Raw genomic sequence first — 56,127 nt, forward strand, 5'->3', positions numbered from 1 at the left:
GAAAACCTACGATCAGTTCGCATACGGGATCGACGCAAACCGTCTGCCGGCGACGAATGCCCTTTCCGGCTCATCCCACACGATCGTCTTTGACGATGGTCGCAAGCTTCAACTCACCTTCCACGAAGACAATGTGCAATGGTCGGACGGCGATGACAGCGCAACCGACACGGTCGAAGTCATCGAGGTCGCGCCCGACACCTTCTTCGTCGAAGTCATTTTCGCGGGGCGACCCAAAGAAGCCGAGACCTTGATCCTGAACGTTTCCAGCCGCCGCGTTCTCTCGATCTATTCGATTGTTCGCGAAAAGGAGCAATCCGTCGGAGAGCCGCAGGTGGCGCAGATTTTCCGACCCGGTATTCTCGAAGGGGGCGCAGTCAGCGGACCGGTGCCTGCCGAAAGCCGGGATCTGATCGGGCTAAGGGCGCATTTCACCTATAGCCCGAACCACGTCTACGAACATACCTATCTCTCGTCGCAACGCTATGCATGGCAATGCCTTGTCGGCGTGCAACGCGGGCACGGTGACGTCGACCTGACGACCACCTACAAGTTCGACGATGATCAGTACATCTTCACCTTCCGCGAATTCAAGATCGCTGTCGCCTCGACATTCTTCTACAATTTCAAGGATATGCGTTCGACAGGCAAATTCCTTGGCATCACTGGTGATGGCCATATCCAGAACAGCCCGGCCGGCGCCTTCATCCGCAAGGCGTCGATGACCTACTATCTCCCCGGGCAGGAACCAGTTTGAGGCAGAACGATGCGCACAGCCTATGAAATCGTGAAGGCACACTACGACGCCAACGCGCGCCGGGATATGGACGGCATGCTTGCCGACATCGCCGCCGATTGCCGATGGACGGAAATGGATGGCTTTCCCTGTGCCGGCACCTATGTCGGCCCGCAAGAGGTTTTCAAAAACGTTTTCTTCGTACTCGGAGAAGCCTTCGACGGCTACACGTTCGCCCTGGAACGGCTGCTGGATGCAGGCAGCGACGTGATCGGAATCGGTGATTATGCCGGGACTTACAGACAGACCGGCAAGTCCTTCAAGGCGCGTGTCGTTCACGTCTGGAGCGTCGCAGACGGCAAGATCCGGCGCTTCGAACAATTCACCGACACGTTGCGTGTAGCGGACGCAATGCGATAAACGCGTGGCGGCCTCGCGAATTCACGCCGGGCCGCCCTTTCTCCAATCGGAGGGCGAAAGCGCATAGCGGCCACGAAACGCCCGGGAGAAATGCGCGCTCGAAGAAAACCCAAGCGCAAAGGCAATCTCCGATATTTCGCCCGGGCGGCATGCAGCGTCCCGTAGTCGGGACGCGGCTCTTTCCAGCCGCAGGCTCCAGATATAGTCGGCCGGCGTCGTGCCATCGGCCTCAAATGCACGATAGACGTAGCGAATGGAACAACCCATACGGCGCGCGATCATGCCGACATCGAGATCGGGCTGCGAGATGTGGTCCGAGACAAAGTCCTTCACACGCCGTCGCAGCAGGTCAAGGGAATGGGCGCTTGATCGTTCCCGCTGCGGATCGACGCCGATCATGGTGCGAACGAGCTCGATCATCGTCTGGCCGAGGCTGGCACGCGCCGTGTCATCCAACCTGCCGCTCTCCCGGATTGTCGAATCCATCAGCGAAAGCAGGATGCGCTGCATCCCCGCATGTTCAGGCATGGCGACAAACGGCTCCATCAGCCGGTTGACCGCTTGAACTGGAAGCGCGCGACGCGGCAATTGCAGGAGAAGCAGGCGGACAGCCGTTCTGTTGGTCAGCACATAGGGACGGCTTGGATCATACATGATGCTCGCGCCGGCGCCGACTGGAACGCTACGGCCATTTTGGTTGAGGGACGAAAAGCCATGTGTCTGGAAAACCAATTTGATGGCATCGGGAGAGTCCGAGCTGAGGGTCACGCGCTCGCCAAAAACCGTGTGCGTATCGGCTTCCAGCAGCGTCAGGCGGCAGGTGCCGAGCATTGCTGACAACAGCCGGCTTTGATCTTCGTCACCCGATTGAAAATCGAGCCGCACATTGCCGAACAAGCTGCGGGCAACGCTCGGAAAATCCCTTCCCCCTGCAACTTTGACGGATGAGAAAACCGGTTCCATGCTGTCTTCCTCATGAGGTCAGGTAGCCGCCGTCGACCGGCAGGCAGACGCCGGTTATGTAGCGTGCTGCCTCGGACGACAGGAAGACGATCGCGTCGGCGACTTCCGCCGCCTCGCCCCATCGTCCCGCCGGTATGCGGTTTCTGATCGGCGCCGAAACGACTTCATCGGCAAACAATGCCCGGCTCAGCGGCGTTACGATCCAGCCTGGCGCGACGGCGTTGACGCGGATATTCTCCGCCGCAAATTCCTGCGCCAACGACTTTGTGAGTTGTACGATCGCTCCCTTGCTGGCCGAATAACCTGGCCGATCGGCCGCGCCGAACGTCGAATACATGGACGCAATGTTGATGATGGACGAACCGGATTTCATCCGGCTGCGGCCCAAGCGACAACAATCCATCACGGACGTCAGGTTGATTGCTATGACCTCATCGAACTTCGCTTTCTTCCATTCGTCGCGATCGCGGCTGACACCGGTGCAATTCACGAGCACATCAATCTGATTGAGGCTCGCGAAGAAATCGTCGAGAGCGCCGGGCTGAAGGACGTTGATGTCCCGGCTCTCGATCCGCTCGCTGCGTGGTCCGCCGGCGGCGCCAAGGCCGCAGCAGACGACCCGGGCACCGAGCGCAGCAAAACTGTCAGCCGTCGCAGCCCCAATGCCCGATGTTCCGCCAGGGATAACGACCGTGCGGCCGGTAAAAAGATCGTTGGCAAAGGTCATCGTCTCTCCTTGAGATCAGCTGGCGAGATAGGCGCCATGCAGGATTTCGGGATTGGCCCTCAACGTCGCGGAAGCACCGTCATAGACCAGCCGGCCGCGCTCCATGACCATCGCGTGATCGGCCAGATCGAGAGCAAGGTTGGCGAACTGTTCGATCAGGAGCACGCCGATGCCGTTTTGGGCCGCTATCTTTAGTGCTTCCGCCAGCCGCTTGACCACAGTCGGCGCCAGCCCAAGCGAAAGCTCATCGACCACCATGAAGCCTGGCTTGGCGATAAACGCCTGCGCCATCGCGACCATCTGCTTCTGCCCCCCGAGAGATCGGAAGCCAGCTGGCGTTTGCGCTGGGCAAGTTCGGGAAATATTTCATAGGCTCTTTCGAGTCCCTCGCGGCGGGCGGAAGGCGATCCATCAAAGGCAGCAACGAGAATGTTGTCTTCCACCGAGAGCTGGCCCAGCACCCGATGACCCTCCGGCACCAGCGCCAGGCCGGCCCGGCGGATGCGATCGGGAGAAAGCCCGGTGAGCGACGTCGCGTCGAGCCGCATTCTGCCGCCAGCGATAGGCAGGACGCCAGCAAGCGCCATAACGGTGCTCGACTTACCGGCGCCGTTGGCACCCAGCAACGCGGTGATTTCTCCGCTTTTGATGGCAAAGGAGACATCGTGGATGACCCGTTTGCCACCGCGCTCGACCGCGAGATTTTCAACGACCACGGATGAGATCGCTGCCATCAGAATTCCCCCAGATAGGCGCGACGCACGTTCGGGTCGGCAAGCACCGCTTCCGTCGGCCCCAGCGCCAGCAGCTTTCCATAATCGAGCACCATCGTCTCGCTGCACATCGCCCGAATGAGCTCGACGTCGTGATCGATCACCAACACTTGCGCTCCGACTTCGGCGGGGATGCGCAAAACGAGTTCGCGAAACATGCCACCCTCCTCTACCGTCAGGCCGGCGGCAGGTTCATCGAGCAGGATGAGCCTGGGATTGCCGATCACGCATTTGCCGAGCTCGACCAGACGGCGCTGGAACAGATTGAGCGACTGGCCGAGCTTATCGGTCACCGTTCGGAGGCCGACAAAAGCAAGAGCGGCATCAATGGCCGCGGCGCGATTTAGCGGCGCCACTACATGATCCGCGATCGCGGCGAGATTGCCCGACACCGTCAGATCCTCGACGACCTGCTCCGTCTGGAAAGACCGGCGAAGGCCGGCGCGCACCCGCTGCAGCGGTGCAAGGTCGAGCAATTGATCGCCATTCAGTGCGACGCTGCCACGAGCCGGCCTGACGAAACCTGAGAGAACATTGAGCAGGGTTGTTTTACCCGCACCGTTCGGGCCAATCAGACCGGCGATTGGCGCAGCAAGCGTCGCAGTCAATTCATTGATCGGCTTGACGCCGCCGAACTGGACGACAAGGTTGTCGATGGCGATCATCGCGCCCTCTCCTTTGCCGAACCGAATCGCAGCCGGGCGATCAGCGAGGCGATCTGTCCGGCGATGCCGGATGGTGCCGTCGCCAACGCCTGGAACAGAGCGACGCCGAAAATACCGATGGTCACATATCCATCGATCCCGAGATCGGTCAGCAGCGCCGGCACCGCCCGCAGCAGCAGTCCGGCAATCAACGCTCCGTACCAGTTGTAGACGCCTCCGACGATCGCCAGGGCGAAGAGGTTCAAGCTTTCGAAGGCGCCAAACGCACGACCATCGAGCTGACCGACATTTCCGGCAAGCAGTGCACCAGAAACGCCCGCGAGGAAGCCGCTGAGCGCGAATGCCCATGCCTTGTAGGTCAGCACATTGACGCCGCTTGCAATGGCGACCGTCTCGCCCTTGCGGATCAGAGCCCAGGCGCGGCCGGGTCGTCCCAGTTTGTGCCATTGGGCGATCAGCAGAGCGATGGTCGCGGCAATGCAAACATAGAGGAAATAGCCGACGGCTCCCTCGGCGACTTCAGGCCGGGGGAGCATAGCACGGCCGGAACCGTCGGCGCGGCCGAGAAAACCGTTGCCGCCGTCGGGAAAGCCCCAGGCGCTGATGATGATCTGAAACGCTCCCGCGAGCATCAGCGTGACAAGGGCAAGATAAAGCCCCCTCAAGCGCAGCGCCGGCAAGCCGAAGGCAAGGCCGACCACGGAAGCGACGATGCCTCCGGCCAGAAGGCTGATTTCGAACGGCGGGTGAAAGGCGTGGCCGACACGAAGCGTTACCCAGCCGCCAACCCCGACGAGCGCGAATTGGCAGAGCGAGACGAGGCCGAGCTGCCCATAGAGGATCGCCAGCCCCGCCACCGAGAGCGACAGCGCCACCGCCGACGTTGCGGCCGACAGCCAGTAGGAATTGGCAAGACACGTAACCACGGCAGCAAACAGAGCCATCGTCGCGGGAACGTGAAGAAGCTGTTTGGGAAACCGGGTCACCGGAACGCGCTCCGGTAATGCCTGTATGGTCTGCTGCGAAGTCATCATCGGTCCTTCAACACGGCCTTGGCCGTACTCCCCAAAATCGTGACCGCGACGAGCGCGATAATGAAAGGTGCGGCCGCGCGATAGGGTGAGATCCAGCCGACCGGGGTGAGCGCAGCTTCGGCAATGCCGATCAGAAGCCCGGCGACGGCCGTTTCCCAAAGCGAGCGCAACTGGCCGAGAATTGCCGCCGCGATTGCTGGGATCACCAGCAAAGTCAGGAACGTGCCCTGGAGGCGGACGAGGTCGGCAAGCAGCAGGCCGGCGAAACCGGAAAAAATGCCGGTAATGACCCATGCCGCCGTTTCTGTGTAGAGAATGCGAACACCGAGAATTGCGCTCAGGTCGCGGTCGTTGGCCAAGGCTCGCATGTCAAGGCCCAGGCGCGTCCGATTGAGCAGCAGGGTGATCGCGCCGACCATCACCACAGCAAGCAGGATGGCGATGATGCGCGTGTAAGTCAGGCGAACGCCGAAGAGGGAAACGAACATCTGGTCGGTCGGAAACTGCAGGCGACGCGGCAGCTCACCCCAGATGATCCCCATCAAGGCGATCAGCACCAAGGCCGGCGCCAAGGTCCCGACGGCACGCACGACCGTATCGCGATGCGATAGCATAGGTGCAAAGATCCGCCCGTAAAGGAAGCTGATGGCCGTAGACACGACGACGGCCGCCGGGATGGCGACGGCAAGCGGCATTTTCCATTCGAGAAGCTGCCAGGCGCAGTGCGCGCCGATAGCACCAAACGCACCGAAAGCGAAGTTAAGGACCCCGGTTGCCCGAAAGAGGATGACAAGGCCGACGCCTGAGAGGGCATAGACGGCCCCAATTCCGAGACCCGATATGAGAAATGGTAAGAAGGTCATGAGGGGATTCCGATATGGCGACCGAAGAGACGGCGGACATCATCCCGTGGCTCAGGCCACGGGATGACGCGGAATGCCTCGATTTACGGAGCAAGTCCGGCGCTCTTTTCAAAGGCGCGGATGTCAGCCAGCTCCGGATCGGGGGATGGCGCGCAATCGGAAATCACCTTCCACTTGCCGCCTTCGCTGACTGCCATGCGCGTCGTTGAATTTGCATTGTGGCGCGGCTGACCATCGCCGAAATACCAAGGCGCGCAGAAAATATCGCTGGCAAAGCCCTTGACCTGCCGGATGGCGGCACTGGTGCTTTCGCGCGTGATGTCCTTGGGATCAAGTGACATCAGTGCCTTTTCCGCAATACGGGCAGCAAGATATCCGGCCTGGGCGAACGTATCGCGCGGATCGGAAGACTGGCCATATTTGTCCATGACGGCAAGCCAGTTCTGATTGTCGGGCGTCGCGGCTTCGAGATCGTTGAACTCCATGTTGACATAGAAGTTTCCATCCCAGCCTGCGCCAATTGTACCGGGCACCGAAAGGTCATAAGCCGATGCGGCACTGAGGAACTTGATGGTCTGGTTGAGCCCCTGTTCTTCGGCCGCGGTCAGAAGCGGGATCGTGACGCCCTTGGGAAGGCCGAGGATAATGACATCAGGCTTGGAAGCCGCCGCCTGCAGGATGATCGAGGTCGAGTCGGCCGTACCGGGATCCATCAGGATCGTTTCGGCCGTAAAGCCTTTTTCCTTGGCCAGAGACTTAATGCCGTCGCAGGACCATGTACCGACATTCGGGATGTTCGGACCGATGCAAACGACCGACTTCGCCTTGAGCTGATCCAATGCGTAGCCCATGGCGCCCAGCGTGGAGACGCGGGGTCCGGCATTCGTCGCTGCATAGTTCTCGGCAAAGAAGCATTCGCGAGGAACGCCGACCCCAGCGACGACGAGAATGCCGGATTTCTTGTAGAAATCGGCGTTTGCGCCACATTCGACAAAGCTCGAATTGCCGACCATCAGCACCGCCTTCTCGTCGTTGACGAGCTTGGCGGCCAGTTGAGCGGCCGTCTCCGGATTCCACTGATCGTCTTCGACCAGATATTTGACCGGTCGCCCCTTGATGCCGCCATTGGCGTTCAAGCAGTCGAAATAGGCGTTGGCGGCCCTGGTCGAGTTCGAAAAATCGTCCGGACCGGTTTTGCCGGTGATCGCACCGATCACAATCGGTTCACCGGTCGCGGCTTTGCCGTTATTGTCGCCGCAGGACGCGGCTGCATGGGCACTGAATGCCGAAAACAGCGTCAGGCCGAGGCCGATTACCAGCCCCCTCATATCTATTCTCATCGTTTCCTCCTCCAGTTTCCGTTATTGTCCGCACTCCCCGCGAACGTCTTCCATCGTAGAATCTCTGCCTCAGCCGGCGATCGCCTTGCCTGTCATGAAGGCGGCCGCGCGCGCCGCAATCATCATCACCGGAGCGTTGGTGTTGCCCGATACCAACGTCGGCATCACCGATGCGTCGCATACCCTCAGACCTTCGACGCCGCGCACCTTCAGATCGACCCCGACGACCGCCATCGGATCGTCTGCTCGCCCCATGCGCGCCGTGCCCGCCGGATGGAAAACGGTCTTGGCGGTCCGACGGATGTAGTCGCGCAATGCCGCGGGATCACTTTCAACACCCGGTTTCGGCAGGACGCGTCGCTTGATAAGCTTCGCAAGTGCTGGCGCATCCAGAATGCGGATCGCTGTCTCGACACCGCGCACCAACGTATCGAGGTCGGCCGGGTCTGAGAGGAGATTGGCGTTGAACTCCGCCCTGTCGTTCGGGTCGGCGCTTCTGAGGCGAATGGTGCCGCGAGAGCGCGGCCTGAGGTAACAGGGGCCGATGCTGAGACCATGACCGGGTTCGGGATCGCGATCGACGAAGCCCACAAGAACTGGCAGCACATGGAACTGAACATCCGGCTGGCCCGTGCCGGCGGTATCGACGAAACCACCGCATTCGACGACGTTCGATGAAAGCAGGCCGCGATGCGACAGCAGGTAGCGCGCCATATGTCCGACCGCGCGAATCCCGCTGTCATGCCCGAGGATGGAGATCGGCTCGTGGGTTTCGCCTTGAACCGGCGCTTCGAGATGATCCTGATAGTTTGCGCCGACGCCCGGCAGGTCGGCCACCACATTGATGCCGTGAGAGCGGAGATGCTCGGCCTCGCCAATGCCCGAAAGCTGCAGGATTTTGGGTGTCGCGATCGCACCCGCCGTCAGGGCGATTTCCTTGGAAGCGCTGAATATGGTGCCGTCCTGCAGCTCGACACCCGTCGCCCGCCGACCTTCGAACAGGATGCGGGCGACCTTGCGTTCGGTCAGGATCGTGACGTTCGGCCTTATCTCCGCGTCGCGCAGGAACGCCTGCGCGGAACTCCAACGACGCCCCCGGTAAGTCGTACTCTGATAGAACCCGACGCCTTCCTGGTCCGCACCGTTGAAGTCCGGATTATACGGAATGCCGACTTCCGTGGCTGCCTGAATGAAGGCTTCGCTCAGCGGATGGCGGTGACGAGGGTTCGAGACGTGCAGGCCGCCGCTGCGGCCATGAAATTCGCCACTGAGGCTCTCGTTATTCTCAAGCGATCGGAAAGCCGGCAGCACATCGTCGTAGGACCAGCCGTGACACCCCATCTGCGACCACGTATCGTAGTCGTTCCTGTGGCCACGGATGTAGATCATCGCATTGACGGAACTGCCACCGCCGAGCACGTTTCCCTGCGGGGTAATGCAAGGGCGGCCGTTGAGGCCCTTCTCCGGCTCGGAGGCATAGGGGTGAATGTCGACACCCTTGCCGAGAACCTTAAAGAAGGTCGCTGGAACATGGATCCAGCGGTCCGTGTCACGCCGACCGGATTCGATCAGCAGGACCTTATTTTCCGGGTTCTCGGAGAGCCGGTTTGCCAACACACAGCCGGACGATCCGCCACCGACGATGATATAGTCGAAGTTCGCCATGGCTCAGCTCAACACCGTCTGGATTGTGGTGAATTCCTTCAGCCCTTCGGCGCCGAACTCTACACCGATGCCCGATTGTTTGACGCCACCGAAGGGGGCGTTCGGCTGGATCGTTCCGTGCTTGTTGATCCATACCGAGCCGCATTCGAGCTGCATTGCATAGCGCTTGGCCTTTTCGGCGTCCGCCGACCAGACAGAGCCGCCTAGCCCGGCGGGATTGGTGTTGGCGCGAGCGATGACCTCATCGATATCGGTGTAACGAATGATCGGCAGTGCCGGCCCGAACTGCTCTTCGTCGACGAGACGAACACCATGGTCGACATCGGCAACAAGCGTGATCGGATAGAAGTAACCCGGCCGATCGATCGGCGTGCCGCCGGCGAGAATGCGGCCGCCATTGGCGCGCGCATCATCGACAAGTTCGCGAACTTTGTTGAACTGCATTTCGTTCTGGATCGGGCCAAGAATGCTGGTTTCATCAAGGCCGTCGCCGATCACGATCCTGCCGGCGTAGTCGGCAAGCCGTGCACAGACGTCTTCATAAATGCTGTCGTGCACGTAAAGGCGCTTCAGCGCTGCGCAGGTCTGGCCGTTGTTGATGAAGGCTCCCCAGAACAGGCCCTCGGCGATCTGCGCAGGATCGGCATCGGGAAGCACGATACCGGCATCGTTGCCGCCAAGCTCGAGCGTCAGGCGTTTCAACGTCGCGACAGCCGAAGCCATGACCTTCTTGCCGGTCTCGGTCGAGCCTGTGAAGGTCATCTTGGCGATGCCGTCATGGGCGGAAAGTGCCGCGCCGATGCTGTTTTCGCCGGTGATGACATTGACGACGCCGGGCGGCAGCACTTCATTCATGATCTCGACAAGACGGATCGTCGAAAGTGGCGTCAGCGGCGATGGCTTGATGATGACCGTATTGCCGGCTCGCACCGCTGGCACGATATGCCAGCAAGCGATCATCACCGGCCAGTTCCAGGGTGTGATCGAACCAACGACGCCAATCGGCTTGCGATGCAATTCGACACGCCCTTCATTGTCGTCCTGCAGAATTTCGATGGGCAGATTCAGCTCTGCCGTATGGCGTGTCCACGCAAGTGCACCGCCTATTTCAAACCGGGAACCGAGACCATTGAGAGGCTTGCCCTGCTCCAGCGTCAAAAGGCGTGCAAGTTCCTCGCCATTGGCTGCGATCTTTTCGGCAATGGCGCGACAGGCTGCCTGGCGCTCTTCTTCCGACGCCTGGCTCCAAGTGCGAAAGGCGACTGAGGCTGCGGCAACGGCATGGTCGAGATCCGCCGGCGTCGCCAGCGGCATCTGACCGACGACTTCGCCGGTCGATGGGTTGCGAACCTCGGCATAGGTTGCGGTCTCGATGCGTGCTCCGCCGATGAACAGACTGTACTGCTTCACGATTGGCTCCTCCCTGAGCTTTGGAAGGAGTATGACGGGGCAGAAGAAAGCCGTCTTGGGCAGGAGCGCGCCGCGACTTGGTCTGAAACGCAACAGGCCGTCGGCTCATCAAGTATTCAAACCGCCCTATTGTGCGGTTGATGTCACCGGCCTGAGCAGATCGGTCGGCGCGCAGTCGAACAGATCCTTGAAGCTGCGATTGAAATAGGAAATATCATTGAAGCCGGCCGAATAGGCGACTTCCGCGATCGTCCTTGGGCTTCTTTGATCTTTGATCTGCGCGATCTTTTCACGCACGAGGCGCAACCGCTTGTCACGGATGACCGTGGTGCAGGTCATGCCAATACCTTGAAAATCCTGCTGCAACGTGCGGATGGATACGCCGATCCGTGTCGCCAGCCACTTGGCGCAGAGATCGCTCTCGGTCAGGTGTCGGTCGATCAGTATGTCGACCATTTCCAGCCGCCGCGAAGCGCTGTCGTTAAGAGCGGACATGGCGTCGCCGTTTGAGACGAAGGCCTGTCGCGTTGCATTGAACATCAGGTGCCGCAGATTGGCAGACGCGGCATCCGATGCCGAATTGGACATAATCTTTGCCACCAGCGCACGCAGCATCATTGCCATCGGGTCAAAGGCCTCGAGCTTGCGGGCGATGTCGAAATCGATCGGGCTTTCGGCATACATGATCTGGCGAGGCAAATGCAGCGACAGATGATTGCTGAACTGTCCACCGAAATGGAATGTCGTCGGCCGGGTCGAGTCGACGAGAATGCAATCACCGACATCCAGGACTGCCTGGTGGCCGACGTGCTCGAGACCACAGGACCCTTCGAGCTGCATGATGAGAAAAAGGTGTTCGTTGGCGTCTCGGCGAATGTCATCCCAATCTCGATGGACGCGATCGAGATCATTGGAAACATGGGCGAACTCCATACCGCAGACATCGATACGCCGGGCTGCCCCCGTTACGGCCTTGCCGCTCTCCATTGCTTTCGGATTGAAGTTGCCGCAGATCGATTGGAGATCACTGGTCCATTGATCATAGGGAACGGTTGCCCATGCGTGTTGCATCAGGGCCTGGTTGTTCAAGAGCTCCAACTCTGCCTCCCAACAGTGTCAGTCAACGACATGTCCGTCTCGCGCGACTCTCCCACAAGCGCAAAAAGGCGGCAACACCTGAGACCGGTAAACTGAAAGAGTGTCGAAGATCGATCGCGCTGTCAATATATTTCACATGTTAACTAGAATGCGTCATTCCGACTCTTCTCACCAACTATGTTTCGCCGCCGCCATTCACTGGGCGGCATACCGGTCCGCGCGCGGAAAAAGCGCGAAAAATAGGCGGCATCCTTCAAGCCCACCTCGTAGGCTATGTCCTCGAGCGATCGGATGGTGAAAAGCAACAGCCGTTTGGCCTCGAGCAGGCGGCGCTCGGCGATCATGTCCTTGACGCCCTGGCCGAAAGCCATGTGCCCGGCCTTGGCAAGAAGATGCGGCGTGGTGCCGAGGGTCGAAACGTAGCGCGCAACCGGCCAGTTCTCACGAAAATGCCGGTCGATCAGCCGTCGAAGGTCACCAGCAAGCAGGCGTTGTGGCGATTGTGCCAGCATCGGCGCGTCGGACGCCAGGCGTCGGATCTGGGTCAGCATGGCGGCAACCAATGGTGAAAGGATCGTATCGGCCTGGCCTCTCCCCTCGGAGTACTCCTCCAGAATTAGTTGCATGGTCCGCCGAAGTCTCTCCCAGAACGCTTCCGCGCCCTGCCCCGTCACCATCACCGGGCGATCCAGCGGCAGCGTCGTCTGACCGGCGATCGACGGCAGCAGACTGTCGGCGATCGACACGACGACCGCGTCTGAAACAAGCGGATCGACGTTGAAGCCGTGGATGACGCCGCTCGGCACGAAGCTGACGGCAGGCGCCAAAAAGTCCAAACGTTGATCTTCTATGAAATAGGATCCGCTGCCGCTGGTCCAGAAAGTGACCTGCATCATCCGATCATGCTTATGGGCTCGAACCTGACCGGAATGGAGATTTGCTCGCGCCATCACCGTTTCGACATGAAGAAATCCGATCTCCAAAGGGCGGTCCGGTTCGCCGTAAACAAAGAAACTTGGGACGATGTCGCTCATGCTGGCCGCCGTAAAAAGTACAAGTGATTTCCCTATTCTGTCCATGGTGGAAGGCGAACGCAAGGACTAGCATTTGTCTCAGATCAAGGGAGGACGACATGCGATCAGAGGATTTCCGGGCCGATACCAAGCGGCCCTTCACCGGTGAGGAATATCTGGCATCCCTTCGTGACGGGCGGGAGGTCTACATCAATGGTGAGCGTGTCAAGGACGTGACCGCGCATCCCTCGATGCGCAATTCCGCCCGCTCGCTCGCCAGGCTTTACGATGCGCTGCATGCGGAAAAGACCAAGGAACGGTTGACATCGCCCACCGACACCGGCTCTGGGGGCTACACCCACAAATATTTCCGTGTTGCAAAGTCCTCCGCCGATCTCGTCGCTCAACAGGGTGCGATCGCCGACTGGGCGCGCATGTCCTATGGATGGATGGGCCGAACCGCCGACTACAAAGCAGCATTGATGAATACGCTGGGCGCCAATGCCGACTGGTACGGTCCCTTCAAGGACAACGCACTCGCCTGGCACAAGCGCGCCCAGGAAGCGGCTCTCTTCATGAACCACGCGATCGTGAACCCGCCGATCGACCGCCACAAGCCGGCGGATGCCGTAAAAGACGTATTCGTGCATATCACCAAGGAAACCGACGCCGGCATCTACGTCTCGGGCGCCAAGGTAGTGGCGACGTCCTCTGCTTTGACGCACTACAATTTCCTGGCACAGAGCTCGGCGACGGTCACGGAAGACCCGTCGCTGTCGGTGATGTTCATCGTCCCAATGAATGCGCCCGGCATCAAGATGTTCTGCCGCGTTTCCTATGAGGAAACGGCAAATCGTGTCGGCACGCCGTTCGACTACCCGCTCTCTTCTCGCTTCGATGAGAACGATGCCATCCTCGTTCTGGACAGTGTCTTCATCCCCTGGGAGGACGTGCTGGTCCTGCGCGACGCGCCGAAGATCCTGTCCTTCCATCCCGCTTCCGGCTTCATGCACGGCTACTGCTTCCAAGGCTGCACGCGCTTCGCCGTCAAACTCGACTTCCTGGCGGGCCTGCTCGCCAAGGCTTTGCGGGCGACCGGCGGCGATGCCTTCCGCGGCAATCAGGCCGCACTTGGTGAAGTCATCGCGTTGCGCCACATGTTCTGGAGCTTCTCCAACGCCATGGCCTACAATCCGATCCCCTGGGCGAACGGCGCAGTGCTGCCCAATCTGGAAGCGGCTCTCGCCTATCGCACTTTCATGTCGGAAGCCTATCCCCGCGTCATCGAGACGGTCCGCAAGGTCGTCGCCTCGGGATTGATCTATTTGCCGTCCTCGGCCAAGGATTTCGGCAATCCGGAGATCGACCGCTATCTCGGCCAGTATGTGCGCGGCTCCAACGACATGGGCCATATCGAACGCATCAAGATCATGAAGCTGTTGTGGGACGCAACCGGAACCGAGTTCGGCGGACGGCATGCGCTCTACGAATTGAACTATGCCGGAGCGCCGGAAGAAGTCCGGCTTCAGGTACTGAAGGGGGCCGAGCGTGGCGGACGGTTGCGCGAAATGGAGGCCTTGGTTGATACCTGCATGAGCGACTACGACGAGAACGGCTGGACCGGCGATACCTGGTTGCCGCCGATCGGCAATGCAGACCAGTTCAAGTCCGCTGCTGAATAGGAGGCGACCATGGAGGAGGCCTTTTCCAAAACCGAGTTCCGCAACGCCATGGCGCGCGTTTGCGCGCCGGTCAACGTCATCACCACCAATGGTCCCGCCGGTCGCGGTGGGTTCACGGCGACCGCCATGTGCAGTGTGACCGACGAGCCGCCGACGCTGCTCGTGTGCATGAATAGCCGATCCGCCCAAACGGCACTGTTTCTGGAAAACCACCGGTTCTGCGTGAACGTGTTAAGTCATGATCACAGAGATCTGGCCGGGAAATTTGCCGGCGCAACCGCCGATATGGAGGCGCGCTACGCCTCTGCGGAGTGGGTCGCAATGCCTTCGGGCACGGATGCTCTCGCGGATGCGATCGTCTCATTTGATTGCGAGCTGTCCGAGGCAAGACTTGTCGGCAGCCATCACATCTTCATCGGGCGGATCGCTGGCATCAGATCCCGCCCCGATGGGCATGCGTTGCTGTATTTTGACCGGAATTACGTTCATGTCCCGACGCAACTTGGCAGCTTCGGAGGTTGAGGCGGGTGAGCTGTCGGCCGCCTTGCCATAACAAGTCGGAGTCGCCGGCTACTTGTGCAGCATCGCTAATTCGTCAAGCATATCCAGCAGCGTATCGATCCGTTCCCGACCAAACCGCTGCTCCAGCGCCGTGTAAATCATACGGCTGTCTGGGCTGACTTCATTGATGACTTTCAACCCGGCGGCCGTGATCTCAAGAAGAATACGGCGACCGTCTTCAGCATCCTTGGTCTTGGTGATGAAGCCACGTTCCTCCAGGGACCGGATGATCCGCGTCAGGCTCGGGGCAAGAATGAAGGCCCGTTCCGACAGCTCCGAGGCATCCAATGTTCCGGCTTCCGCCAGAATGCGGATCACTCGCCATTGTTGTTCGGTCACGTCATGCAGCGCCAGCATCGGACGGAAATGCCCCATAACCGCCTCACGCGCCCGAAGCAGCGCAATCGGCAGCGAGCGGCGGGTGTCACGGGGAAGAAGAGCGTCCTGCACTATGCCGTTCGTCTCAGGGCTTTGTCGGGTCATAATGGTTCTATGGATCAATTTTTTGCGGCGCGCAACGAGGCGAGCGCCCCGCACCGTTGACAACCCCGCATAGATTGTTAACATGTTAAATATATAAGTCACTGTGGCGCGGGAGGAACGATGCCGCATTTCACGATGGACTATTCGGCCAATCTCGATCGAACCGTGGACTTCGACGCGCTTTGTCGCGTGGTTCATGCGGAAATTCTGAAAACGGGCCTGTTCGAGGTCGGCGCGGTGCGGGTGCGCGCCATTCGGTGCGAGGCCTATGCGATCGCGGATCTCCTTGCTGAGAACGCCTTCATCGACATGTCCTTCCGTATCGGCGAGGGGCGCAGCGAGGATGACAAGCGCCGGACCGGTGAGGCAATCTTTCAGGCGGTGACGCAGCACCTGGATAATCTTTTCCAGACGCCGCACTTTGCGCTGACGCTTGAAATCCGCGAGATCGATCCCGCGTTCAGCTGGAAGAAAAACGCCATTCATCCCCGTCTTCGCAAAGCAAACAGCTAGGCAGCCCAGCCACAATCCAGACGCAGCAAACGGAAAAGCGCGGCACAATTGCCTCGCGTCCGGCGCTGCAAGACCAGCAATATCGGAGAAAAAATGTCGACATTTGAAAACAACATTGCAAAAGCGGAGGCCTATCTGGCCCGCTTCCGTGAGCAAGGCGTGCTGAACCATATCAATGGCGAAGCGGTGCCGGCCGCGGACGGCACGACCTTCGATATCATCTCTCCCGTCGATCTGAAGGTGCTGGCGAAAGTCGCGCATGGCAAGGCGGCCGATGTGGACCGCGCAGCGAAGGCAGCGAAGGCGGCTTTCCCCGCCTGGGCGGCAATGCCGGGCGATGCGCGCAAGGCGCTGCTGCACAATATAGCCGATGCCATCGTCGCGCGCGCCGAGGAAATCGCTTTCACGGAATGCATGGACACCGGCCAATCGCTGAAATTCATGGCAAAGGCTGCGCTGCGTGGCGCAGAAAACTTCCGTTTCTTCGCCGATCGCGCCGCAGATGCTCGCGATGGAAAGAGCTTGCGTGCGAACGGCCAGGTCAACATCACCAGCCGCGCCCCAATCGGCCCGGTCGGCGTCATCACGCCGTGGAACACGCCGTTCATGCTGTCGACCTGGAAGATCGCACCGGCGCTTGCCGCCGGCTGCACCATCGTCCACAAGCCGGCGGAGTTTTCACCGCTGACGGCGCGGCTGCTGGTCGAAATCGCCGAAGAGGCAGGCTTGCCGAAGGGGGTCTGGAACCTCGTCAACGGGCTTGGCGAGGATGCCGGCAAGGCGTTGACCGAGCATCCTGCCATCAGAGCGATCGGCTTCGTGGGTGAAAGCCGGACCGGCTCAATGATCATGAAACAAGGCGCCGACACGCTGAAGCGGGTACATTTCGAACTCGGCGGCAAGAACCCCGTCATCGTCTTTGCCGATGCCGATCTGGAACGCGCCGCCGATGCTGCCATCTTCATGATCTATTCGCTGAACGGCGAGCGCTGCACCTCATCCTCCCGCTTGCTGGTGGAAGAAAGCATCTACGACCGGTTCACCGCGATGGTCGCCGAGAAGGCCGAGCGCATCAAGGTCGGCCATCCGCTCGATCCCGAAACCGTCATCGGTCCATTGATCCATCCCGTCCATGAGAAGAAGGTGCTGGATTATATCGAGATCGGCAAAGAGGACGGGGCGACGGTTGCCGCTGGCGGCACGAAATTCGAAGGACCGGGTGGCGGATGCTACGTATCCCCCACCCTCTTCACCGGCGCCAACAACCAAATGCGTATCGCCCAGGAAGAAATCTTTGGGCCTGTTCTGACCGCGATCCCCTTCAAGGACGAGGCCGATGCACTCGTTCTTGCCAACGACGTGCAATACGGCCTGACGGGCTATCTCTGGACCTCGGACGTCACCCGTGCCTTCCGCTTCACCGATGCGCTGGAGGCCGGGATGATCTGGGTGAATTCGGAAAATGTGCGCCATCTGCCGACACCTTTCGGCGGCGTCAAGAATTCCGGTATTGGCCGGGACGGCGGTGACTGGTCCTTCGATTTCTACATGGAAACCAAGAACGTTGCTTTCGCCACCACGGCGCATGCGATCCAGAAACTCGGCGGCTGAACGCCCGGCGCAGATCTAAAAATTCGGAGGAAACCTTCATGCCCTTGCCCACCCCCAATCTCTACCCGCCCTTCAACATCGTGCGCCTCAGCCATATCGAGCTTGCCGTCACCGACCTTGCCAGGTCTCGCGCCCTTTATGTCGATACGCTTGGCCTGCAGGTGACCGATGAGACGGCGGACACGATCTATCTGCGCGCGCTCGAAGAGCGCGGCCATCACTGCATCATCCTGAAAAAGGCCGGTACTGCCGAAGCCGGCGACCTGGCCTTCAAGGTATTTTCAGACGAAGACCTCGACAAGGCGGAACATTTCTTCAAGGGCAAGGGCTTGCCGGTCGAATGGATCGAACGGCCCTACCAGTCGCGCACATTTCGGACCCGCGATCCGCATGGCATTCCCCTGGAATTCTATTCGAAAATGGACCGCCTACCGCCGATCCATCAGAAATATGCGCTTTATAAGGGCGTAAAGCCGCTGAGGATCGACCATTTCAACTGTTTCTCACCGAATGTCGACGAGAGCGTTGCCTTCTACAATGAGATCGGTTTCCGGGTGACGGAATATACTGCCGACGAAGAGACGGGCAGGCTTTGGGCCGCCTGGACACACCGCAAAGGCGGCGTTCACGACATTGCTTTCACCAACGGCCGCGGCCCTCGCCTGCATCATACCGCTTTCTGGGTGCCGACGCCGCTCAACATCATTGACCTGCTCGATCTGATGGCGACCACCGGCTGGCTCCCGAATATCGAGCGCGGGCCGGGCCGGCACGGCATTTCCAATGCCTTTTTCCTCTATATTCGCGATCCGGATGGCCATCGCATCGAGATCTACTGCTCGGATTATCAAACGGTCGATCCCGATCTGGAACCGATCAAATGGGATCTCAAGGATCCGCAGCGCCAGACACTCTGGGGCGCCCCGGCGCCAAAGTCCTGGTTCGAGGAGGGCAGCCTTTTTGCCGGCGCATCGGTGGTAGATTCTGTCCTGAAGGCTCAGCCGATCATCGCACCGTAACGATCGGGCGGCGCAGCCGCCAGGTACACAAGCCGCCTATCCGCTCATCATCAACAGATCGGACCTGGATCATGCTCTTGAAAGACCCCTCACTTTTCCGTCAGGCGGCACTCATCGCCAGCGAATGGATCGCAGCCGATCTGAACAACGCCATCGCGGTCAACAATCCGGCGACCGGCGAGATCATCGGATATGTGCCGAAGCTGGGTGCCGCCGAGACCAGGACGGCCATCGAGGCCGCCCGCGTGGCGCAGAAGGGCTGGGCCGCGCGCACCGCCAAGGACCGCTGCGCGGTTCTTCGCAGGTGGTTCGATCTGATGATCGAGAACAAGGAAGACCTCGGCCGCATCCTGACGCTCGAGCAGGGCAAGCCGCTGGCCGAGGCGACCGGTGAAATCGTCTATGGCGCAAGCTTCATCGAATGGTTCGCCGAGGAAGGCCGCCGCATCTATGGCGACTTGATACCGGGGCACCAGCCCGACAAGCGCATCATGGTGATGAAGCAGCCGATCGGCGTCGTCGCGGCGATTACGCCGTGGAACTTCCCCAATGCGATGATCACCCGCAAAGCCGGACCGGCCTTCGCTGCCGGCTGCGCCATGGTGCTGAAGCCCGCCTCCCAGACGCCGTTCTCGGCGATCGCCATTGCGATCCTGGCGGAACGCGCCGGATTGCCGAAAGGACTTTTCAGCGTCGTCACGGGCTCGGCTGCGGCCATCGGTGCCGAGATGACCTCGAACCCGGTTGTGCGCAAGCTGACCTTTACCGGCTCGACCGAAATCGGCACCGAGCTATACAAGCAGAGCGCCCCATCCATCAAGAAGCTCGGTCTGGAGCTTGGCGGCAATGCGCCGTTCATCGTTTTCGACGATGCCGATCTCGACGCGGCGGTCGAAGGGGCGTTGATTGCCAAATATCGCAACAATGGCCAGACCTGCGTTTGCGCCAACCGCATCTACGTGCAGGACGGCGTTTATGACGCCTTTGCAGAAAAGCTGGCGGCTGTGGTCGCCAGGCTGAAGACCGGCAACGGCTTTGACGAAGGCGTCATCCTTGGACCGCTGATCGACAAGGCGGCCCTTGCCAAGGTTCAAGAGCATATCGCCGATGCCCTGGGTAAGGGTGCGCACATCCTGCAGGGCGGCAAGCCACATGCGCTCGGCGGCACCTTCTTCGAAGCGACCATCCTGACGGATGTCACCAAAGATATGGCGGTCGCGCGAGAAGAAACCTTTGGTCCGCTGGCGCCGCTCTTCCGCTTCAAGGATGAGGAAGATGTGATCGAGCAGGCCAACGACACCGAGTTCGGGCTCGCCTCCTACTTCTACGCCAAGGATCTCGCCCGCGTGTTTCGTGTCGCCGAGGCGCTGGAATACGGCATGGTCGGCGTCAATACCGGGCTGATTTCGACGGCGGAAGCGCCGTTCGGCGGAGTCAAACTCTCCGGCCTTGGCCGTGAAGGCTCGAAGTATGGGATCGAAGAATTCACAGAGATCAAATATGTCTGCCTCGGTGGCATTGCCTGAGCAGAAGCAGGGAGAGAAACGATGCCCCACGCCCACCCGAAATTTGTCAACTTTTCCCGTAACGGACGCGCCGGATATGGCTTGCTTGCCGGAGACGGCGTCGTCGACCTTTTCGCACGCCATAGAGCAAAATGGCCGACGCTCCGCGAAGTCATCGCGGATGGCGCTTTGCTGAAACTCGCCGAGGAAGCGGCTGGTTTGCAGCCCGATTTCCCGGTATCGGATATCCGCTACGAAATCCCCGTTCCCGCACCGGAAAAGATCATCTGCGTCGGCGTGAACTTTCCCGACCGCAACGAGGAATACAAGGACGGACAGGCAGCGCCCTCCAATCCCTCCCTGTTCATCCGCTTCCCGCGCTCGTTTACCGGCCACGATCAGCCGCTGATCCGACCGCCGGAAAGCCCGCAGCTCGACTATGAAGGCGAAATCGTCATCGTCATCGGCAAGGGCGGCCGGCGCATTCCCGAGGCTGAAGCATTGTCCCACATCGCGGCGCTGTCGCTCTGCAATGAAGGCACGATCCGCGACTGGGTCCGCCATGCCAAGTTCAACGTCACCCAGGGCAAGAATTTCGACCGCACCGGCTCGATCGGCCCCTGGCTGATCCCGTTCACGTACGAGGCGCAGATCGCCGACATCAAGCTCGAAACCCGCGTCAACGGAGAAGTCCGCCAGAGCGACCGCACCAGCCGGATGATCTTTTCCTTCAGCAAGATCATCAACTACATCTCGACCTTCACTACACTGGTTCCCGGCGATGTGATCGTCACCGGCACGCCAACCGGCGCGGGTGCCCGCTTCGATCCGCCGATCTGGCTGAAGCCCGGCGACGTCGTCGAGGTCGAGGCCGATGGTATCGGCATCCTGCGCAACGCGATCGCTGACGAGGTGTGAGATGCTGACTTCAGACGAGATCAAACAGGCGGCAGAGCGACTCGACATCGCCGAACGGACGCGCGAACAGACGGAGCTTCTGTCGATCCAATATCCACACATGACGATGGACGACGCCTATGCCGTGCAGTCGGCCTGGGTCACGAAGAAGATCGCCGCCGGGCGCAAGGTGATCGGCTGGAAGATCGGGCTGACCTCAAAGGCGATGCAATATGCCCTGAACATCGACACGCCGGATTCCGGCGTGCTGTTCGATGACATGCTGTTCGAGGACGGCGCGACGGTCCCTGCCGACCGCTTCATCCAGCCGCGGATCGAGGCTGAGATCGCCTTCATCATGAAGGCTCCGCTGAAAGGCCCCGGCGTCACCGTGTTCGACGTGCTGAACGCCACGGACTATATCACCCCGGCCCTGGAAATCCTCGATACGCGCATCCTCAGGGTCGATCCCGGAACAAAGAAGGCTCGCACCATCGTCGACACGATTTCCGACAATGCGGCCAATGCCGGTATCGTGCTCGGCGGGCGCATGGCGCGACCCGACACTGTCGACATGCGCTGGATGGGCGCAATTGTCAGTCGCAACGCCGGGGTCGAGGAAACCGGTCTTGGTGCCGGAGTACTCAACCAGCCGGCGCGCGGCGTTGTCTGGCTTGCCAATCGATTGGCTGAATATGGTGATGGCATCGAGGCGGGCCAGATCGTCCTTGCCGGCTCCTTCATTCGCCCGATCGAAGCACGCCACAACGATACGATCGTTGCCGATTTCGGATCCTACGGCACCGTCAGCAGCTATTTCGCATAGGAGAGATGCCCATGCCGGCGCCAAAAAACACCTTCAAAGCGGCCTTGATAGAGAAGCGTCCGCAGATCGGACTCTGGCTCGCGCTCGCCAATCCTTATACGGCTGAAATACTGGGTGATGCCGGCTATGACTGGCTGCTGATCGACGGCGAGCATGCCCCGAACGATATCCCTCTGATGATGGCGCAATTGCAGGCGCTCAAGGGTTCGCCGAGCCATCCGATCATCCGCGCGCCTATCGGGGAGGTCTGGCTCTTGAAACAGATCCTCGATATCGGCGCGCAAACCGTGTTGGTGCCAATGGTCGAGAGCGGCGATCAGGCGAAGGCGATGGTGCGTGCCGTGCGTTATCCGCCGCATGGTATGCGTGGGGTAGGCGCCGCCCTCGCCCGCGCCTCGGCATTCAACCGCATTCCCGATTATCTGCAGACGGCCAATGAGGAGATTTGCCTGCTGCTGCAGATCGAAAGTCGCGCCGGACTGGCCGCACTCGATGACATCGCCACCACCGACGGCGTGGATGGCGTTTTTATCGGACCAGCCGATCTTGCTGCCGACATGGGCCATCTCGGCAGGCCCGGCGATGTCGAGGTGCAACAGGCGGTGGAAGCGGCGCTGATCCGTATCCAGGCGCATGGCAAGGCCGCTGGTATCCTGACCGCCGATCAGGCGCTGGCCAAGCGCTACCTGGAACTCGGCGCCAGTTTCGTCGCCATTGGAAACGATGTCAGCCTGCTGGCAAACGGCGCCTCGCGGCGGCTGGTCGACTTTCAAAAGGCGAGTGCTGCTACCGCTGGAAGCTCAGCTAAGACAAAAGTTTACTGAAGTGTGCCGGGTGAAGCGAAGCAAGCCGTTGTCAGTGTGCTTTTGCGGATTCGCTAGATGCGTTCGTTGAGCCTGGCCCCTAGAAGCGGCGTCAACTCACCGGCCATTTCCCTGTAGTTGGTCGCCTTGATGGGATAGGAACCAAAAAACCACACCTCACTTTGTCAAGGTATTGAGAAACCAACTCTTACGACGCGAGTTATATTCTGGCTGCGCCGCCGAAGTTTTTGCTCTCCTGCATTGCCCACAACTTTGAGACGTTGCGCGGACGAATCAGCGTTGCCGGCATGGAGAAGACTCTTTTTGGTGCGACTGCCGCGCAAGTGCGGTTTACGCTGTTAGAAATCAAGCTCGGGGTGAACAAGGCTGCACTGTCAGCCGGGATGGCTTGGCTTCGTGCAACAGATTTGCACCCCTGGTCGACGAGACCTCACCTTCTAAACTCATGACGAAATCCTTACGACAGGCCCGCCGAGAACTCCATGAGCGGCAGGGTTTAGTCGAACATCTTTTTGATCGTCGCGATTGGGATGAACATCCGCATCGCATTTGTTGGCAGAGGCTGGAAGCCGTATTCCTTGTAAAGCTTTACTCGTCTCTCGGTCCGCTCTGCATCACCGCAATCCAGGACATCGAGCATGACGATTGCCGTACCTATGTCATCCGAGATACGCGCTATTCGCGTCAAGCAGTCGATCAGCAGGTCACCGCCGTATCCGCTGCCAGCGAATTTCAAGTCGCGACCGATCATTGAGATGTAGGCCGCGGGAATTGACCCATGTCCGGGCCGGTCGCGGGCGAACCTTTTCGGAAGCTCCGTATAATCAACAGCGTGGCTGTTGATGGCGTAGAAGCCCATCACCGGGCCTGCGTCCTGCGTCATCACGAAAACACGAACATTGTCGCTCTTCTGAAGCTTGTTTGCGGTCTTCTGAAAGAAATTGTCGACCTGCTCAATGCCGCACGAAAAAGCCGCCCGATCATGTTTTAGGGGATCGAGCGGCTCGATGATTGGCTTTGGCGCTTCGTTTTGCGGCATTATTTTGAATCGACAGTCTCGCTGTGACGCTTGAAAGCAGCCTTAAGGCTATCTGTCGGCTCTGGCGGGTTGTCCAGTGCAGCAAAAAACGCAGCATGATCGGCTGGCTGCAAAAAGGTCCGTTCATGGACGGCGATCGTCGTCATGGCGGCTTGATAAGCAGCGTTGATCGTGAAAGCGGAGTCGTCTACACCGGACAGCGCAGCAGCGCGTTGAATTGCCGTCTTGATGCGCGCCTTCGTACGGAAGCCCATACGTGCGTCGTTTGGTTCATCGATTTCGGCAGTCATGTCTTTGAAAGCAAGCATAGTCGCCTCCTCTTCGGGTGTAACTGTCTGGCTATGTGTACGTCAAAATGACGTACCCGTCAAGTTGATATACGGATCTTTGTACGTCGCGTGTGCGTACGTGCAGTGAACGTCGCGCGACAGTTCCTGCGCACTGTGTATGTGGGCAGGCGAACGTCAACGGCTCATCGTTAGTCGAGACTGGCCTCGTTACGGCAGCCGAGATGATCGGACGGGATTGATATCGAGCATCTGGGCAAGCGGTGCCCCATTCAATTTGTGCCAGCGTCAGCGATATCGCGAGAATAGAGGCCCGTGCATACGACAAGCCGTGAAGCGACGATATTGCGCCAGCCCAGGGTCGGATTTGTATTGAAGGGTATGAAGGTACAATCGTTTTTGCGGTTGCTTGGCCTTGCCACGGCGACCAGTGTCTCAGTTATCCCATGAGATACGCAGGGAAGCGCCGCTTCAGCCGTCCGGAATGCACGCGCGGAACTGGCGAACCGTCGCAATTTGAGGGCAGCAAGTGGCCGCTAAACCAAGTTCGAAAGCGGAAGCCTGGAAGATTTTCGAACCACATTGTTGCAGTTGCAGCACCTGACGGGGAACACAGCAATCCATGGATTCTCGGATCGGACGGCCAGCCGCACTTCCGTCCAGACTACGAGACCCTGGCGCTGCTGCTTGGGGTTCTGCTCCATCTGAAAGCGGGAACCCAGACAGGAGTTCCTGCTCAGCTATGAACCTCGCAGAGCCGGATTCGGCCCAGACCAGGTCTGGCCGAGGCCGGTAAACCCTCGCGTTCTCCCCGCGCCAGTCGCGGCTTTCATCAATTCACTTCCCGTAGCCATTCGAGCCAAGGCGGAAGCCCATTTGATCTCGAGGACATCGATCCCCGCCGTTACGTCTTCTTCGGCGTCCATCCTGGGAAAGAATTACCTGAAGCAGGTTGATGTCATCATCACCGACTGGGTGACCGGCCCGGAATTGCTGATATCGACGAAGCGGATGGATTCCTCCTATGGAAAGAACGCGCCGAACCGCATGGAGAATCCTACGGCGACGCCAAGAATCTTCGCTTGCGCCACCCGCTTGCGGCTCTCGGGTTCTTGTTCGGCCTCCGGTCTGACATCCTGAAAAGGGAGCCCAAGACGGCCGAGTGGTTGTTCGACCGCCTGGCCAAGCTTGGCCATGCCGAGGCTGCGGAGCGTTCATTGGCCAACATAGCCTTCATGGGCGATGCGCTGATTTGCGAGGCCGCCAACTTCATAAGCGAAATTCGCAAAGCTGAATGGAGGCCCCGGAACGAACAGCCGAGATATTCGAGCATGTTCCCCAGGCATTTCCCCTGCCGGCTATAGCAGTGCTTTGAATGGCTATGGGAACCCGAGCATTCAGTTGCGAGAGGCGATCGAGACTGTCGCGCCGCCGATACCGATAGCCGCTCCACGATTGAACAGCCGCATCATCCTCGGCGACTGAAAGGACAGACGCGCGCGCGCGCCTGCGATCGCGAACGGGAACTGCGCTGCAGACAGGATCAACGCCGTCAAAAGAACAAGCACGGCGCCATCCAGCAGTGTAACCTCATGAAGATCCAACACCGTCGGTACGATAGAGACGTAGAAGAGAATGGATTTTGGATTGCCGATCGTCACCAGCACACCAGAGATAAACGCGTTTGTGCCGTGGCCAGTATCGTCACCCTCGTCGATGTTCAGCCCCTCGCGAGAGGTCCAGAAACGATAAGCAAGCCAGCAGAGATAGGCGACACCTGCCCATTTGATCGCGATCAGAAGTAGACTGAATGTTTCCGCGATATAGGCGAGACCGGCAAGAACAGTTGCCAGATAAAGTACGTCGCCGAGAACCATGCCCGCGGTCGCCCATGCAGCGCGCCGGTAGCCGCTCTTCAGGGCGTGCGCGACGATCGCGACGATCTGGGGCCAGGTATCACCGCAGCGACTGCCAAGGCGGTAGAATAGGCTATGAAACCGGACAAGGTCATTGGACTAGAAACCTGTAGATCGGCGTTTTGGAGGCCTGAGGTAGCGCGCATTTTCAACCGAAGCAACCCTGATTGCGAGCCGTTTTCGCGACCTCAGCAAGCGCACACCTCGTTTTGATGCGACATTTAAATCATAAACCGCGGGAATGCTGCGGCAAGGGCGTCGACCGCCAGGCGCACCTTGAGCGGAAGATGAGGTGTCCGTAGCCACAGCGCGAAAGCGTTCTCGCCTCTTCATGGACGAGGTTCATTCGTTGATTGGCAATTGCTTCCGCTATAAGGTTTGTCTCGCGTGTAGACATGCCGCAAAGACTGAAGAGGAATTGAGATGGCGACCGGTACTGTTAAGTTTTTCAACAATGATAAGGGATTTGGCTTCATCACTCCGGAGAATGGAGGAGTGGACGTATTCGTTCACGTGTCCGCTTTGCAGCAAGGCGGCTCGCTCAGAGAAGGTGACAAGGTCAGTTTCGAGGTAGGCCAGGACCGCAAGACCGGGAAGTCCAAGGCCGAGAACGTCAGCGTGCTCTGATTGCGGGTTCCGCGTGACAGCCTGACCAAGAAATTCGGTCAGGCTAGTCGCGTCTGAGATCCGCGGGCTCACGGAATTCCGTTTTAAATCCGTCGCCTTGAACGGATCGGAACCCTCGGCACCTCATTTCTTGCGCCGAAGTCCGTGTTTGATTTCAGCGATTTAGCAATCAGCTTGGTCAGGAGGTCAGCGCGTTGTTGAGGTCATGCAACCCGACCAGCAGCATCATGGGGTCGGACGGGGAAGGCAGGAAGCCAACCGCTTCGTAGAAGGCTCGTGCGTCATCCGAAATCGCATGGACCAAAACGCCGCGAATCCCAAGTATCTCGGCGGAATTGATCAAGCGCAGACCTGCGTCGCGCACTAACGCCCTGCCGAAACCACGTCCCTGATAGGATTGATCAATGGCAAGGCGTCCAAGCACGGCGACTGGTATCGGATCAGGCATGTTCCGCCGGAAACGTCCCGGCGCTTCCGATTGCTTTACCGCGCCGGAAGCGAGGGCGTAGTAGGCGATGACGCGGTTGGCCTCACACACGACGAAGGTACGCGATGCGCCGCTCGCCTGATTTGCGCGAGCGCGGAGACGCAGCCAATCGTCAAGCTCAGGGACACCAGAATGGAATTCGGCTAGCTCGTGATGGTCACCAAGTGGCGCGGGTACGCTTAAGGTCACACCTCATCCCACGGCGCTTTGGTCGACATGGTTCGTTTAAGACGCTCATTGGGCTGTGTTGGCGCATCGAGCCGGGCCAGATACTCTGCGTAGACTTCTGCGCTGACAGTGAAGATCGTCCGGTCAAGTAGTACTTCCTCGGCACGGCGCTCGGAAGCCTCCAGCATGAAATCTGTACGTGTCTTGCCTAGCATCTCAGCGGCGCGGTCAATCAAGTTGCGCGTCGCAGGCTTGATGCGCATATTCAGCGCCACGCTTGCGTCCGGGCTTTTGCTTGTGTGCGAGGTCGGCATGGGAAGCTCCTGTCTAGAAGGACCATATAGCGTAACGACATCATCTTTACAAGGTTCGTAAAGATGATGTCGTTACGCGTTCGTTCTCAGCTCTTGAAAGGACTCGAACCGGTCGCGACGCGGAACTATCGTCCGTTAATCGAAGATCTTAACTACCTGACCGTGACGATCGGCATGTACTCGCCGCTGCCATTGCTGGAAAAGCTTCTGTCATACGTTTCCCGAGGCGCTTCTTTCGAGTGCCAGACTTGCGCGGCTTAATCTGCGCAAGACAACGCCGACGGTTGGTTCATAAACGCGCTTCACCAAAATGGGCTGAAGAAATTCGCAGCCATGCTCCGCCAGGACATCAACCGGCTGGACCGATAAGGATGAATCCGATCAACTTGCCGCAGTCGTCGCTTTCAGTGCTTGAAGCAGTTCTCTCGATGCCATTGCAGGAACTGAGAATGCGGCCGCTCATGCGAACCGCACCCATAATGTCGTCGGTGCTGCGTAACCCTTATTTATGGAACTGCCGCGTGGCGTGTCTCTAGACCTGGATACAGGAAGGCCAGGAGCCGCAGGACCCCTTCAGCATCCCGTGAGCAAGGCCGGCTGCCACCCGGCTGACAGACATCGAGTGTTCGCGCGGCTGTGCGCGATCGTTTGAGCTAAGTTGGCATAGTCTCGGCGGCTCGCGATCAGCGCAGCGGCATCGCGATTGGCCGCATCGGCGTGCCGGTTGCTCCCCGCAACTTGATGCACGCGCCGAAAAACGCGAACTCGTAGAGCTTTTCGGCGGCCAACTCTTCAAGATAGGCCATCTCGAGTATGGGCACGCCTGCTTCCGCCAACAGGTAGGTATGGACGGGGAAGAAGTTGAGCTCGTGCGCCGACGGTGTCTGCTCCAGCGTCAGGTTGTCGGCGCCGATCATGATCGCGCCGTGCTTGGCGATATATTCCGCGCCCTCGCGGTTGAGCCCGGGCGTATTCTTGGTGAAAGCCATATCCGGCCAAAGCAGCATTTGGCCGGTGCGCAGCAGCACCACGTCGCCGGGCAGGATCTTCAGCCCTTGCCTCTTCAGGGAGCCCTCGATGTCGGCGTTGCCGATTGGATGGCTCGGCGGCAGCGTATCGACGCCATACATTGCCGCGATATCGAGAAGAATACCGCGTGCAAAAATCGGCGGATATTTTTCCGGGCCGCAAATATCCCAGGCTCGGCTGCCGAGGTGATCCCGTGCCGTGAAACCATTGAAGATTTCGCCATTGTAGCCAAAGTGGTTGAACGTATCGATATGCGTGCCGCAATGGGTGTACATCGAGATACTGTCGCCGGAATAGCCGACGAGTTCGTTCTGTTGGCGCGTCACGCCCATGGTGTTGGCGACGATCTCGCCCTGCGGTGTGTGGGTCATCCAGATCTGGTAGGGCTGGTCGCCGGCGCCGAACCAGCCTGGCATGCCGACGAAATGGTCGACCGAAAGGTCGAAGACTTTCGAGGCATCGGTGCGGCCGATGATCGCCGAACGCGAATTGGCGTCGATCAGGTTCAGCATGCCGATCTCGTCGTCGCTGCCATAGGGGCTCTTCGTCACCTTATGGAATTCGGCATTGTAAGCGATGATCTTGCTCTTGGTCGCTTCGTCGACATAACACGCAATGCACATTGCAAGTCTCCTTGTTCATGTTCGCAGCCGCCGGAGCGACCGCCTTCAAATTGTCTCGCCGCGAATGACCGGTTCGGCCGAAAGCGCCACCGACAGCAGCCGCTCGTCGCTGCGCGCCAGCCCCGACAGCAGGAAGCCGACCGGCATGCCGGCGGCGCCTGCCCCGCAAGGGATCGACACCCCGCACCAGTCGAGAAAATTGCCGAGCAGCGTGTTGCGCAGTGTCTTGCCGTTGGTGGCCACGAAGAGCTGATCATCGGTCTTCAGGGGCTCGAGCAGCGGTGCCACATGCGCGACCGTCGGGAAGGCGATCAGCCGGTCGCCGACCACCCGGTCCGCCGCTTCTATCAGCCGCGTGCGGGCAGAGAGAATGTCGAGGTAGTGCGAAAGGGTGATCTCCTCACCGAAGCGGGTGCGCGAGACCACACGCGAGTCGATCAGTCCGGCATCCGGCCCGGTGATCCGCGTCCTATGCAGCCAGTAGGCCTCCGCCGTCACCAAGGCTCCGTGGCTTGCCATTAACTGCAGAATTTCCGCGAAGGCCGGGATTTCCAGCCGCGTGCAGAGGACGCCGGCAGCGGACAGCCGCTCAACCGCCGCCTCGAAGGCCGCAACGACACCCGGCTCAGCATCGTCGAAGACGACGTTGGCGGGAAGGAGAAGTTCGAGCCCGGTAAGCGGACGGTGGCTGGCCGTCGGGGCTGTCAACCCACGCATCGCCGCATCGACCCAGACGGCATCCTGTACCGAGCGGCAGAGCGGCCCGAGCGAATCTAGGCTGCCGGCAAGCGGAAATACGCCTGCCATCGGATAACGCCCGCGCGTCGCCTTGTAGCCGACGATACCGTTCAGCGCCGCCGGGATGCGCACCGAGCCGCCTGTGTCGGAGCCGATCGAGACTGGAACGAGACCGGCCGCCACCGCCACGCCCGACCCGGAGGACGAGCCGCCCGGGATGCGGGCGACATCAGCGCTGCGGGGGTTTTTCGGCGTGCCGAAATGCGGATTGATCCCGAGCCCGGAAAAGGCGAACTCGCTCATGTTGACCCGGCCCGCTGCCATCATGCCGGCGGCGGCCAGCGCGGAAACGACGGCGGCATCGGCCACAGCCGGTGCCTCGTCGCGAAGAAGCAGCCTGGACCCTGCTGACGTGACGCTGCCGGCGACGTCGAAGAGATCCTTCCAGGCAACCGGAATACCTTCGAGCAAGCCAAGCGAACGACCGTCTTTCAGCCGCTTCGACGAGGCATGCGCTTCCGCCATTCCCCGCTCTCGCGTCAGCGAGACGAAGATCGCTTTGTCGTCATGGTCGTCGATCGCCTCGAAGACCTGCTCCGCCACCGTCACGGGATCGACGCTGCCACCCTGGATGAGGGTGGAGAGCTGCGCTATCGAGAGGGAGCCGTAAGAAAGAGTCATTCTGTCGTTCCAGTTCTGCTCACGCCGCCACGAACTGCATCCAGCGGCGCACCAAATAATTGTGTTCGTCCATGGTCGTGTTCCAGACGGCGATCGAGTTGGCGCGCTGCCAGTAGGAGCCGCCGCTACGCAGCGCACCCGTCTTGACGCGGAGGAGGCCGTCGGGGCCTGGCAGGTCGGTCGCGGCCGGCAGGCCTTCGTACCAATAGTCCCATTCGGCCGGCGTCATGTGCGGCCGCGAGCGTGTCGGCGTCGACATGTAATAACCCTGCCGGGCCACCACCGCGCCGGGCCAGCCGGAGATCCACCAGTTGAGATAATCGTAGGCCGCGTCGAGCATCCGGCCGGAGAGTCGTTTCGACAGGCAGAGCCCGCCATGCCAGGCGCGATAGCCCTCGGCGGGATTGGCAAGCTCGACGGGAAAGCCGCGCAGGTTCAGCTTGCTGATGCCGAGTGACCACATCGACTGGATCTGCGTGTCGCTCTTCGTCATCAGGTTCGCCGCGTCCTCGGCCGAACGCCAGAAGCCGCGGAAGAAGCCGGCTTTCTTGCGCTCTTCCAGGATGTCCAGCAACCGATCGATTTCCTCGATGCTCATGTTGCCGAGATTGTTGAAGGTCATCAGTCCGGCCGACTGCGCCGCAAGTGCTGCGTCGAAGATGCCGATCGCCGGCTCATTGACGAGGGCTGCTCGCCCGTGCCAGCGCGGGTCGAGCAGTGCCGCCCAAGAAGTCATCTGGTTGGAATTGGCCGCATCCGTCCGGTAGGCGAAGCTGTCGAAATTATGCGTCGTCGGCAGCATCGAGATGCGCCGCGACGGCGTTTCGGCAAGCGCCAGGTTCGGTTGCACGAAAAGCTTGGTCACCGGCGCATCGCCCTGCCCGATCCGCGCATTCGGCCCAATGCGGCCCGTTTTCGTCAGATCGGTGATCTCGTCCCAAAGCGTGATCCGCTCGATGTCGATCGGCTGCACAGCGCGCCAGTACCAGACGATATCGAGGTTGTGGAAGCACTGGTCGTAGATGTCGTAGGTCATCGGCTCCAGCGCCGCCTTGTGCTGGGCGGTCATGAAGTCCTGATTGTCGAATTCGATATCCATGCCGAGATCGCTCTCGGCACCGAGCCGAAGTTCCTCGAGAAGCGAAATCGCCGTGCCGAGGATGCGCAGCTTGATCCGGCCCTCTGTATGAAGGGCGGGCGTCGGAAAGCTCTTCGACGTCGGCATTTTTCTCATGGCTGCAACTCCTCGATCCGCTTCGGCGCGACTTTTGCCACGCCGAGCCCATTGAAGGCGTCAAATGATCGCTCGATCGCCGCGGGCGCGATGCCGTCGACGATGAAGACGATGCGGGAACGCCTGTCCCCGCCGGGCCAGGATTGCATATGAACGGGCGTATGGACCAGATGCTGCACCCCGTGGATCGCCACGGGAAAGTCTTCGCCTTCGATGTTGAGAATGCCCTTGACCCGAAGGATGCGATCGCCGTGCCGGTTGAGCAGCATGGTCAGCCAGATCCCGAAGGCCGTCCAGTCGACCCTGCCTTCGCTGACCAGCACGAAGGACCGGATGCCACCGGAATGTTCGCTGGCAAGAACCGGCCCCGGGTCGTCGCAATAGAAGCCGCCCGGCGACTGCATTGCCTCGGCGCGGCCGGTTGTCATGTCCTCCATCAGACTGACGACATCGTCCGACGAAAGGACAATCGGCGCATCCGGATTGATCTGCCGGATCATCGCCGTAACCCGCGCGACCTGGCCGGTCTCGGCAATATCGGCCTTGGTCAGCACCAAAAGGTCGGCCACCGCCACCTGCCGCATCGGTTCGCGATAGGCGGCAAGCTGCCTCCCCGCATTGACTGTATCGACCGTGGCAATCACGCCCGAGGACCGGAAATGATGCCGCAGAACCGGATCGGCCTTCAACGTGGAAAGAACGGGAAAAGGATCGGCAAGCCCGGTGCTCTCGATGATGATCCTGTCGAAGGGCGGGACGATGCCACGCTCGCGCTTCGAATGCAGATCGCGGATCGCATCGGCCAGTTCGCCCCGCACCGTGCAGCAAAGGCAACCGGACTGTAAAAGCACCATGTTTTCGTCGATGCGCTCGAGCAGGTGATGGTCGAGGCCGACCTCGCCGAATTCGTTGATCAGCACAGCGGCGTTCGAGAGCGCCGGATCGGTCAGCAGCCGGCGCAACAGCGTCGTCTTGCCGGACCCGAGAAAACCGGTCAGCAACGTGACGGGCGTGAAGGCCGGAAACGCATCAGCCATGACGGTTCGCCTCCAGCCGGTCGAGAAGCGGCTCGGCCAGCGGATCGAGCGGCCGGCCCGCAAGCCGCTCGGCCGCCGGCCAAAGATGTCCGAGATCTTCGATGATCTCGGTCTTTCCGGTCCGGGTCGACAGCAGGAAGGAGGATCCCTGCCAGTCGGAGATGGAGAGACCGAAGGCGTCGAGAATGCAGTTGGCGATCGCAACACGGCGGGCGCGCTCGCGCCGGCGGTCGATCCGCTCGGCGGAGCGGGTATAGACCCCAGGCCGCGCGACCGCGTCGGCCCAGTGCTCGTTGCCACCCAGAATGCCGCAGAGCGAACACATCGGCTTTGCCTCTTACTTCTTGCGCGGGAAGCGTTTGGCGAAGTCGTCGACGATCTCGTTCATCGTCACGAACTTGACGCCGGGATGCTTGATCATGTGGGCGTAGAGACGCTCCAGCATCATCAGTACCTGCGGCCGGCCGGCGACATCAGGGTGGATCGTGATCGGGAAGACGGCGTAATCCATTTCGCGATAGACCCAGTCGAACTGGTCGCGCCACATCTGCTCGATGTCGTGCGGGTTGACGAAGCCGTGGCTGTTGGGGGCCTTCTTGATGAACATCATCGGCGGCAGGTCGTCGAGATACCAGGACGCCGGGATCTCGATGAGGTCGGTCTCGCGACCACGCTTCAGCGGTACCATCCAGTCCGACGGCTTCTTCGAATAGTCGATCTTGGTCCAACTGTCGCCGACGCGGACATAGTACGGCGTGAAGTCGTTGTGCATGAGCGAATGGTCGTATTTGATGCCACGCTCGAGCAGCAGCTCATTGGTGACGTTGGAGAATTCCCACCAGGGCGCCACATAGCCCGTCGGCCGCTTGCCCGAGAGCTTGGTGACGAGATCGATGCACTTGTCGAGCACCTCGGTCTCCTGCTCGCGCGTCATGGCGATCGGATTTTCATGAGTGTAGCCATGGATGCCGATCTCGTGGCCGGCATCGGCGACGGCCTGCATCTGCTCCGGGAACGTCTCGATCGAGTGGCCGGGGATGAACCAGGTGGTCTTGATGCCGAAGCGCTCGAATAGCTTCAACAGCCGTGGGCTGCCGACTTCGCCGGAAAACAGGCCGCGCGAGATATCGTCCGGCGAATCTTCGCCGCCATACGAGCCGAGCCAGCCGGCAACGGCGTCCACGTCGATGCCGAAGCTGCAGAAGATTTCTTTTGCCATTGCGGGGTCTCCTTGTGATGTTCTCGTTGGTCCGGCTTTGATCGGCCGGCTTTTCAGTGGGCGGGAATGACGGTGGCGTTTTCGGGCTTGAAGGCGAGCGCGACCGGCGCATCGACTGGAAACGCACGGGGCGGATACTTGTCGACATGGGCTTCGAGCGCCAGCATACGTCCGTCCGGCAGGGCGACCGAAAGATGCGAGATATGCCCGACGACGTCGAAGCGGTGGATCCTGGCGTCGATGACATTGCCGCTGGAGGCCTCCGCGATCGCGTCGCGGCCGCCCCCGTCGAGCGCATGCACCTCGACTGCTTCGGCAGGGATCACGACGCTCACCGCATCTCCGTCTGCGACCGCGCCATTGGCATCGCCGGCGAGAAGGCCAAGTGGCGTGTCGACCATGACATGTCCCTTTTCGTGGCCCTTGACTGCACCCTTGAAGATTGTGTTGCGGCCGATGAACTGCGCGACGAAAGGCGTATTCGGCCGCGTGTAGAGCTGATGCGGCGGGCTGATCTGTTCGATCCGACCCTGGTTCATCACGACGATCCGATCGGAAAGCGCCAGCGCCTCGGACTGGGCGTGGGTCACGAAAACGAACGTCACGCCGAGCTCGCGTTGCAGCAGTTTCAACTCGCTCTGGATCGTCTTGCGCAGGTTGGCGTCCAGGGCGCCGAGTGGTTCGTCGAGCAGCAGAATATCAGGCTCGACCACGAGGCCACGCGCAAGCGCGATGCGCTGTCGCTGGCCGCCGGAAAGCTTGTCGCAGCGCTTGTCGGCAACATCCTCGAGACCGAGCTTTTCGAGAATTCGGTCGATCTTTGCGTTGCGCTGGGCCTTCTCCATGCGCTTAACGTCGAGGCCGTAGCCGATATTGTTGCGCACCGTCATGTGCGGGAAGAGTGCATAATTCTGGAAGATCATCGAGGTCGGCCGCTGCGCCGGGCCGATATCGTTGATCCGTTCGCCCCTGACCATCAGATTGCCGGAGGAGATGCTCTCGAAGCCGGCGATCATCCGCAGCGTCGTCGTCTTGCCGCAGCCGGACGGACCGAGAAACGCGATGAACTCGCCCTTGTCGACGGTGAGGTTGAAATCGATCACGGCCGGCGTTCCGTTATCGTAGACCTTGCCGATCTGGTAGAGTTCGAGGTCATGTATCATGTCGGTCATTCCGGGTTGCAGGTGGAAGGACAGGCGACCGGAGCCGCCTGCCAGTTGGCGCCCTCACCGCATCTCAAATGGGATGCCCGGCGCTGGGAGTAACGCGTCAGGCGCTGAGGAATTCGTCCCACTTCTGGATGAGGTGGTCGTATTCATCCGGCCACTGGTGCCAGTAGGCGACGTTTGCCGCGCGGGTTTCGAGCGAACCGCCGTCGCGCAGATCGCCCTCCTTGATGCCGCGCTCAGCGGCACCGACCCATGGCTTGCCTTCGTACCAGAAGGCATATTTCTCCGGCGCCATCTTCTCCTTGATGTTGGTGGTCGGCGAATAATAGCCCTGCTCGGACACCGTGATGCCTGGTTCCCCCGACAGCCAGTAATCCGCATAGGCGACGACGGCTTCCTTGTTGGGCGTGCCCTTCAGCATGGTGTTGCCGATCGACCAGGCGCGGTAACCTTCCTTCGGGATGGCGTATTTGCAGGGCTTTCCCTGCGCCTTGACGGCCATGACCGCCGGCTGCCAGGCGTCGCAGACGACGATTTCGCCGGATGCCAGGAAGTTGACGAGTTCGCCGAAATCGCCCCAGAGCGCACGGAACTGGCCTTCCTTCTTCTTCGAGATCAGGAACTTCGCGGCTTCGTCGATTTCTGCGGCAGTCGGATTACCGGGGTTCTTGACGTTGGAGAGGCCGAGCGTGTTCATCGCCATGGCCGCCTGGCCGAAAGCCGTCAACGGGTCGGTATTGAGGCCGGACTTGCCCTTGTACTTGCTGTCGAAGATCGCCGTCCAGCTGTTGGCTTCCTCGTCGGAGAGCACCTCCGGATTGTAGCCGACCGAATCGAAGTTGAAGACCGAAGGCACCATCCAGAGCGCCGTCTGTGTCTCGTCCGTCCAGATCTGACCGACGATCTGCGCCTTGGGGTCGAACTTCGGATCGGGCTTGGTAAATATCTCGCGGATATTCGACCAGCTCTTCAGGCCCGCGGTTTCGATCGGGTCGGCATTGTCGGTCATGACGACAGAGGGAAGTCGCTCGCCGATCGTTTCCCAGACGTCATAATCCTTCGAACCGGAGAGGATCCGGGTCTGCGCATCCGGGAAGGTCGCCGCCGTGCCGGATGTCGTGCCGACGCCGCTTGCCGCCTTGAAGTCGGCCAGGATGCGTTCCTGCACGGTGACCGAAAGGCCGATCGTGCGCAGCTGCTCGCCGGCGAGGCTGGCGGCCTGCGCATAGGCCGCCCGCGAAGAAAGGAAATGCGTGCCGCCGCCGATGGCAAGCGCCATCGCGCCTGCGGATCGCTTCAGCAGTGAACGTCGATTCATGTCCATCGAAATTGTCATTGTCGTTCTCCGGTTTTTGTTCCCCGGGATGGCCTTCATGACCACCCATCGTTCTCGTCCGGCCTCGGCGTCAGGACGGGATCTCCTGACGCGCCCGCCGTCAGTATCGGCCCACGAGGAGCCCCCCATCCACGACCAGCGTCTGGCCGGTCATGTATCTTGCGCTGTTCGACGCCAGGAAGACGATCACGTCGGCAATGTCCTCCGGTTCGCCGAGCCGCCCCATTGGGATGAAGGCGCTTGCCGCTTCCGCACCCTTCGGTCCCAGCGAATTTTCTGCCGACAGAAGCTGTGCGGTGCGGATGTAGCCAGGCGCCATGCCGTTGACGCGGATGCCGTCGCGGGCAAGTTCGACCGCCAGGCCGCGCACGAGGCCGACGACGCCGGCCTTGGCTGCGGAATAATGCACGTGCTCGTCCCAGCCGTAGGCGACACCCATGATCGAGGAAAGCGCCACCACCGCGCCTGATTTGCGCGCCTTCATGCCGGGTACGGCGGCACGGACCACGCGGAAGATACCCTTGAGATCGATATCGAAGGTCAGCTCCCACTTGTCGTCGTCGAGCACGTCGAGCGGCGCCTTATGGGCGATACCGGCATTGGCGATGATCACGTCGAGGCGGCCGTAACGTTTCTCCACGTCGGCGACGAGGGCATCGACGGCCGACGTCGAGCGGACGTCAAGCGCGATGAATTCGGCCGAGCCGCCCGCATCCTCGATCTCCGCCACGGCGGCGCGCCCCTCGACCTTCAGGACATCCGTGACGATCACATGGTCGCCGAGCGCGGCGAACGCCTTGGCGGTCGCCTTGCCGATACCGATGCCGGCGCCGGTGATCAGTACGATGCGGGGTGTCGAAGAGATTTTGGTCATTCTGTTTTCCTGACTAGAGCATGACGTCGCCGGAGTTCGGGCCAAGCGTCTGGCCGACGAACAGGCTGGCGGCGGGCGATGCGAGAAACGAAACGGTGGCGGCAACCTCTTCCGGCTCGCCGAAACGGCCGAGCGGCAGTTCGGCGGCCTTGCGGACGCGCCATTCCTGCGAGAGTTCGCGCACCAGTGGCGTGTTGATCGGCCCCGGAGCGACGGCATTGACGCGCACGCCGCGGTTCGAGACCTCGCGGGCGAGCGATTTCGTCATGCCGATGATCGCCGCCTTGGCGCCAGCATAATGGACGAGTTCGATGCCGCCGATCTGGCCGAGCTGCGAGGCGACGTTGACGATGACCCCATCGCCGGCGGCGAGCATCGATGGCAAAGCCAGCTTGGTCATCAGAAAGGTACCGCGCACATGGATCGCGAACATCCGATCGAAATCGGCAACCTCAAGGTTTTCAAACAGCGCCTGATGGACGATGCCGGCACAGTTGACGAGCAGCTGCGGGTGGCCGAAGGCCGAAACTGCGACCTCGTAGACGTTCGCCGTATCCGTCTCGGAAGAAACGTCGCCGGCAATCGCAACGGCCTTGCCGCCAGCCGCTGCAATCTCCTCGGCAACCGTCTGCGCCCGGTCGAGGTGGAGATCGTTGACGAGGATGGCATAGCCGTCCTGCGACAGCCGGATGGCGATTGCCCGACCGATGCCGGAACCGGCGCCCGTGACGATGGCTGAAGGCATCGGCATTACGCCTCCTCCTGAATCGCGACGCGCTTGGCGCGCCTGATGGAAAGCATCATCAGGATGGCGTAGACGCCGAGCAGCGCGAAGGAGAAGATCGTCGTCAGCACCCCGAAGGCGAAGACGTTCGGATGCACTTCCACTGAGAAGGTCCCGTAAATGGCAAGCGGCAGCGTCAGGTCGCGGCCGGATGCAAACAGGGTGCGCGAGAATTCGTCGTAGGACAGCGTGAAGGCAAAGAGCATGGCCGAGAGCACGCCCGGAAAGATCAGCGGGAACGTCACCCTGCGGAAGGTGCGCGCCGGCGACACGCCGAGTGACCACGACGCCTCCTCGACACTCTGGTCGAAGCGGTTGAGGATCGCCAGCATGACGAGAAAGGCGAAGGGGTAAGTGTAGACAACGTGCAGCACGAAGGCCGTTCCCCACCAGTGCCGGTCGATGCCGAGCGCATTGGCGACGAGCGCCATGCCGAGACCGACCAGAACGCCGGGAACCATCATGCCGAGAACGATCAGGTAGAAGACGACGCCCGAGCCAGGGAACCGGCGACGGAAGGCCTGCGCCGAGGTGACGCCGAGCACGGTGGAAACGATCATCGTCATCACCGAGAGCATCAGCGAGCGGACCAGGGCTTCGTTGATCGGCAGCGGCGCGATGCGCGACGGCGGAGTCAGGCCGAAGAGATGCTTGTACCAGTAGGTCGACCATTCGATGATCGGAAACTGCGGTCCGCCTTCCGGCCCTGTCTGGAAAGACAGAATGGCGAGCACCACCATCGGTGCGTAAAGGAAGATCAGGAAGAGCGCGGTGTAGACGCCGAGTGAAAGCTTGATGCCGCCTGCCTGCATGTCAGAGCTCCTTCCTGAGATCGACGACGCGCAGGAGTGCTGCGACGACAATGCCCATGAGCAAGGTAAGCACGACGCCGACGACAGCGGCGAAGGCCCATTTCAGCGATCCGACCTGCGTGACGATGATATTGCCGAGAAGGTTCACCTTGCGACCGGAGAGCGCGGCGGCAGTTGCGAATTCACCAAGCACCATGACGGAGACGAAGATCGCGCCGACCACCACGCCCGGCATGGTGAGCGGCAGGATGATGGTGCGAAAGATGCGCCAGAAGCCCGCACCGAGATCCTGCGCTGCTTCGATGATGCTCTGGTCGATGCGGCCCATCATGAAGGCGATCGGCCCGACCATGAAGACGCAATAGATCTGTGTCATGCCGATGATGACCGAGAGTTCGGAGAACAGCAGCACCTCGATCGGCTGATGGATGATGCCGAGACCTTGCAGGATGAGATTGATCGTCCCCTCCTTGCCCAGCATCGGCCGCCAGGCGAGCACGCGGATCAGGAAAGAGGTCCAGAACGGGATGACGCAGAGGACGAGAAGTGCCGTCTGGATCGTCTTGTTCTTGACGAAGAGGCCGACATAGAGGGCCGCCGGATAGCCGACGACCAGCGTGGAGACAAGCACGATCAACCAGATCCTAATCGTCGTCCAAAGAGCGCTGAGATAGGTGTCAGTGGTGAAGAAGGTCACCCAGCTCTTGATGGTCAGATCAGGTGTGATCTTAAATGTCGTCTGGGTCCAGAAGGACACGTAGATCATCATCAGGATCGGCGTTACCAGGAAAAGCAGCATCCAGATGACGCCCGGCGCCAACAGCCAGAGCGTCTTGCCGGATGCCTTCTTGACCGGTTCCACGGCGGTTTCGGTCTCGGCTGTTGTGGCACTTATCAACATCAATCAATCTCCCGTCCCGCGCTGCGCGGTAAGAGTATCAGGCGTAAACCAGGGCATCCCGGCGCTTCCAGACGAGTGCGTAACGCGACTGCGGCGTACAGGCGGGCGGCAGGCTTTGGCTCAAATGAGATTCCACTTCGACGACGCGGCCGTCATCGAGCGAGAAGAAGGAGTTTATCGCGGCGCCCGAATATTCGTCGGCGACGAAGGTCGCCTCGAGCTTCACCTCGTCGTCGGCGATAGGCGCTTCGGCCGGGCGGATCGCAACCCGGTCGTAGCGGATCGCGTAGCCGGTGCGGTCGTCGCGGAACTGCATTTGGTCGCCGAGCGGGAAAGCACCATAGGCGCCGAGGAAGCTCTCCCCGGCGAGCCGGCCTTCGAAAAGATTGTAGCAGTTGAGGAAGCCCGCGACCGACAGCGAGTTTGGCCGGTTGTAGATCGTGTCGGCGTCTGCCGCCTGCGCGATCCGGCCACTGTCGAGTACCAGCACCATGTCGCCCATGGCAAGCGCCTCGCTCTCGCTGCCGGTGACGTGCAGGAAGGTGACGCCGCAGCGCTCACGGATCAGCCTGAGCTCGCTGCGCATGCGGGCGCGAAGATTGGCGTCGAGCGCGCCAAGCGGCTCGTCGAGCAGCACCAGCGACGGTTCCGTCACCAGCGTGCGCGCCAACGCCACGCGCTGCCGCTGACCGCCCGAGATCTGCCCGACGCCGCGATCCTCCAGGCCCGATAGGCCGACGAGCGCAATCATGTCCTTGACCCTGGCCTGCACGATATCAGGATCGGTCACGGAGTTCTCGACACGGTTTTCCAGCCCGAAAGCGATGTTCCTGGAGACCGACAGATGCGGAAAAAGTGCAAAATTCTGGAAGACGAAACCGATGTCGCGCCGGTGCGGCGGTACCGTCTCGATACGCTGGCTCTTGAAGATCACCGTGCCGAGGTCCGGCTGCTCGAAACCGGCGATGACGCGCAGCAGCGTCGTCTTTCCCGATCCGCTCGGCCCCAGAAGCGAAACGTAGCTGTCGTTCGGCAGCGACAGGTCGATGCCGTCGAGCGCGTTCAGCGTACCATAAGCCTTGGTGACACCTGCGAGCTTGAGAACCGAAGACAAGAGCCTCTCCATTTTGCACCAGCCACGGATCGCTCCTATGCCGCCGCGCGCCTTGCGAAACGGCAGCCGAAACCGTTCGTGGGCGGCAAGGCACACGGCGAAGATCGATCGGCAGTCTGACGTTTTTTGCCGTTCACCCTTGGAATGCTTCTAGCGGCATCCCTATGCAGAATTGATGACATAAATGATTTTTGTATTCAATAGGCTTTTTCATGAAGCGGCCGACATTTGTGCAGGGCACACAAGTCACAATGCCGCGGTCGTGGTGCAGAGATTTTGAAAAAACGCAATGCGGGCATTCCTGACGGCTATGTGCCGCTTTTCGCCCTGTTTCTGGCAGGAAGCGGGCATTTCTGCATCATCTGCGCGCTCGACGCAAAGCTATCCGGACCCGTCTGACCATCTGTTGGGCAAAATGGCCTAGACAAGCTGGAAATCCCGCTGCACGCGATGCTACGCAAGATGCAATTGTGGTATGCAAAAGACATTTATTTTGACATGGTCCAGAACTGCAAAATACACTAAAGAGAATTCCGATTTTGTTGCCATCCGCGATTGGATGGAGGATGCCCCGCCCAATGATACGCAATCTCCCAGCACAGACGGCCCAGCGTCGGTACGAGATTGCCGAGCATATCCTGCGCGACAATATCGTCGGTGGACAGTTGCCGCTGGGTCTGGTCCTGCTCGAGGGGCCGATCGCCGATATTCTCCAAACCTCGCGCGCGCCGGTGCAGCGCGCCCTCCTCCGTCTGGAGGCCGATGGCCTCGTCCACCGTTTCCAGGGACGTGGCTTCCTGGTCGGCCCTCAGGACGCGGGTCTCACGCCGAACCGTACGGACATCAAGTCCTTTGGCCTCGTCATCGCCCAGCATGCCGACGAGGCGTTGCAGAGCCGTTCGTCCTGGGCGCGCATCTACAACACGGTCGAACGCGACGTGGCCGGCTGTGTCGTCTTTGGCCAGTACCGCATCATCGAGATCGAACTCGCCAATCATTTCAAGGTCAGCCGCACGGTGGTGCGCGACGTCCTCAGCCGGTTGCAGGAACGCGGCCTCGTCCGCAAGAATCAGAGTTCCCACTGGATCGCCGGCCCGTTGACAGCCCAGACGATCAAGGATCACTTCACGCTTCGACGCATGCTGGAGCCCGCGGCGCTCAAGGCCGGCGCTGCCGCCGTCGACCGCGAACGCCTGACCGAGCTCTTCACCCGCCTGGCCGGCCTCGAAGCTTCGCAGCCAGTCGACCACCTCGAAAAGCTCGAGGAACTTCAGGAGCAGATGATCGATATCTGCGTGCTGACGACGGCAAACGAAAAGACGCGGGAACTGATCCGCAACAATCTGTTGCCCGTCAACGCTGCCGAGCGGCTGCTGCGTCATCTCGGCCTGCCTGATGATCCGACCGCAATCACCGAGATGCGGCTGATCGTCGAGCTTTTGATGCGCGGCGCCGTCGACGCGGCCGCCGCGATGCTGGAGACCCATCTCGACGCCTCGATGAAGCGCATGATCGCCCAGATGAAGATCGTTGCCATCATCCCTGGCCCCAGCGTGACTGCCGATTACCTGACGCACGTCGAGTGATCGACCAGCCATCATCATCACCTCACGACAGGCTTTGGCGCAGGCGGTCGAGCAGTGCTGCTCGATCGGCCCTCGCCTTCAGCGCTTCGTCCATCGTCACCTCGACAAAGCGCGCCGGCGTATGCGGCTGCAACTGGCCGATGAGGTCCATGTCCGCCGAGATCACCGTGCCGACCATGAAATAGCCGCCGCCGGAGACGGCGTCGCGGTGGAGGATGATCGGCTCCGTCCCGCCCGGTACCTGGATCGAGCCGTAGGGATAGCAGCTGTCGACGATGTTCGACGGATCCGAACCGGCGCCGAAGGGCTGCTTGCGGTCCAGGAATTCGAGCCTGCGCCCGCCGCGGAAGCGGTAACCCATGCGGTCGGCCTCAGGCGCCACCTTCCACTCGTCGGCGAAGAAGCTCGTCTTGGCGGCATCCGTCAGCCGGTCCCAGTAGAGCCCCGGCAGCACGCGCAGCTCTGCCGGGGTTCGGGGCTTGCGCCGCAGCTCTTCGGCGACGGTTTTTCCTTCTTTGGCAAAGTCGGCCTTTCCGACCGGCAGTTCGTCACCGGCCGCCAGTGCCCTGCCCTTGAAGCCGCCGAGCGCACCGATCGGATAGGTTGAGCGACTGCCGAGTGCTTCCGGCACATCGATACCGCCCGAGACCGCGATCAGAATGCGCGCGCCGGATTTCAGGAAGTCGAAGCTCAGCACCTGGCCGGCCTTGATTTTGAAAGCCGTCCAGCCGGGCTGCGCCACACCATCGACCTTGGCCGGCATGTCGGCGCCGGCGACAGACACCAGAGCATCCTCGGTGAATTCGAGCTTCGGTCCCATGAAGACCGCCTCCAGACCCGCCGCCCCTTCGTCGTTGCCGACGAGCAGATTGGCGGCGCGCATGGCGTAGCGGTCCATGGCGCCGCCGATCGGGATGCCGAGGTGGAAATAGCCCGGACGGCCGAGATCCTGGACGCTGGTCGACAGTCCGGGGTGCAGCACCTTAATGGCCATGGAGAATACCCTCCAGCGCGGCGTTGTAACCGTCGATATCCTCGCTGAATTCGCGAAGGTCGAACCGGACCTCGCGGATCGGCGGGCTGAAGAGCCTCTTGTCGACCTCTTCGACTGCGGTGTCGTAACCGTCGCGATCGACCGGTTTGAACTTGACGATATCGCCAGGACGGAAGAACACCATGAAATCGCGCAGGTAACTTGTTTGCTGCGTCGGGTCGAAGATCGGCATCGGCGTGACGCCGAACATCTGGTAGCCGCCGGCGCCGCGCACCGAATAGATGCAGCCGAAGCAGCCGCCATGGCCGACCGTCAGTTTGGGCGTATCGGTGCGAGGTCTCAAATATTTCGGCACTTCGATCTGCCGCTGTCGCTCGACCATCTGGTACATGAAAGGCAGCCCGGCCACGAAACCGACCATCGACACGAACCAGGGGGAACCGGCATGCGCGGCGACGAAATCCTCGACGCCGCCGTAGCCGTTGATCCGCGCGGCATAATCGAGGTCGGTTCCACCAGGTTCCTGATGCCGCTCGCGAAAGCGCATCAGCGTCTCGTGCGTCCATGGATCATTGTAGAAGACCGGGATCTCGATGATGCGGGTCTTCAAAACCGGCTCGGATCTTTCCGCAACGCCCTCGATCGCCTGGACCTCCCGCAGAATGTCGTCAGGCTTGATGAGATCGGGATTGAACTTCACCTGGAAGGAGGCATTGGCCGGGCAGATCTCGGTGATGCCCTTGATCCGGCTTTCGCGGACCGCTGTCGCCATGGACAGGCTCTTGAAGAAGGCCTCGAGCGACATCTCGCTGCTGCATTCGACGAAGAGGTGTTCGTCACCTCCGAACGTATATCGCGCAGGCATCAGGCAACCTCCTGGGTCCGGCCGGCCAGAGCGGGAAAATCGTGCTCCAGCCATTGTTCGAGAAAGCGGGTATGGAAAGTGCCATTGGCGACGTTTGCGACGCGGGCGAGTGCCAGATGCAGCGGCACTGTCGTCGGCACGCCTTCGATGGTGAGTGCCGCGAGCGCTGCGGCGAGCTTTTCAAGGCAGGCTTCGCGTGTCTCTGCGTGCACGATCAGCTTGCCGAGCAGGGAATCGTAGAAAGGCGGGATCGTGTAGCCCTCGTAGAGCATCGTATCGAACCGGATGCCCTCGCCTTTCGGGACGGACAGCGACGTGATCGTACCCGGCGACGGCTGGAAGGCCTTGAACGGATCCTCGGCATTGATGCGGCACTCGATCGCATGGCCGCTGGCCGCAATGTCTCGCTGGGCGACTGAAAGGACTGCGCCGCCCGCGACCTTGAACATCTCCTGGACCAGGTCGAAGCCGGTGATCATCTCGGTAACAGGATGTTCGACCTGGATGCGGGTGTTGACTTCGATGAAGTAAAAGTCGCCCGTTTCGTCGTCGTAGAGATACTCGACCGTGCCGGCGCCGCAATAGCCGACCTCGCGCGCGAGCGCCACGGCACTCATGCAAAGCCGTTCGCGTATGTCGGCAGGCAGCAGAAAGGCGGGCGCCTCTTCCCATACCTTCTGGCGCCGCCGCTGCAGCGAGCATTCGCGTTCGAAGAAATGCACGAAATTCTGTCCGTCGCCGAAGATCTGCACCTCGACGTGCCGGGCGCGGGCGATGACCTTTTCCAGATAAAGTCCGCCGTTGCCGAACGCGGCCAGCGCCTCGGCCGAAGCCAGCGGAAACTGCTGCTCGAGCTCGGCGATGCTGTCGACGATCCGGATGCCGCGTCCGCCGCCGCCGGCCGCGGCCTTGATCATCACGGGAAAACCGATCTCGCCTGCGAGCAACCGCGCGTCGTCGAGCCCGGCGACACGCCCGTCGCTGCCGGGCACCGTCGGCACGCCCGCGCGTTTTGCCACCTGCCGCGCCGCCACCTTGTCGCCGAGCGTGCGGATCGCATCGCCGGAAGGACCGATGAAAATCATGCCGGCGTCGCGCACCGCATCAGCAAACTCGCCGTTTTCGGACAGAAAGCCGTAGCCCGGATGCACGGCATTGACACCGGCCGCCTTGGCGGCGGCGATCACCGCCTCGATGTCGAGATAGGATTTCTTCGGCGCCGGCGGGCCGATGTTCACCGCCTCATCGGCGAGCCGCACCGCCAACATGTCTGCGTCTGCTGCGCTGTACACCTGTACGGTGCGGATGCCGAGCGCCTTCGCCGCCTTGATGACGCGAACGGCGATCTCCCCGCGATTGGCGACGAGCACCGAGCCGATCGTCATGCTTCGACCTCCGCAATGACCTGCCCGGCCATGACAGGCTCCTCATTGTCGACGAGGAAGGTGATCGTCTTGCCGGTAACACCGGCCGGAACTTCCTGGAATGTCTTCATCACCTCGATCACGCCGATCGTCTCGGCCTCGGTGACGTCATCACCGTCTGCCTTGAAGGGCGGAGCATCCGGCGCCGAAGCCCGGTAGAAGGTGCCCGGCAGGGGCGAACGGATTTCAATCTTGCTCATTGGTCGGTCTCCGCAAAATCTATTGGCCAAGGATCTGCGACACCGGCGCGATCCGGATTCCCGCACCGATCAGAAGCTCGCGCATGCTGAGAACGATATCGAGCGCGCCGAGCGTATCGGAATGAAAGCAGATGGATTCAAATTCGATGTCGATATCGTTGCCCGTGACCGTGCGGACCTTGCCTTCCTGGCAGGCGCGCAGCACTTTCTGCGCCAGCACCATCGGATCCGGGCGGCCGGCATCGCGGGTAAAGACGATCGAGCCGCTGTCGTCGTAGTCACGGTCTGCGTAGAACTCGCGCACGACAGGCTGTCCGGCATCAAGCGCTGCCCGGTGCGTCGCCGAGCCGCCCATGCAGAAGACAAAGGCGTTGGGCGAGACGGTGCGCAGATACTGGACGAAGATCTGTGCGAAATCCGAATTGACCGCCATCTCCATGTAGAGCGCGCCATGCGGCTTCACGTGCTGCACCGGCACGCTGTGACGGCGGGCGAACTCGCGGAGCGCCCCCACCTGATAGATGATGTCGTTGACCAGCTCTTTGCTGTTGCCGACAATCTTGCGGCGGCCGAAGCCCTGAAGGTCATTATAGCCAGGATGGGCGCCGACCCCGACCCCATGGGCGGCGGCAAGTGCCACGGTCTCGTCGATGAGGTTCGGGTCGCCGGCATGGAAGCCTGTGGCGATATTGGCCGAGCTGATGTGGGAGATCAGCAACGAATCCTGCGTATCGCCGATCCGCCAGCGTCCGAAGGACTCGCCCATATCGCAGTTGATGTCGACGATGTTCTTCAAACTGTCTTCCCGCCATTGTCATCTGACGAAAACGCTACGCGACAAAACAGGATTTGAAAAATTCATTTTTTACGGCATCATTATCAAGAAAAAAGATACCTACGCTCAAATCGAAGGCAAGAACTTTATGTTTTTTTCCAATGACTTAATTAAGTTTCGTTTCGAATGCGCGAGGCTCGCGCATAAATCATATGCAGCCAATCGAATTTATTGACGCTGACTTCAGATAATTTGATGGGAAATACGGAACCATGAGCCTCAGCTTCCGCCAACTCCGCTATTTCGTCGCAACTGCCGAGCAGGGGCAGATTTCCTATGCGGCTGCACAACTGTCGATCTCGCAATCGGCAGTGACGACCGCAATCAAGGAGCTGGAAAAATCAATCGGCGTCGCACTGTTTACCCGCATGCCGCAGGGCATGGAACTGACCGCCGCCGGCCGGCAGTTTCTTTCCTACGCCTACGAGATCCTCGCCAAGGTCGATGAGGCAACGCATCTGAACTATGTCAGCAGCGACATCGAGGGCGATCTGACCGTTGCGGCGACTTACACCGTTATCGGCTACTTTCTGCCGCTCCACATCGAGCGCATGCGCCGGCTCTATCCCAAGCTGCGCATCCAGCTTTACGAGTTGAATCGCGAGTCCATCGAGGAAGGCCTACTGGTCAATCGTTACGACATTTCGGTACTGCTGACCTCGAATATCCTGAATAGCGCACTTACCACGGAGACGCTTTTGCGTTCCGTCCGCAGGCTCTGGGTGTCCGCGCAGCATCCGCTGCTGAAGCATGCGGCCGTCGGCCTGCGGGATATCGCCGAGGAGCCCTACATCATGCTGACGGTGGACGAGGCGGCCTATTCGTCATTGAAGTACTGGAGCACGACGCCCTATCAACCACGCGTAATGCTTCGTACCTCGTCGATCGAGGCGGTACGCTCCATGGTCGCCAACAACCTCGGCGTAGCGATCCTGTCCGATATGGTGCACCGCCCCTGGTCGTTGGAAGGCCGGCGGATCGAGACGATCAACATCGAGGATCCGGTGCCACCGATGGATGTCGGCCTCGCCTGGCGCGCCAACACCGACTTCACTCCGGCCATGCATGCCTTTCGCCGATATTTTCAGCAGGCGTTCGCCCTGCCGGGCACCAATTCATGAATTCGTCTTCGAGCCTCGGCATGTTACGAGCGGCTGCCGGCATGCTCATGCGATTGTCGCGCGCCTAAGAAATGCTCTGCAAATTCGGCCGATCATCTGAAAAATCCACCGGATCAAACCGCCTTGAGATACTCAACCCAGCGCGGATCCTGCATAGCCGCGCGAGCGCGCATGTGTTTCCAGGCGCCATATTTGTAGAAATCAAAATCGAGCGCCGAGACGACATTCTGGACCATGGCCCAAGTCGACCATTTCACATCGGCAAGCGCTCGGTGCACGGCAAGACGGGCCTTCATTCGCGGATCGAAGCGGCCGAAATATTCCTCTATGACTTCTGCCTCCACCGCATCGGAGAAGAACATCTCGCCGCACCAGATGCCGATATCGTAGCAACGGTCGTTATTGGAGGCATATTCGTAGTCGATGAGCATCAGCGACTTGTCGTCGGCGACCATGAAATTGCCCGCCATGGGATCGTTGAAACAGGCAACGAGATCGATGCCGGAGGCCTCGAGAGCCGCGCGTGCCAGCCGATATTGCTTGTAAAGCCAGGCAAAATCGATCGGGAAGGCACCGTTCAGTTCGCGCACTTGCTCGATGTGTTCGTCGATCATGTCGAAAATCGTCTTGGTCAGCGGCAGTCTGCCTGAATCGTTGAAGGTGCGGTAGAGCCCGACGACGGCTTTGCGCACCGTCGGATCCTGGAAATCGCGGTTGGTGCAGGCACGCCGGCCTTCGATGTAATCGGCGATCTCGACACCCCTGTCAGCGAGATATTCGTAAATCTTCGGGCCGATGCCGAGGTCCTGTGCCCGGCGGCTGGCGTCCAGCGCCGCATTGCGGTCGATGAACATCTCGGTGCCGCGGCCCGGAACCTTGACGAAGAAACGGCCCTGTTCGCCAGCGACCCTGACACGCCAGTTCGAATTGCTGATACCGCCATGCACCGGACCGTAATGGAGTTCGCGCCCCGACCATGGCTCAATTGCGCGCAGCAGGGATTCGATTTCCGCTTCCGCTTCGGTTGTCGCTTCTCCCAATCGTTTTTCCATGGCTTGATCTCTCAGAGTGTGCGGAGCATGAATTCGAAACGCGGATTGCGAAGCGCCATCCGGCAGCGCAACAGGCGCCATTGCGCATATTTCAGGAATTCGATACCGCCACGCGGCGAAACCCTGTCCATCAACATGCCCCACATGCCCCAGAAGAGATCGTCAGCAATGGCGTAAAGGCGGCAGCGGTTGAGCGACGTCTGGCGAAATTGTCCCTCGAAGATTTCGAGCGCCGGCTGCATTTCGCTGTCGAACTGGAAGGCCTCGTTGAGCAGGATGCCGATGTCGTAGAACGGATCGACATTGCGGGCCTCGTCGAAATCGACCAGTTGCACTCTACCATCCGGCGCGATCATGATGTTGGAGGCAAGGCCGTCGGCATGGGCTGGTTTTTCATCGAAGCCGGTGGCGATGATCGCCGCTTCGATATCTCCGACGCATTCGCGCATCCACCATCCGTCTGCGGCAACCTCTGCGATGCCTGCATCGGCAAGCGCCTTCTCGACGACGCGGATGCGGTCGAACACCGTCCACGTTTCGCCAAGCGGCCTGCTGCCATGCAGGATGCTCTTGGCGGCGATGACACTTTCCAGAACATTGCGCTTGCGCAGGTCGTCCATTCTGGCGGTATGCCAGGCTTCCGGCAGGCGGTCGAAAACGACCGCCGACATTTCCGGGCTGTGCCAAAGGGGCGCCGGCGTCAGGCCCAGGGTTGAAGCCTGACGCGCGGCGCTAACGGACCTCTCCAGATCGATGAAATCCGACTGATCCGTATGGAGAATTTTCAGGAAATAGGTGGCGGGCGCATCTCCCCTGGCAACGAGCCAGTTCTGGCTGTCGACGGCGCGGTGCGTCGGCGAGGCGACGCCCGCAATGCCCGGCGCGTAACGCATATCGGTGTTTGCCCAGCCCGGAACGGCCCGGATGGCCGCTTCCGCCGCCTTCTCATCCACTGTGGATGCTTGCCCGAGTGCCTTCATGCTCCCAATCCTTCAGTCCATGGTTTTCAGGATGTTGCCGTTAAGACAGAATTTCCACAGCATGGCGCTGAGGATTTCCGCGCCCAGCAACCGGTCTTCCGGCTTGGTGAATTCCGTCGGGTGGTGGATGACGCCGCCGACGCTCGGCACGGCGATGACGACTGCCGGGGAAACGGCCGTCATGCTGACCGCGTCATGTCCGCCGATGGTGTCGAGCAACAAGGTTTCGAGGCCGAATTCGGCCGCGGTATCCTGGGCCAGGGCGACCAGCCCTTCATCCATGTTCCCGGCGCGGCGGCGGTCGATCGAGCGGACCTCGAAGCCGACATCCGCTTTCTTGGCGCAGAGGTCAGCTTTCTCGTTGAGCTGTGCTTCCGCCCGGGCAAGCACATCTGGCTTGGCGGAGCGCAGTTCGATGAACATCACCGCCTCGCCGGGCACGACGTTCGGGGAATTCGGATAGACCTCGAGACGACCGCAGGAGGTGTGCAGGTCGATCCCGGCTTGGTCGGCAAAACCCTTCAACTCGGCGATCAGGTAAGCTGCGGCCAGGAGCGCGTCATGGCGCTCGTCCATCGGCGTCGGGCCGGTATGCGCCTGGCGGCCGATGAAGGCGAGCCGGTATTTGACGTTGCCCCAGAAACGGTTGAAGACGGCAAAGCGCATGCCTTTCTTTTCCAGCTCAGCGGAACCCTCGATATGCAGCTCGATCAGGGCATCGGGGATAACGGGGATAACGGGGCCAGCATAACCGATATCGTCAAGCGCTTGCCTGACAGAAATGCCGTCGCCATCCTTGCGGGAGAGCGCGAAATCGAGTGTCAGTTCGCCGGCATTGACGCCGCTGCCGAGAAGGCTCGGCTGGAAGCGGGCGCCCTCCTCGTTGGTCCAGTTGACGATGCAGAAATTGACTTTCGGCGTGACCCCAGCTGTGGCCACATGCTTGCGTATGGCGTCGATCGCCGCGCAGGCGGAAATCACGCCATAGGCGCCATCGAAACGGCCGCCGTTCGGCTGGCTGTCCAGGTGCGACCCGCTCATGACCAGAGGCGCATCCGGCCCTGCCCAGTCGAGAAAACCGTACATATTGCCCATCGGGTCGATCTCCAGGCGCAGGCCCGAATTCTTCAGCCAGTTCGCCAGCCAATCGCGTGCCGCCTTGTCTTCCCGTGATAAGGTCAGCCGCGTCATCGCACCACCCGGCCCGCCGCCAAAGACGGAGACTTCCTCCATCATCCGGTGCAGGGCTTCGGCATCGACCTCAGGCAGGGATGCAGGTTCACTGCGGATTTCAAGCATAAATCACCTTCACTTGCGCCTCCTCAAGCTTTTCAAGAAAATCTGCCCGCGGAGGCGCATCAGTGATGAGCAGATCAACGTCACGAAAATTATAGGTGCAGAAATTACCCTGGCGGCCGAACTTGCTGCTGTCGGCGAGCATCACGACGTGCTTGGCATGGCGGCGCAACGCCCGTCGCACCAGAGCCTCGTCCTCGCCGAGGTCCATGAAACCGAGATTGACATCGACCGTCACCGCGCTGACGAAGGCGATATCGAAGAGATGTTCGCGGATCACGTTGAGCGTATCGGTGCCGAGAAACGCCCGGTAGCTCGGCCGCAGAACGCCGCCGACCGCGACCACGTTATTGGATTCCACCCCCGACAAGGTCTGGATGATATCCAGCGAGTTGGTGTAGATATTGATCAGCGGCCGATCGACAAGATAGCGCGACAGCGCCAGCATCGTCGTGCCGCTGTCGAGGAAGATCTTGGTATGGTCGCGCAGCTCCCTGGCAGCGAGGGTTGCGATTTTTGCCTTTTCACGGGCATTGACGCGCATGCGTTGCGAGATCGGCTGATCGGCATCCCGACGCGGCGTCACGCCGCCGCCATAAATGCAACGCAGGTGCCCTTCCATCTCCAGCTGCTTCAGGTCGCGGCGCACGGTTTCCGGGCTGACGGAAAATTCCGTCGCCAGTTCCTTGACCGTGACCCGGCCATGCTTGGCCAGCTCTTCGAGAATGTGTTGCAGACGAGCCTGAGGATGATCGGTCATGCTGTTTTTCCCGATCAGTGGCCCGTCGGCAAGTCTGTCGAACCAGCGTATCCCGCCGCGGTTTTTGTTTTTTTCATCATCCGATCCTCCCGGGTTTCGATGCAATTTGGGGTTTCAAGCTGCGGCATGGGAAAGCGTGTTTTCCACCAAAAAGCAAGCAGCCAGATCCTTGTTGCCGCGGGCGGTCAGGACCGGGCTTTGCTTGTGACAGCGGCCGAATGCGTTCGGGCAGCGGCTGGCGAAACTGCAACCGGGCGGCAGGTCGATCGGGCTTGGCGGCTCTCCTTCCAGCAGACACTCTTCCGGCTTGTAGCGGCGCTCCTCCAGCGTCGGCACGGCGCTGAGCAAGGCCTTAGTGTAGGGATGGCCTGGATCGAAAAACAGCCGGCTGTTGTCGGCGATCTCGACGACTTCGCCGAGATACATGACGGCAACGCGGTTGCAGACGCGCCGTACCATCGCCAGGTCGTGGGAAATGTAGACATAGGTCAGGCCGTGCTGGGCCTGCAACTGCTCGAACAGCTTCAGCAATTTGAACTGCTCGGTCTGGTCGAGCGACGAGAGCGTCTCGTCCATGATCAGCACCTTCGGCTCCAGCACCATGGCGCGGGCGACGTTGACGCGCTGGCGCTGACCGGCACTCAAACCCAGGGGAAGCTCGTCGTAGAGCGTACCGGGCAGGCCGACCTCACGCATCACGGAGAGCACGCGGTCACGCAACTCCGCGCCCCTGATGATGCCGTGCGTCTTCAGCGGCTCCTCGATGATGGCGCCGATGGCGGTGCGTGGCGGCAGCGAATTGAAGGGGTCCTGCAGCACAAGTTGAAAATCGCGCCGGAACTTCAAAAGTCCCTTGCCGGAAAGCCTGGTGATATCCTGCCCGTCGCAGAGGACCTGGCCGCTATCGGGCCGTTCCAGCCGGCTGAGCAGGCGCATGAGAGTGGACTTGCCGCAGCCGGATTCGCCGACGATGCCGAAGTTCTCGCCCGGAAAGACGTCGAAGGTGACGTTGCGGACGGCACGCACCGTGCTGTAGCTGGCAAAGGTGCCGCGCTTGCGCACCCGGTAGGAACGGGTGGCATCACGAATGCTGATGATCGGCTCGCGGGTCTCGGCCGGCAGGTCGATTGCGACCGCTTCGCTTGTCCAGATCTTCGGTATCTGGCTGATCAGCTCGCGGGTGTAGGGATGCTGCGGCGTGTCGACGAGTGCCTTCGTTGCCTGCCGCTCCACGACCTTGCCTTCGGCCAGAACCAGGATCTGATCGGCAGCGTCACTCACCAGCGGCAGCGACGAGGATATGAAGACGATCGCCGTGTCGAAACGCGTCGTCAACTCCCGCATCAGGCGCAGCACCTGGGCGGCGACCGTAACATCAAGCGGCTGGGTGACGTTGTCGGCGACGAGGAAAGCCGGATTGCTGACCAGGGCATCGACGATCAGGGCACGCTGCATCATGCCGCCGCTGAATTGCGATGGATATTCGTGATAGCGCATCTGCGGCGAAGGGATGCGCACCGCGCCAAGCAGATCGATGACCCGCTTCCTGGCTTCCTCATGCGCAATCTCCGGTGCGACCGCGCGCAGTTTCTCGACGATCTGCTGGCCGACCGGCAGGGTCGGATCGAGAGCGCCCGCCGGATTGGCGCCGACATAGGCGATCTCGCGGCGCAGCATGCGCAGTTTCTGTGCCGGCAGATCGAGGATGTTTTGGGATTTGTAGACCACCGATCCGGAGGTAACTTTTAGTGGCGGATCGATCCAGTTGACGAGTGCACGCGAGAGCACGGTCTTGCCGGCGCCGCTCGCCCCGATGATGCCGAGAATTTCGCGCGGGGCCAGATCGAAGCCGATGTCGGAAATGATCGGACGTATGCCACCGCCCGTTTGCAGGCCGACGCTCAGATCGCGAACCTTCAGAAGCGGTGCGCCAGTCACGATTTGCCTCCATAGATACGATTGCGAGCCCGTTCGAGCGATGCGCCCATCAGGTTGATGCTGGTCAGGCACAGGCACAGGAACACGCCCGGCATGGTGGCGATCCACCAGGCATTGAGCAGATACTTGCGGCCATCGGCGATGATGTTGCCGAAGGTCGGCGTCGGCGGTTGAACGCCCAGCCCGATGAAGCCGAGGATGGATTCGAAGATCATCATCCGGGCGACATCGAGCACCGAGACGAAGATGATCGGCGGCAGCACCAAGGGCGCCAGCAGACGCACCATGATGCGGAAATCCGATGCGCCGTAGATTTCGGCGGCGCGCACATATTCCCGCTTGCGCTCTGTCATCACGACGCTGCGGGTGACGCGGGCATAGACCGGCCAGCTCGACAGGCCGAGGACGAGGATGATCGCCGGGATCGTTGGACGCGAGACGCCAAGCACGGTGATCGCCAGGATGATCATCGGGATCGACAGCTGGGCATCGGTCAGGCGCATGATCGCCATGTCAACGCGGCCGCCATAATATCCGGCGATCGTGCCGAGCGAACAGCCGATAATCAGCATGACCAGAACGGTGGAAAGACCGATCAGCAGCGAGTAGCGGAGGCCAACGAGGCTGCGCACCAGCATGTCGCGGCCGATCTGATCGGTGCCGAGCGGCGCCGTCCAGCTCCATTTGTCGCCCATGAACGGCGGCGCATGCAGGCGCGTGGCGACACTCATCTTCGTGGGGTCGATGCCGCTCAGTGCCGGATAGAGTATCGCTGCCAGCACAAGCACGATGAAGATGGCGGCCCCGACGCGGAATTCGTTGGAGGCAAGGGCAATCCGCCAGATGCGCCGGGCAACCGAAGCGCCGCGTTGCGTTGCCGGGACCGCGTTTGCCGGGATGTCTGTCTCGGTCATGCTCATCAATATTCCAACCTTGGATCGATCATGGTGGCAATCAGGTCGACTGCGATGTTGATGAAGACGAAGATCGCGCTGGTGACGATGGCGATCCCCTGGATCAGCGGAAAGTCACGCTGCAGCACGGCGTTGATGGTCAAAAGTCCAAGACCCGGATAGTCGAAGATGAATTCGACGACGAGGACGCCGCCCAGAAGGCCGCTGATCTGGATGCCGATCAGGTTGAGCAGCGGAACGGACGCATTGCGCAGCGCATGGGCGACGATGATACGGCTGCGGCTCAGGCCGCGGACATTGCCGACTGCGATGAAGGGCTCCATCATCACGGTAGCCACCGATCCGGTCAGCGTCCGGATCAGCACCGGCGCCAGCTCGACGGCCAGAACGATCGCCGGCAGGATGGTATAGGCAAAGCCGGAGTAGCCGATCGCAGGCAGCCAGCCGAGCTTGACCGACAGAAGCATGGCAAGGACGATGCCGAGCCAGAAGTTCGGCAGCGATATGAAGATCGAGGAAATGTAGAAGGCCACGCGATCCGGCCATCGTCCGGGCGCCAGTCCACCGGGAATGCCGACCAAGAACGAGAAGACCAGGGCGAAGAATATTGCCAGCCCGCCGAGTTGCAGCGTCATCGGCAGGGTGTCGCCGATCAGGGTCAGCACTTCGGCGCGCTCGCCGCGGGTGGAATCGCCGAAACTGGAACCGCCGGTGGAAGCACCGCTTGCAGGCCGCACGAAGGATTGCCCGAGATCCCCCCTGACGACCCCGCTCATGTAGCGGCCGAACTGCACGAGGATGGGATCACGCAGGCCCATATCCTTGGCGATCTGCTCGATCAGCGCTTCGGGCGCCATGCCGCCGGCCATCAGCCGGACAGGATCGCCGGGAACCACACGCAGCAGCGTGAAGATAAGCAGCGTCACCAGAAAGACGATCAGTGCACCTTGCGCCAGCCGTCGAACCAGAAAACTGAGAATGAACATGTCATATCCTGGCAGCAATCGGAGCGATCCGCCCTGAGCGGCGACGGTCGCGGTCGTTTGTTGACATCATCAGCGAAACGAAAATCTCCGCGGCGCCGGCCTCCGGTGCCGCGGAAAACGCAAGCCAGCGTCAGCCGAACGCGGCCTTCGAGGCGTCCA

The 56,127-nt window shown here is 60.7% G+C and carries 58 protein-coding genes and 1 pseudogene (2 of these 59 running past the window's edge); 16 read left to right on the plus strand and 43 right to left on the minus strand.

Annotation, left to right across the window (positions count from 1 at the left end; genetic code table 11):
• Positions 1-757: the 3' portion of a MoaF C-terminal domain-containing protein gene (locus BA011_RS29030; protein WP_065283366.1), read on the plus strand. Its footprint begins 23 nt before the window's first position; only the last 757 of its 780 coding nucleotides appear in the window; the start codon falls outside the window, past its left edge; its stop codon occupies positions 755-757.
• Positions 758-766: 9 nt separating this feature from the next.
• Complete coding sequence (locus BA011_RS29035) at positions 767-1,156, plus strand: nuclear transport factor 2 family protein (RefSeq protein ID WP_065283367.1); 390 nt, start codon at positions 767-769, stop codon at positions 1,154-1,156.
• Between the two features lie 21 nt (positions 1,157-1,177).
• Here BA011_RS29035 and BA011_RS29040 read toward each other — a convergent pair whose 3' ends face one another.
• The 11 genes and pseudogenes from BA011_RS29040 to BA011_RS29090 form a co-directional block, all read right to left on the minus strand.
• Positions 1,178-2,119, minus strand: a complete 942-nt coding sequence (locus BA011_RS29040) for a helix-turn-helix domain-containing protein (RefSeq protein ID WP_065283368.1) — start codon at positions 2,117-2,119, stop codon at positions 1,178-1,180.
• A gap of 10 nt (positions 2,120-2,129) precedes the next feature.
• Positions 2,130-2,846 (minus strand): SDR family NAD(P)-dependent oxidoreductase, encoded by a 717-nt coding sequence (locus tag BA011_RS29045; protein ID WP_065283369.1) that lies wholly within the window; start codon positions 2,844-2,846, stop codon positions 2,130-2,132.
• 15 nt (positions 2,847-2,861) lie between these two features.
• Positions 2,862-3,580 (minus strand): annotated as a pseudogene (locus tag BA011_RS29050) (ABC transporter ATP-binding protein).
• Positions 3,580-4,284 carry an ABC transporter ATP-binding protein gene (locus tag BA011_RS29055; RefSeq protein WP_065283370.1) on the minus strand — a complete coding sequence of 235 codons (705 nt, stop codon included), beginning with the start codon at positions 4,282-4,284 and terminating at the stop codon, positions 3,580-3,582. Before BA011_RS29055 ends, BA011_RS29050 begins: the two are co-directional and overlap by 1 nt.
• Positions 4,281-5,318: a branched-chain amino acid ABC transporter permease gene (locus BA011_RS29060; protein ID WP_186806576.1), complete on the minus strand. Its 1,038-nt coding sequence runs from the start codon at positions 5,316-5,318 to the stop codon at positions 4,281-4,283. The genes BA011_RS29055 and BA011_RS29060 overlap by 4 nt, the downstream gene beginning before the upstream one ends.
• Positions 5,315-6,181: a branched-chain amino acid ABC transporter permease gene (locus BA011_RS29065; RefSeq protein WP_065283371.1), complete on the minus strand. Its 867-nt coding sequence runs from the start codon at positions 6,179-6,181 to the stop codon at positions 5,315-5,317. Before BA011_RS29065 ends, BA011_RS29060 begins: the two co-directional genes overlap by 4 nt.
• An 83-nt stretch (positions 6,182-6,264) precedes the next feature.
• Positions 6,265-7,521: an ABC transporter substrate-binding protein gene (locus BA011_RS29070; RefSeq protein ID WP_065283372.1), complete on the minus strand. Its 1,257-nt coding sequence runs from the start codon at positions 7,519-7,521 to the stop codon at positions 6,265-6,267.
• A gap of 69 nt (positions 7,522-7,590) precedes the next feature.
• Complete coding sequence (locus tag BA011_RS29075; protein ID WP_065283373.1) at positions 7,591-9,186, minus strand: GMC family oxidoreductase; 1,596 nt, start codon at positions 9,184-9,186, stop codon at positions 7,591-7,593.
• A 3-nt stretch (positions 9,187-9,189) separates the two neighbouring features.
• The gene (locus BA011_RS29080; RefSeq protein ID WP_065283374.1) at positions 9,190-10,596 is read right to left on the minus strand and encodes an aldehyde dehydrogenase family protein; all 1,407 of its coding nucleotides are present in this window, start codon (positions 10,594-10,596) and stop codon (positions 9,190-9,192) included.
• Between the two features lie 126 nt (positions 10,597-10,722).
• Positions 10,723-11,667, minus strand: coding sequence for a helix-turn-helix domain-containing protein (locus BA011_RS29085; RefSeq protein ID WP_420493444.1), 945 nt, complete (start codon positions 11,665-11,667; stop codon positions 10,723-10,725).
• Between the two features lie 170 nt (positions 11,668-11,837).
• Complete coding sequence (locus tag BA011_RS29090) at positions 11,838-12,773, minus strand: helix-turn-helix domain-containing protein (protein WP_065283376.1); 936 nt, start codon at positions 12,771-12,773, stop codon at positions 11,838-11,840.
• Between the two features lie 53 nt (positions 12,774-12,826).
• On the opposite strand from BA011_RS29090, the gene BA011_RS29095 reads away from it, so the two are divergent.
• Positions 12,827-14,389, plus strand: a complete 1,563-nt coding sequence (locus BA011_RS29095) for a 4-hydroxyphenylacetate 3-hydroxylase N-terminal domain-containing protein (RefSeq protein ID WP_065283377.1) — start codon at positions 12,827-12,829, stop codon at positions 14,387-14,389.
• A gap of 9 nt (positions 14,390-14,398) precedes the next feature.
• Positions 14,399-14,911, plus strand: a complete 513-nt coding sequence (locus BA011_RS29100; RefSeq protein ID WP_065283378.1) for a flavin reductase — start codon at positions 14,399-14,401, stop codon at positions 14,909-14,911.
• Positions 14,912-14,959: 48 nt separating this feature from the next.
• Here BA011_RS29100 and hpaR read toward each other — a convergent pair whose 3' ends face one another.
• Positions 14,960-15,433 carry a homoprotocatechuate degradation operon regulator HpaR gene (gene hpaR, locus BA011_RS29105; protein ID WP_065283379.1) on the minus strand — a complete coding sequence of 158 codons (474 nt, stop codon included), beginning with the start codon at positions 15,431-15,433 and terminating at the stop codon, positions 14,960-14,962.
• Between the two features lie 120 nt (positions 15,434-15,553).
• On the opposite strand from hpaR, the gene BA011_RS29110 reads away from it, so the two are divergent.
• The 7 genes from BA011_RS29110 to hpaI all read left to right on the plus strand — a co-directional run bounded on the left by BA011_RS29110 (position 15,554) and on the right by hpaI (position 22,628).
• Positions 15,554-15,946 (plus strand): 5-carboxymethyl-2-hydroxymuconate Delta-isomerase, encoded by a 393-nt coding sequence (locus tag BA011_RS29110; RefSeq protein WP_065283380.1) that lies wholly within the window; start codon positions 15,554-15,556, stop codon positions 15,944-15,946.
• A 93-nt stretch (positions 15,947-16,039) separates the two neighbouring features.
• The gene (hpaE, locus tag BA011_RS29115; protein ID WP_065283381.1) at positions 16,040-17,557 is read left to right on the plus strand and encodes a 5-carboxymethyl-2-hydroxymuconate semialdehyde dehydrogenase; all 1,518 of its coding nucleotides are present in this window, start codon (positions 16,040-16,042) and stop codon (positions 17,555-17,557) included.
• A gap of 38 nt (positions 17,558-17,595) precedes the next feature.
• Positions 17,596-18,576 (plus strand): 3,4-dihydroxyphenylacetate 2,3-dioxygenase, encoded by a 981-nt coding sequence (gene hpaD / locus BA011_RS29120; protein WP_065283382.1) that lies wholly within the window; start codon positions 17,596-17,598, stop codon positions 18,574-18,576.
• A 71-nt stretch (positions 18,577-18,647) separates the two neighbouring features.
• Complete coding sequence (gene gabD / locus BA011_RS29125) at positions 18,648-20,102, plus strand: NADP-dependent succinate-semialdehyde dehydrogenase (protein WP_065283383.1); 1,455 nt, start codon at positions 18,648-18,650, stop codon at positions 20,100-20,102.
• A 21-nt stretch (positions 20,103-20,123) separates the two neighbouring features.
• Positions 20,124-20,999 carry a fumarylacetoacetate hydrolase family protein gene (locus tag BA011_RS29130; protein ID WP_065283384.1) on the plus strand — a complete coding sequence of 292 codons (876 nt, stop codon included), beginning with the start codon at positions 20,124-20,126 and terminating at the stop codon, positions 20,997-20,999.
• Between the two features lies 1 nt (position 21,000).
• The gene (hpaH, locus tag BA011_RS29135) at positions 21,001-21,804 is read left to right on the plus strand and encodes a 2-oxo-hept-4-ene-1,7-dioate hydratase (RefSeq protein WP_065283385.1); all 804 of its coding nucleotides are present in this window, start codon (positions 21,001-21,003) and stop codon (positions 21,802-21,804) included.
• Between the two features lie 11 nt (positions 21,805-21,815).
• Positions 21,816-22,628, plus strand: a complete 813-nt coding sequence (gene hpaI / locus BA011_RS29140; protein ID WP_065283386.1) for a 4-hydroxy-2-oxoheptanedioate aldolase — start codon at positions 21,816-21,818, stop codon at positions 22,626-22,628.
• A gap of 496 nt (positions 22,629-23,124) precedes the next feature.
• On the opposite strand, the gene BA011_RS29145 is transcribed toward hpaI, so the two are convergent.
• Both BA011_RS29145 and BA011_RS29150 read right to left on the minus strand, forming a co-directional pair.
• Positions 23,125-23,667, minus strand: a complete 543-nt coding sequence (locus BA011_RS29145) for a hypothetical protein (RefSeq protein WP_062945485.1) — start codon at positions 23,665-23,667, stop codon at positions 23,125-23,127.
• Entirely contained in the window at positions 23,667-23,975 is a 309-nt protein-coding gene (locus tag BA011_RS29150) for a DUF1778 domain-containing protein (protein WP_065283387.1), read from the minus strand. The genes BA011_RS29145 and BA011_RS29150 overlap by 1 nt, the downstream gene beginning before the upstream one ends.
• 855 nt (positions 23,976-24,830) lie before the next feature.
• Between BA011_RS29150 and BA011_RS46600 the strand changes: the two genes are divergently transcribed.
• Positions 24,831-25,094, plus strand: coding sequence for a hypothetical protein (locus tag BA011_RS46600; RefSeq protein WP_420493439.1), 264 nt, complete (start codon positions 24,831-24,833; stop codon positions 25,092-25,094).
• A 257-nt stretch (positions 25,095-25,351) separates the two neighbouring features.
• Here BA011_RS46600 and BA011_RS29160 read toward each other — a convergent pair whose 3' ends face one another.
• Complete coding sequence (locus BA011_RS29160) at positions 25,352-25,897, minus strand: LysE family translocator (protein WP_335727689.1); 546 nt, start codon at positions 25,895-25,897, stop codon at positions 25,352-25,354.
• A 396-nt stretch (positions 25,898-26,293) separates the two neighbouring features.
• Here BA011_RS29160 and BA011_RS29165 point away from each other — a divergent pair, with 396 nt between their 5' ends.
• Positions 26,294-26,497 (plus strand): cold-shock protein, encoded by a 204-nt coding sequence (locus BA011_RS29165; protein WP_062945487.1) that lies wholly within the window; start codon positions 26,294-26,296, stop codon positions 26,495-26,497.
• A 178-nt stretch (positions 26,498-26,675) separates the two neighbouring features.
• On the opposite strand, the gene BA011_RS29170 is transcribed toward BA011_RS29165, so the two are convergent.
• The 15 genes from BA011_RS29170 to BA011_RS29240 all read right to left on the minus strand — a co-directional run bounded on the left by BA011_RS29170 (position 26,676) and on the right by BA011_RS29240 (position 41,029).
• On the minus strand, positions 26,676-27,173 hold the full coding sequence (locus BA011_RS29170; protein WP_065283388.1) for a GNAT family N-acetyltransferase: 498 nt from the start codon (positions 27,171-27,173) through the stop codon (positions 26,676-26,678).
• Positions 27,170-27,466: a DUF1778 domain-containing protein gene (locus BA011_RS29175; protein WP_065283389.1), complete on the minus strand. Its 297-nt coding sequence runs from the start codon at positions 27,464-27,466 to the stop codon at positions 27,170-27,172. Before BA011_RS29175 ends, BA011_RS29170 begins: the two co-directional genes overlap by 4 nt.
• A 683-nt stretch (positions 27,467-28,149) precedes the next feature.
• Complete coding sequence (locus tag BA011_RS29180; RefSeq protein WP_065283390.1) at positions 28,150-29,118, minus strand: cyclase family protein; 969 nt, start codon at positions 29,116-29,118, stop codon at positions 28,150-28,152.
• Positions 29,119-29,163: 45 nt separating this feature from the next.
• A complete protein-coding gene (locus BA011_RS29185; protein WP_065283391.1) occupies positions 29,164-30,537 on the minus strand; it encodes an amidase in 1,374 nt (457 codons plus the stop codon).
• Between the two features lie 19 nt (positions 30,538-30,556).
• Complete coding sequence (locus BA011_RS29190; RefSeq protein WP_065283392.1) at positions 30,557-31,771, minus strand: ABC transporter substrate-binding protein; 1,215 nt, start codon at positions 31,769-31,771, stop codon at positions 30,557-30,559.
• Positions 31,768-32,808 (minus strand): CobW family GTP-binding protein, encoded by a 1,041-nt coding sequence (locus tag BA011_RS29195; RefSeq protein WP_065283393.1) that lies wholly within the window; start codon positions 32,806-32,808, stop codon positions 31,768-31,770. The genes BA011_RS29190 and BA011_RS29195 overlap by 4 nt, the downstream gene beginning before the upstream one ends.
• Positions 32,801-33,133 (minus strand): hypothetical protein, encoded by a 333-nt coding sequence (locus tag BA011_RS29200; protein WP_029875725.1) that lies wholly within the window; start codon positions 33,131-33,133, stop codon positions 32,801-32,803. Before BA011_RS29200 ends, BA011_RS29195 begins: the two co-directional genes overlap by 8 nt.
• A gap of 12 nt (positions 33,134-33,145) precedes the next feature.
• On the minus strand, positions 33,146-34,027 hold the full coding sequence (locus BA011_RS29205) for a polysaccharide deacetylase family protein (RefSeq protein WP_065283394.1): 882 nt from the start codon (positions 34,025-34,027) through the stop codon (positions 33,146-33,148).
• A 53-nt stretch (positions 34,028-34,080) separates the two neighbouring features.
• Positions 34,081-35,190, minus strand: coding sequence for an ABC transporter ATP-binding protein (locus BA011_RS29210; protein WP_065283567.1), 1,110 nt, complete (start codon positions 35,188-35,190; stop codon positions 34,081-34,083).
• A 106-nt stretch (positions 35,191-35,296) separates the two neighbouring features.
• Positions 35,297-36,532 (minus strand): ABC transporter substrate-binding protein, encoded by a 1,236-nt coding sequence (locus tag BA011_RS29215; RefSeq protein ID WP_065283395.1) that lies wholly within the window; start codon positions 36,530-36,532, stop codon positions 35,297-35,299.
• Positions 36,533-36,632: 100 nt separating this feature from the next.
• Positions 36,633-37,406: an SDR family NAD(P)-dependent oxidoreductase gene (locus BA011_RS29220; protein ID WP_065283396.1), complete on the minus strand. Its 774-nt coding sequence runs from the start codon at positions 37,404-37,406 to the stop codon at positions 36,633-36,635.
• 13 nt (positions 37,407-37,419) lie between these two features.
• Positions 37,420-38,157, minus strand: coding sequence for an SDR family NAD(P)-dependent oxidoreductase (locus BA011_RS29225; RefSeq protein WP_065283397.1), 738 nt, complete (start codon positions 38,155-38,157; stop codon positions 37,420-37,422).
• Positions 38,157-39,002 (minus strand): ABC transporter permease, encoded by an 846-nt coding sequence (locus tag BA011_RS29230; RefSeq protein ID WP_065283398.1) that lies wholly within the window; start codon positions 39,000-39,002, stop codon positions 38,157-38,159. The genes BA011_RS29225 and BA011_RS29230 overlap by 1 nt, the downstream gene beginning before the upstream one ends.
• A 1-nt stretch (position 39,003) precedes the next feature.
• Positions 39,004-39,903 (minus strand): ABC transporter permease, encoded by a 900-nt coding sequence (locus tag BA011_RS29235; RefSeq protein ID WP_065283399.1) that lies wholly within the window; start codon positions 39,901-39,903, stop codon positions 39,004-39,006.
• Between the two features lie 37 nt (positions 39,904-39,940).
• Entirely contained in the window at positions 39,941-41,029 is a 1,089-nt protein-coding gene (locus BA011_RS29240) for an ABC transporter ATP-binding protein (protein WP_186806577.1), read from the minus strand.
• Between the two features lie 264 nt (positions 41,030-41,293).
• On the opposite strand from BA011_RS29240, the gene BA011_RS46145 reads away from it, so the two are divergent.
• Together BA011_RS46145 and BA011_RS29245 are read left to right on the plus strand one after the other, a co-directional pair.
• Positions 41,294-41,416, plus strand: coding sequence for a hypothetical protein (locus tag BA011_RS46145; RefSeq protein ID WP_257785320.1), 123 nt, complete (start codon positions 41,294-41,296; stop codon positions 41,414-41,416).
• A gap of 167 nt (positions 41,417-41,583) precedes the next feature.
• A complete protein-coding gene (locus BA011_RS29245) occupies positions 41,584-42,603 on the plus strand; it encodes a GntR family transcriptional regulator (RefSeq protein ID WP_003550283.1) in 1,020 nt (339 codons plus the stop codon).
• A 22-nt stretch (positions 42,604-42,625) separates the two neighbouring features.
• Here BA011_RS29245 and BA011_RS29250 read toward each other — a convergent pair whose 3' ends face one another.
• From BA011_RS29250 to BA011_RS29270, 5 genes are read right to left on the minus strand one after another with little or no spacing between them, the layout of a single operon-like run.
• On the minus strand, positions 42,626-43,597 hold the full coding sequence (locus BA011_RS29250) for a biotin-dependent carboxyltransferase family protein (RefSeq protein WP_065283401.1): 972 nt from the start codon (positions 43,595-43,597) through the stop codon (positions 42,626-42,628).
• Positions 43,587-44,462 carry a 5-oxoprolinase subunit B family protein gene (locus BA011_RS29255; protein ID WP_065283402.1) on the minus strand — a complete coding sequence of 292 codons (876 nt, stop codon included), beginning with the start codon at positions 44,460-44,462 and terminating at the stop codon, positions 43,587-43,589. The genes BA011_RS29250 and BA011_RS29255 overlap by 11 nt, the downstream gene beginning before the upstream one ends.
• Positions 44,462-45,847 carry an acetyl-CoA carboxylase biotin carboxylase subunit gene (locus BA011_RS29260; RefSeq protein WP_065283403.1) on the minus strand — a complete coding sequence of 462 codons (1,386 nt, stop codon included), beginning with the start codon at positions 45,845-45,847 and terminating at the stop codon, positions 44,462-44,464. Before BA011_RS29260 ends, BA011_RS29255 begins: the two co-directional genes overlap by 1 nt.
• A complete protein-coding gene (locus BA011_RS29265; RefSeq protein WP_065283404.1) occupies positions 45,844-46,086 on the minus strand; it encodes an acetyl-CoA carboxylase in 243 nt (80 codons plus the stop codon). The genes BA011_RS29260 and BA011_RS29265 overlap by 4 nt, the downstream gene beginning before the upstream one ends.
• A 19-nt stretch (positions 46,087-46,105) precedes the next feature.
• Positions 46,106-46,882, minus strand: a complete 777-nt coding sequence (locus tag BA011_RS29270) for a 5-oxoprolinase subunit PxpA (protein ID WP_065283405.1) — start codon at positions 46,880-46,882, stop codon at positions 46,106-46,108.
• Between the two features lie 251 nt (positions 46,883-47,133).
• Here BA011_RS29270 and BA011_RS29275 point away from each other — a divergent pair, with 251 nt between their 5' ends.
• A complete protein-coding gene (locus tag BA011_RS29275) occupies positions 47,134-48,042 on the plus strand; it encodes a LysR family transcriptional regulator (protein WP_065283406.1) in 909 nt (302 codons plus the stop codon).
• A gap of 113 nt (positions 48,043-48,155) precedes the next feature.
• Here the strand turns inward: BA011_RS29275 and BA011_RS29280 are convergent, their stop codons facing one another.
• From BA011_RS29280 to BA011_RS29315, 8 genes are all read right to left on the minus strand, one after another.
• Positions 48,156-49,094: a choline/ethanolamine kinase family protein gene (locus BA011_RS29280; RefSeq protein ID WP_065283407.1), complete on the minus strand. Its 939-nt coding sequence runs from the start codon at positions 49,092-49,094 to the stop codon at positions 48,156-48,158.
• An 11-nt stretch (positions 49,095-49,105) separates the two neighbouring features.
• A complete protein-coding gene (locus tag BA011_RS29285; protein ID WP_065283408.1) occupies positions 49,106-50,074 on the minus strand; it encodes a phosphotransferase in 969 nt (322 codons plus the stop codon).
• 12 nt (positions 50,075-50,086) lie between these two features.
• A complete protein-coding gene (locus BA011_RS29290) occupies positions 50,087-51,373 on the minus strand; it encodes a Zn-dependent hydrolase (protein WP_065283409.1) in 1,287 nt (428 codons plus the stop codon).
• Positions 51,366-52,130 carry a DeoR/GlpR family DNA-binding transcription regulator gene (locus tag BA011_RS29295; protein WP_065283410.1) on the minus strand — a complete coding sequence of 255 codons (765 nt, stop codon included), beginning with the start codon at positions 52,128-52,130 and terminating at the stop codon, positions 51,366-51,368. Before BA011_RS29295 ends, BA011_RS29290 begins: the two co-directional genes overlap by 8 nt.
• A 114-nt stretch (positions 52,131-52,244) precedes the next feature.
• Positions 52,245-54,068, minus strand: a complete 1,824-nt coding sequence (locus tag BA011_RS29300) for an ABC transporter ATP-binding protein (protein WP_065283411.1) — start codon at positions 54,066-54,068, stop codon at positions 52,245-52,247.
• Complete coding sequence (locus BA011_RS29305) at positions 54,065-54,982, minus strand: ABC transporter permease (protein WP_065283568.1); 918 nt, start codon at positions 54,980-54,982, stop codon at positions 54,065-54,067. Before BA011_RS29305 ends, BA011_RS29300 begins: the two co-directional genes overlap by 4 nt.
• Positions 54,983-54,987: 5 nt before the next feature.
• Positions 54,988-55,968 (minus strand): ABC transporter permease, encoded by a 981-nt coding sequence (locus tag BA011_RS29310; protein WP_062942061.1) that lies wholly within the window; start codon positions 55,966-55,968, stop codon positions 54,988-54,990.
• Between the two features lie 130 nt (positions 55,969-56,098).
• Positions 56,099-56,127, minus strand: the final stretch of a protein-coding gene (locus BA011_RS29315) for an ABC transporter substrate-binding protein (RefSeq protein ID WP_065283412.1). It continues 1,555 nt past the right edge of the window; the window shows 29 of its 1,584 coding nt (coding positions 1,556-1,584); the start codon falls outside the window, past its right edge; the stop codon is at positions 56,099-56,101.

The sequence above is a fragment of the Rhizobium leguminosarum genome (assembly GCF_001679785.1).
In the GTDB taxonomy this organism is placed as follows: Bacteria; Pseudomonadota; Alphaproteobacteria; order Rhizobiales; family Rhizobiaceae; genus Rhizobium; species Rhizobium leguminosarum_R.

What these genes read in the sequence shown, in the direction of transcription:
- BA011_RS29185 (WP_065283391.1), bottom strand. Translation starts at nt 30,537, where the DNA reads ATGACTCTTTCTTACGGCTCCCTCTCGATAGCGCAGCTCTCCACCCTC.
- hpaH (WP_065283385.1), top strand. Translation starts at nt 21,001, where the DNA reads ATGCTGACTTCAGACGAGATCAAACAGGCGGCAGAGCGACTCGACATC.
- BA011_RS29195 (WP_065283393.1), bottom strand. Translation starts at nt 32,808, where the DNA reads ATGGCTGATGCGTTTCCGGCCTTCACGCCCGTCACGTTGCTGACCGGT.
- hpaI (WP_065283386.1), top strand. Translation starts at nt 21,816, where the DNA reads ATGCCGGCGCCAAAAAACACCTTCAAAGCGGCCTTGATAGAGAAGCGT.
- BA011_RS29205 (WP_065283394.1), bottom strand. Translation starts at nt 34,027, where the DNA reads ATGGCAAAAGAAATCTTCTGCAGCTTCGGCATCGACGTGGACGCCGTT.
- BA011_RS29060 (WP_186806576.1), bottom strand. Translation starts at nt 5,318, where the DNA reads ATGATGACTTCGCAGCAGACCATACAGGCATTACCGGAGCGCGTTCCG.
- BA011_RS29280 (WP_065283407.1), bottom strand. Translation starts at nt 49,094, where the DNA reads ATGGAAAAACGATTGGGAGAAGCGACAACCGAAGCGGAAGCGGAAATC.
- BA011_RS29065 (WP_065283371.1), bottom strand. Translation starts at nt 6,181, where the DNA reads ATGACCTTCTTACCATTTCTCATATCGGGTCTCGGAATTGGGGCCGTC.
- BA011_RS29290 (WP_065283409.1), bottom strand. Translation starts at nt 51,373, where the DNA reads ATGCTTGAAATCCGCAGTGAACCTGCATCCCTGCCTGAGGTCGATGCC.
- BA011_RS29070 (WP_065283372.1), bottom strand. Translation starts at nt 7,521, where the DNA reads ATGAGAATAGATATGAGGGGGCTGGTAATCGGCCTCGGCCTGACGCTG.
- gabD (WP_065283383.1), top strand. Translation starts at nt 18,648, where the DNA reads ATGCTCTTGAAAGACCCCTCACTTTTCCGTCAGGCGGCACTCATCGCC.
- BA011_RS29310 (WP_062942061.1), bottom strand. Translation starts at nt 55,968, where the DNA reads ATGTTCATTCTCAGTTTTCTGGTTCGACGGCTGGCGCAAGGTGCACTG.
- BA011_RS29145 (WP_062945485.1), bottom strand. Translation starts at nt 23,667, where the DNA reads ATGCCGCAAAACGAAGCGCCAAAGCCAATCATCGAGCCGCTCGATCCC.
- hpaE (WP_065283381.1), top strand. Translation starts at nt 16,040, where the DNA reads ATGTCGACATTTGAAAACAACATTGCAAAAGCGGAGGCCTATCTGGCC.
- BA011_RS29210 (WP_065283567.1), bottom strand. Translation starts at nt 35,190, where the DNA reads ATGATACATGACCTCGAACTCTACCAGATCGGCAAGGTCTACGATAAC.
- BA011_RS29100 (WP_065283378.1), top strand. Translation starts at nt 14,399, where the DNA reads ATGGAGGAGGCCTTTTCCAAAACCGAGTTCCGCAACGCCATGGCGCGC.
- BA011_RS29225 (WP_065283397.1), bottom strand. Translation starts at nt 38,157, where the DNA reads ATGCCGATGCCTTCAGCCATCGTCACGGGCGCCGGTTCCGGCATCGGT.
- BA011_RS29040 (WP_065283368.1), bottom strand. Translation starts at nt 2,119, where the DNA reads ATGGAACCGGTTTTCTCATCCGTCAAAGTTGCAGGGGGAAGGGATTTT.
- BA011_RS29235 (WP_065283399.1), bottom strand. Translation starts at nt 39,903, where the DNA reads ATGTTGATAAGTGCCACAACAGCCGAGACCGAAACCGCCGTGGAACCG.
- BA011_RS29085 (WP_420493444.1), bottom strand. Translation starts at nt 11,667, where the DNA reads ATGCAACACGCATGGGCAACCGTTCCCTATGATCAATGGACCAGTGAT.
- BA011_RS29095 (WP_065283377.1), top strand. Translation starts at nt 12,827, where the DNA reads ATGCGATCAGAGGATTTCCGGGCCGATACCAAGCGGCCCTTCACCGGT.
- BA011_RS29055 (WP_065283370.1), bottom strand. Translation starts at nt 4,284, where the DNA reads ATGATCGCCATCGACAACCTTGTCGTCCAGTTCGGCGGCGTCAAGCCG.
- BA011_RS29245 (WP_003550283.1), top strand. Translation starts at nt 41,584, where the DNA reads ATGCCCCGCCCAATGATACGCAATCTCCCAGCACAGACGGCCCAGCGT.
- hpaR (WP_065283379.1), bottom strand. Translation starts at nt 15,433, where the DNA reads ATGACCCGACAAAGCCCTGAGACGAACGGCATAGTGCAGGACGCTCTT.
- BA011_RS29090 (WP_065283376.1), bottom strand. Translation starts at nt 12,773, where the DNA reads ATGGACAGAATAGGGAAATCACTTGTACTTTTTACGGCGGCCAGCATG.
- BA011_RS29265 (WP_065283404.1), bottom strand. Translation starts at nt 46,086, where the DNA reads ATGAGCAAGATTGAAATCCGTTCGCCCCTGCCGGGCACCTTCTACCGG.
- BA011_RS29220 (WP_065283396.1), bottom strand. Translation starts at nt 37,406, where the DNA reads ATGACCAAAATCTCTTCGACACCCCGCATCGTACTGATCACCGGCGCC.
- BA011_RS29150 (WP_065283387.1), bottom strand. Translation starts at nt 23,975, where the DNA reads ATGCTTGCTTTCAAAGACATGACTGCCGAAATCGATGAACCAAACGAC.
- BA011_RS29250 (WP_065283401.1), bottom strand. Translation starts at nt 43,597, where the DNA reads ATGGCCATTAAGGTGCTGCACCCCGGACTGTCGACCAGCGTCCAGGAT.
- BA011_RS29285 (WP_065283408.1), bottom strand. Translation starts at nt 50,074, where the DNA reads ATGAAGGCACTCGGGCAAGCATCCACAGTGGATGAGAAGGCGGCGGAA.
- BA011_RS29045 (WP_065283369.1), bottom strand. Translation starts at nt 2,846, where the DNA reads ATGACCTTTGCCAACGATCTTTTTACCGGCCGCACGGTCGTTATCCCT.
- BA011_RS29110 (WP_065283380.1), top strand. Translation starts at nt 15,554, where the DNA reads ATGCCGCATTTCACGATGGACTATTCGGCCAATCTCGATCGAACCGTG.
- BA011_RS29200 (WP_029875725.1), bottom strand. Translation starts at nt 33,133, where the DNA reads ATGTGTTCGCTCTGCGGCATTCTGGGTGGCAACGAGCACTGGGCCGAC.
- BA011_RS29035 (WP_065283367.1), top strand. Translation starts at nt 767, where the DNA reads ATGCGCACAGCCTATGAAATCGTGAAGGCACACTACGACGCCAACGCG.
- BA011_RS29255 (WP_065283402.1), bottom strand. Translation starts at nt 44,462, where the DNA reads ATGCCTGCGCGATATACGTTCGGAGGTGACGAACACCTCTTCGTCGAA.
- BA011_RS29180 (WP_065283390.1), bottom strand. Translation starts at nt 29,118, where the DNA reads ATGTGCATTGCGTGTTATGTCGACGAAGCGACCAAGAGCAAGATCATC.
- BA011_RS29215 (WP_065283395.1), bottom strand. Translation starts at nt 36,532, where the DNA reads ATGACAATTTCGATGGACATGAATCGACGTTCACTGCTGAAGCGATCC.
- BA011_RS29260 (WP_065283403.1), bottom strand. Translation starts at nt 45,847, where the DNA reads ATGACGATCGGCTCGGTGCTCGTCGCCAATCGCGGGGAGATCGCCGTT.
- BA011_RS29275 (WP_065283406.1), top strand. Translation starts at nt 47,134, where the DNA reads ATGAGCCTCAGCTTCCGCCAACTCCGCTATTTCGTCGCAACTGCCGAG.
- hpaD (WP_065283382.1), top strand. Translation starts at nt 17,596, where the DNA reads ATGCCCTTGCCCACCCCCAATCTCTACCCGCCCTTCAACATCGTGCGC.
- BA011_RS29230 (WP_065283398.1), bottom strand. Translation starts at nt 39,002, where the DNA reads ATGCAGGCAGGCGGCATCAAGCTTTCACTCGGCGTCTACACCGCGCTC.
- BA011_RS29165 (WP_062945487.1), top strand. Translation starts at nt 26,294, where the DNA reads ATGGCGACCGGTACTGTTAAGTTTTTCAACAATGATAAGGGATTTGGC.
- BA011_RS29130 (WP_065283384.1), top strand. Translation starts at nt 20,124, where the DNA reads ATGCCCCACGCCCACCCGAAATTTGTCAACTTTTCCCGTAACGGACGC.
- BA011_RS29295 (WP_065283410.1), bottom strand. Translation starts at nt 52,130, where the DNA reads ATGACCGATCATCCTCAGGCTCGTCTGCAACACATTCTCGAAGAGCTG.
- BA011_RS29190 (WP_065283392.1), bottom strand. Translation starts at nt 31,771, where the DNA reads ATGAGAAAAATGCCGACGTCGAAGAGCTTTCCGACGCCCGCCCTTCAT.
- BA011_RS29305 (WP_065283568.1), bottom strand. Translation starts at nt 54,982, where the DNA reads ATGACCGAGACAGACATCCCGGCAAACGCGGTCCCGGCAACGCAACGC.
- BA011_RS29075 (WP_065283373.1), bottom strand. Translation starts at nt 9,186, where the DNA reads ATGGCGAACTTCGACTATATCATCGTCGGTGGCGGATCGTCCGGCTGT.
- BA011_RS29175 (WP_065283389.1), bottom strand. Translation starts at nt 27,466, where the DNA reads ATGCCGACCTCGCACACAAGCAAAAGCCCGGACGCAAGCGTGGCGCTG.
- BA011_RS29240 (WP_186806577.1), bottom strand. Translation starts at nt 41,029, where the DNA reads ATGGAGAGGCTCTTGTCTTCGGTTCTCAAGCTCGCAGGTGTCACCAAG.